Genomic DNA, 57,390 nt, shown 5'->3' on the forward strand with positions numbered 1-57,390 from the left:
TTTCGCAACTCAAAATTAGAATTATACAGGCCTTTTTTGTATATTATTTGTTCGGACAGTTATGATTTTGAATATTTTAAAAGTGATTTATTTAATTTTAAATTCCATGGAATGAGCTAATTTCTTTTACTTTACGTTTCTCGTTTTTATTTATGTAAGATGTACCATCACTATATAATTCAATTTGATATGAACCATCATTAAAATAAAAATTATTCTTTCTTAAAGCAGTAATTACAGTAACCTCATATTTGTGCATAGATAAATAATGATATTCGACTACTATATTTAAATCTTCAATATCATGATCATTAAAGTGTTGTGTTAATGTGATTCTAGATTTGAATCCCTCATCAAAATTTATGAATGCAAAACCTCTAATTTTTAAAGCGTAATAAATAAGGTGTTTTGTCGCTTTCAAAAGTGTTGCTTCAATGAACTCATAACCGATCCCATCACGTTTGCCATTTTCATCACCTATTTGATTTCGCAGATAATAGTGTTTATCGCAATATATTTCTATCTCAAGTTCTTCTTTTGTCGATTGTATTTTTCTTGCATTTTCAGAACTTTTATTTTTGATAAATGCTTCTATATCAAGAATTATATCCCCTTGTTTTTCCGCAGCATTTATTCTCTTTCTTTTTCTTTTACTTTCCACAATTAATAATCAAGTCAATAAAAATAAGCTTACTTAATTATTCCAACTTATTTCAAAAGTAAATATAAAAATTATTAACATTAATCATCTTTACAAGCTCTAATTTGAGATATGTTGCATGATACTGACTATTTCAACTATTTAAGAATTAAATTTGCTTATATATGAAAGTCAAGGTGAAAAATCCTATACTATAACTGAAACGATGCATTATGGCGTAGACTTTTTAAACTGAAGAGCAAAAGCCCTTTAATAGAAAATGAAAATAATTTTACGTATAATCTAATATAGATTTTTTACATTAGATTTTTGCTACTAAGGAGTAGGAAACTCCTTTTTATTAATTAATCCGAAGTGACGCTGCGCTGAACACTCTGGTCAGTTGGGTTCTATTTACTGGTTCAATAAATAGGAAAATTCAAAATCCTGTGAATGATGGTAAAGTAAAGGATGAATTAGTTGATTATACTTTAGGTTTACTGAATTGATTTAACAAAGATTGATTTAAAAAATTCAGAAACAGGTAAATCTGCAATCTTTAATTTGTCATATAAAGAATAAGCATTTGACAAAAATTATAATGATGAACCACTCAACACCAATATCTTTTAAGAATAATTTTTTCAGACTAGTTCTTCTATGATTTTTTCTCATACAAATCTAAAACAAAAATTCACTAAACTACTTCTGTACAAATACTTTAATCTAGGTAAAGACTACTTAGTGCCTTTCGGGCCTAATAATCAACTTGGTAGCATCATGATTTCTGTTCCTGTTCTTCCACTTTGGTCTCGGTTGTCAAATAGAGAAAAAATTAAGGCCATTTTAAAAAGTAAATGGTTGCCTGAAAACGAAGTTGTCTTGCAAATGGCAGAGGAAATAATAATTCGTGATATTTTTGGAACAAAAGAGGATTTTGGTGATATTTTGTATAAAATAAACCTACTCAACAATCATCGGGTCTGGAATTTTGATAAATTATCATTAAAAGATAAGGAGAAAATTAAAGCTTTGCAGGGGCTTCGCATCGCATCGGGTATTAAACATCGAGATGTAACAAGTGATTATCTACGTTTAAAATTATTGTCTTATGAGCCATTAATTTGTACTTTGACAATCCCAATGATTTTCCACATACCTGTTATTTCCATTCGGTTTTATTTAGAATTGCAGGAAAATTATATTTTCAATTCTATCCGTCTATCTGGTCATCCTCTGGCTGATGATATTATTGATTATCTCTATGAAACAGAATCTATACAGATAAAGGTTGCAATGTCATTTCACAATTTAATTATTTTGATTGATGAAATTAAAAACAGCAAAAAAGATAGTCAGTTACTTTTGGAGGAAATTGATGCTATGAGTATTTGTGATGGCATTGTTAATTATTTAAAAGCCTCTATTGAAAAAACAATGATATTATTGGCCTTGATTTTTGAAATAAAAGGATTAGGAGATTTAAGAACTCATAGTCAAAAATTGAATAAATTAGAAAAGGGACTGCCAGAGAAGGCTAAGAACCAATTTTATTTCGAATTTCTTTGGCAACAGATTCAATCTGTTAGATTAGAACAATTAAATAATATAAGATCAGGCATTAATCATAAAAAAGGAAATTCAAAGTTGCAAGTTCATTCTTTTGTCGGAAAGACTATGGAGGATGGGCCATTTTTGGTCATGTTTCAAGATTTAATGGAACAACACCGTAAAAATACACTCATACTTTTGGCAACTTTGGCATTAATGGCAGACGATTTAATGTTTCGATTGCCATTTGATGAAGATAACCAGCCTTTTATAGATGAATTATATAAAATCGGAAAAACCGTATTTGAGGAGCTAAAGTTGAAAAATGAGGGATTAGAAATTATTTAGGATGAAAAAAGAAGTTAGCATCAAAAGTTAATCTTTCAGAAAATAGAGATAAGTATAGAATATAAATTGATATTTATGTAGTTATAAAACTTAAATAAAAGTTCATGGGTTTTATTACAGTCCAGTTTTTTTTAAATAAAGATATTTAACCAATCAATAAATATCACCAATCTAATTTTGACAGGTTTAAGATTTCTTCAAATAAACATTAGTATTCCCCTTACTCTTATGCTTCCTTGTCTCAATTAAATCAGACATTCTAATAAGTGCGTTAGTAATTGATGATCCTATAAATTCCCATCCTAATGAGTTGAAAAAAGATTGTATTTCGTGAATCTCTCTAGGTTTATTTAATAGATCACTACTTAATAATTCATTCTTTATAGCATAAACAATTTTTGGTTTCTTAGTCAAGATGCCTAAGCAGTCTGATTTTTTATCAGTATGATATTCAATTAACCTTTCTCTAAAGTTATCTGCAATAACCATTTCTTCATTATTTATAAAAGAAGTGTCAACATTAAAAAATTCAAGAATTTTTGAAAGTGTATCGATACTGAATTTTCCGTCACCCGCTTCTATATTTGCTATAGTTCTAATTCCAATAGTAGTAACTATCGAAAATTCAAGTTGAGTTAAACCTAACTTTTCCCTAAGCTTTTTAATATTTAACCCTATTACTGTCCTATTTAAATTACTCATAGGAAGCAAATGGAGTTATAAATCTAATTTCATTTAATGCATTTATTTGTTTAATATGAAATTATTATTATCTTTAAACCGTTATTATTTAGGTAATTAATAAAGAGTCTTACGGCTGAAATTCTGACACCGTGACGTAAGACAGCAGTTAATTCCTACATCTAGTTTTGATATGTATATTTGCGTATTGAAATGGATGTGGGGCCTGCTGTAATGCCGTGTCACGTAAGGTGTCAGAAACTTTTATGCAGCCATGGTTTGTAGGCCCTACATTTATTGTAGTATTGCTTTCCAAATAATTAAGACTCGTAAATCTATACGAGCAATGAAAAACAAACATCAACCAAATCAAAAGCCCTTATCCATATTAAAATGGATGTACCATTGGTGTTATGGGCAGAAGCAATTGTTTTCTTTAAAGATATCGGCTCCTGAGTAAAAATACCGAGTAGGGGGCGGTGTGTCTTTTTTTAGTAATTGTTAATTTCATCGCCTCCACTCTTCATAATTTAACCCGTTCGGGTTAAGGTTTTTCTTTTTTACACCATAATAATTTTTAGAAAATGAAGTATAATTTACATGCTATTGCCACTGCTTTGGGATTTTTTAAGCAGAAAGCGGAAGGCTTAAGGCTTAAGGCGGTTGGTCAATTAAGTAAGAAGCAATTAACGTGGGGATTGCCACAGCCCGCTTTACACAAGGCGGACGCTTTGGGCCTCGCAATGACGGTGGGTGGGGAGGGAGTGCGTGTTAATAGGAGTAATTCTGTTGATAACAGTATTGCTAAAAGCAATAACCATTCGTTAACGGAAAAATCCGCCTTGTTTTATGCGGTAGTGATGCAGGAGTTAAAGCACTGGCTTTGTAGCGTAAAACGCAGCGGTGGCTCTTTGTTACTTTCCAGCTATAGGGAAAGTAATAGCCTCCGCGGCAATGAGCGGGGAGATATTAGTTTACAGAAGAATTTCCAATTTAAAAACAATCGTAAATCAAGCCAAAAGCAATTAACACAGGGATTGTCACAGCCCGCTTCGCACAAGGCAGACGCTTCGGGCTTCACAATGACAGGGTGGGGAGAGGGAGTGCAAATTAATAGGAGTAGTCCTGTAAGTAAGAAGGTTTTTAAAAGCAATAACCATTCTTTAACGGAGAATTTTGCCTTAACGTGGGGTTTCCTGAGGAAATTATGGAAGACCTATCAAGAGAAGAAAAAGCATCGGGAAGAAGTGCAAAGGAGATTGTTGAGGAGGAGGGCATTAAAGAGGGCTTCGACTCCCTGCCTACCGGACAGGCAGGCGCTCAGCCTGACAAAAAGGGAAGAGGAAAGTTCAAAGTTTAAAGCTGAAAGTTCAAAGTGTAGAGTTGAAAGTGAAAGGTTTAAAGCTGTTGGAAGTGGAAGGTTTAGCGTTGCATTGCTGTTTTTGGTGATGTTGAGTTTTGGAGGGTATGGGCAAGTGAAATCATTACAGGTAGGGGATCAGCTTCCAAAATCGGTTATAGAAACAAAAAACCAAGCTCATTTAATGCTCTTTATCAGTTCGGGCTGTAAAAACTTTAGGGCAGTATTGAAGGATCTTGACAGCTTAGGTAAAGGGGCAAAACTTCCTGTTATTGCCATTACCACAGAAAAAGCGGAAGAGATGGACCCGAAAGTGAGGGATGCTTATGAGGGTAAAACAGGGGTAAGCTGGTTGATGGGAGATACGTATTGGAATGAATTATTTCCGCATACTATTGCCCCGCATTTGGTTTGGATTGATGAAAAAGGGAAGGTGGTGGCTATTAGCCATGCAGAAGGAATTGATCAACAGCTATTGCTTGATTTTAAAACTGGTGATATCCCTACAGTAGCACCTAAGCAAGACATTTTAGATTTTGAAGTTGCAGAAAAACAATTGCTAGAGAAATACCCAAGACCTAAAAGCTATTATAGTTTAGTGAGTAGTTATTTACCGGGGGTTAATAGTATCAATAAGGCTATTAGAGACAGCATTGCAGGCACTATACATACCAGTATTGTCAATTTTCCTTTATTCAACTTGTATCTGATGGCTTTTAACAGATCATTTGTTTATATCCCCAACCGCGTGGTTTTGGAAGTAAAAGACAAGGGCAATTATATAGAGCAACAATCCAATTTAGGGAAACTGGATTGGTATAGGTAATATGCTTATTGCTACGAAAGCGTATTGCCATTTAACACCCCTGACAGTGTAAGGCGTAACAAAATGCGAGATGACCTGAACGCCAGTTTAGGGATGGACAGCCATTTGGCCTACCGCAAAGTGAATGCATGGGTATTGCAAAAAACAGGAAATATTGAACCCGCAAAGCCAGAAAGGTTGGTGAATACTTTAGCTGGGGAGCAAGCCATTAAAGAATTAAGGAATACAGGTTTAGCTTCTTTGGTTAGCTATTATAACTGGAAAGAAGGGCATATCCCTGTGTTGGATGAAACTGGATTTGGGGCTAAGGTATCCTTAAAACTAGATGTGGCTGATCTGGAAGATTTGGCAGCAGTTAATAACGCATTAGCCCCGTACCATTTGAGATTTACCATAGCGGAGCGCAATCTGGAATTTATCATTATAAAAGAAAACCGATAACATGAAAAAAATTAGATACTTATTAGTGCTTTTGATTACCGTATTAGTAATTGTGAATGGCAAGACTGCCCAAGCGCAGCAAAATTATGTGATAAAAGGAAAGGTGGTAGATAGTTTAAATAAGGCTATTGCCGGAGCATTGATTGAGAATAGGAAACTAAACTTAAAAACTTTAAGTGATGCCAATGGGAATTTTAATTTAACAATTGGTAGAGAAAGTGCCCAATTAGCAGTAAGCTATCTTGGTTTTGAAACCCGCGTGTTGAATTTGAGGGCACCTTATCCAAATTTATTGAATGTTGTTTTAAATGAAACCAAGCAAGCATTGCAAGAAGTGGTGGTAAGTACAGGTTACCAAACATTAACACCGGGAAGGATGACAGGAAGTGCAGAAGTTTTGGGTGAAAGTATGTTGAACAGGAGTACTGGCGGAAATATTATTGAGCGCTTGGAAGGGATCAGTACCTCCGTATTGTTTGATAAAAGAGGCAATTCGCCTAATTTATCGGGCACCAATAACCAATTGTTGATTAGGGGTTTAACCAGTATAAATGCAGAGAGTGAACCTTTGGTGGTGGTGGATAATTTTCCTTACAGTGGAGATATCAATAACATTAACCCCAATGATATTGAAAGTGTTTCTATTTTAAAAGATGCAGCGGCGGCTTCTATTTGGGGTGCAAGGGCTGGTAATGGGGTGATTGTGATTACCACAAAAAAAGCAAAATATGGCCAAAAGTTGAAAGTTGGTTTTTCCCAAAACTATCAGCTTACACAAAGTCCAGATTTGTTTGCTGTGCCTCAGCTATCATCAAGCTCTTTTTTAGCAGCAGAAAGAATTTTATATGATAATGGTTATTACAATGCTTTTTTAAACAATAGAAGGTTACTGGCAGTTACGCCAGGGGTTGAATTGTTTGTGGCAAGGGCAAATGGAACATTAAGCGAAACTGACTATCAAAATCAGTTGGCGGCATTGGGGCAATTGGATTCAAGAAAAGATTTTGAAAAATACGTTTACAGACCTGCAACCAATCAGCAATATGCCATTAATTTAAGTGGCGGTAATGATCAACAATCATTTATCCTATCGGCTGGTTATGACCGTTACCAACAGCATTTGAATACCAATGATGGCGAAAGGTTGACTTTGAAATTGGGGCAAAACTTTAAAGTTGGTAAAAAAATAGAGCTACAGAACAGTATTAATTTCAGTAATAATGTGGCCAATAGAAACTCGAGCAGGGGTTTAATTGGTTACGGGCAAATTAGGCAAGGGACCAGAAGTTTATACCCTTATGCGCAACTGGCAGATGAAAATGGCAATGCTTTGGTAATTGAAAAGGATTACAAACTAAATGCTTTGAATGCCATTACCACTGCCAACCCATTTTTGTTGGATTGGAGCTACCGCCCTCTACAGGAAATGGCTTTGGCTAATAACCAAACTAAACGAGGCAATATTTTAATAGAGAGTGGCGCAAATTGGAGGTTGAATAAAGTATTGAAGGCTTCGGTTAAATACCAATATCAAAATGAGCGGACGAATGAGCAAGATATTTACGCACAAGAAACCTATTACGTACGTAATTTAATTAACCAATATACCCAACTAAATGGAACCAATGTACAAAGGAATATCCCACTGGGGGGTATAAATGATTTAGAGGATATCAGGTTAAATAGCCATGCGCTACGCTTTCAGCTAGATGGAGAAGGTGAAATTGCTAAAGGGCATTTTTTGAATGGCTTATTTGGTGCAGAGCGTAGGAGTAGTGAAACCACAGGTAATGCAAACCGCCAATATGGTTATGATGGAGAAACATTGAGCAATTCCTTGGTTAATTTTAATACTGTTTATGCGCCTTTTGGGAATTTAGCTTTTGCCGATGTTATTCCAAACCAGTTGTACAATATTGGTTTGAGAGACCGCAATGTTTCTTTATATGGGCAATTGGGTTATGATTATGAAAGGCGGTATGTAGTTAGCTTAACAGCGAGAAAAGACGCTTCCAATTTATTTGGTGTAAACACCAACCAGAAGGGTACACCTTTATGGTCGGCAGGGTTTGCTTGGAATTTGAATGAAGAAAGTTTTTATAAATGGGAGGCCTTACCGATTTTAAAAATGCGAGTTTCTTATGGCTCAGCAGGGAATGTAAACAACTCTATCTCTGCCTTAACGGTATTGAGGTATGATAATGTGAATAGTAACATCACCAATTTACCTACCGCAGTAATTGTTAGTCCGCCTAATAGTGCTTTAAGATGGGAAAGGGTAAACACTTTAAACGTTGGATTAGATTTTAGTGCTAAGAATAATAGCGTGAGCGGGAGTTTTGATGTTTATCGCAAAAACACCAGTGATTTATTGGCATTTGAACCTATTGACCCCACCACAGGATTTGGTAATAATACCATTAATAATGCATCTACTGAGGGTAATGGCTGGGAGTTACAGCTGAATAGTATAAATATACCTGGGAAATTTAATTGGCGCACCCAAGTTTTATTAAGCTATCAAAAAACGGTTGTTAAGGAGTATCAAAATGATTTTGTTGCTAGAAATTATGTGAGTAATGGAGGCAATATATTGCCATTAGCGGGTTATCCTGTATTTCCAATTTTTAGTTATGCTGATGGAGGTTTAGACCCATTAACAGGCGCACCTAGAGGGTTAATTGACGGTGTTGCAAGTACAGATTACAGTGCGATTGGTTCTTCTACTGCTATCAATAGTTTGGTTTTTCATGGGTCTGCATTGCCCTTGTACAATGGGATATTTAGAAATACTTTTTCTTATGGTGCTTTTAGTTTATCAGCAAGTTTAGGCTTTAAGTTAGATTATTTCTATAGAAGAGCATCAATAGATTATGGAAACTTGGCTACTGGTACAGGACACCCAGATTATGATTTAAGATGGCAAAATCCGGGAGATGAATTGGTGACTAATGTGCCTTCATTTATTTACCCTATCAGTAATCAAAGAGATTTATTTTATGGAAATAGTGTAGGGCTTGTTGAGCGGGCAGACCATGTAAGGTTACAGGATGTTCGTTTATCATTTTCGCCGAAGAAAAGCGGTAAAAAGTGGATGCCACAGCAAACAGAAATATTTGTATTTGGAAGTAATTTGGGGATTTTGTGGCAAGCCGGTACAAAGGTTATAGACCCAGATTATGGACAGAATATAGCTGCTAGGGCTACTTATGCTGTGGGTTTGAGGATGGGGTTTTGAGGTGGGGAGTAGTAAGTAGTAAGTAGTAAGTAGTAAGTAGTAAGTAGTAATTAGGGAGTGGTAAGTGGTAAGTAGTGAAAGGAGTAGTGAGTGGAAAGTAAAAAGTGAAAAGTGGTGAATAGTGAGTGGGAAGTTAAAAGTAGTAAGTAAATGTATAACCTTTAAAATAAAATCATGAATACAAAAATATTAAAAAGCCTTGCCTTGGGCATCAGCTTGCTCTTGATGGGGGGCTGTAAAGAATTTTTAGATGCTAAGCCAGACCAAAGGTTGGTAGTACCTCAGAACTTACAAGGTTTATAAGCGCTGCTTGATGAAAATTTTATCAATGTTGTACCAGTGATAGCAGAAGGTGCGGCTGATAATTTTTACCTCACTGATGCAGATTATAATGGTTTTCCTTTTGACAGGGAAAGGAATATTTATTTGTGGCGTAATACAGCCGTTGATGGTGATGCTGGGCATTGGCAAAGACAATACAATAGTATTTTGTCTTGCAATGTGGTATTGGAAACTATAGCAGCTAATGAGTATCCAAATGAAATTGCTTTGGCAAATTCATTGAAAGGAAGAGCGCTGTTTCATAGGGCTAGCTGTTTGTTTAATTTATTGCAATTATTTGCAAAAGCCTACCACCCAAATACTGCTAATACTGATTTGGGTATTCCTTTAAGATTGAGTAGCGATTTTGAACAAGAAAGCAAAAGGAATAGTATTGATGCCTGTTATGCACAAATTATTGCAGACCTTAAAATTGCAAATGCTTTATTAGAAGAAAAAGGATTTATAGCCACGAGGCCTGATAAAATTAATAGTTATGGTTTACTTTCTAAGGTTACCTTGTTTAAGGGTGATTACGAAATGAGTAAGCTATATGCTGATTCGAGTTTAAGACTTTACAGTCAGCTAATTGACTATAATGGATTGAACAAAAGTTCCAATACTCCGTTTAGCCGTTTTAATGCAGAAACTATATTTTATGCAACAGGGAGTTTCACTGTACTGTCACCAACTAGAAGTAAAATCAATCCAGATTTATACCAGTCGTATGCAGTTAATGATTTGCGGAAAGATTTGTTTTTTAGGAGAAATACTGACGGTACAACCTATCAATTCAAGGGGAATTATACTGGTGTAAATGGTACCACTTTATTTACTGGATTAACAACAGCAGAAATTTTATTAAACAGGGCTGAAGCTTTGGCAAGAACAAATCAATTGGCTTTAGCTATGGATGATTTGAATATGCTATTGTTAAAACGTTACCAAACGGGTACTTATGTAGCTAAAACGGCAAATAATGAGGCAGAAGCTTTGGATTTAATATTACTTGAGCGGAGAAAGGAATTGATATTTAGAGGTGTAAGGTGGTATGATTTAAAAAGATTGAACCTAGATGCTAATTGGGCTGTAACCTTGAATAAATCGGTATTAGGGCAGAATTATACTTTGTTGCCAAATGCAAATCGATATGTTTTTCCGATACCGCAGGAGGTGATTGAAAGGGGTGGTCTGGTGCAGAATGAGTGATTTTTTTAGGGTAGTATTGAGTATTGAGTAGTGAGAAATGATTTGGGAGAAATAATGATTAGGGAATTAGTTAGTTTGTGTTTGAAAAAAAGGGGGATTTCCCCCTTTTTTTGTTAATCGCGTAGGTTAACATTGGCACTTGCTTGTTGGTTATTTACGGCAGCGGTAATTTCCGTAACTAAAGTAGAGGTGATTTCGGGTTTATCGAAACCATTGTCCATTGCCTTAATGGCACAAACCTCTACATCACCACTACAGCCAGGGGATGAAGGACCAGATAAAACGTAATTTTCTGCTTGGGTTGGATCACCAGAACCATCATACGCATACCACTGTGATGTTCTCACTTGTTGGTTAGAATTTGGAGTAAAAGCAGAAAATGTACAAACACCAGCAATAGCTACTATAGCTATTAATGGTAATAAGAATTTTTTCTTCATGATAAAAACGGCTTACCGTACTCGAAGCCATAGAGTTTTGAATAAATGTTTGCCTACTCTATAAGGTTTTCGGCTGCTCCTTTATTATTGGCCAATAAGTTTGATCTTTTTAGTACTATTTCTTTGGTTTTATAAACCTCTTTTTAGTTAGTCTAATTTCTGCATCGCTACGCTCAAATACTAAAACCTTAGTTTCTAAATCATTAGTTTTTGTTATAGGAAATGTCCGGGTGGCTGTTGAGGAAGTAGTGAGTATTGAGTAGTGAGTATTGAGTAGGAAGTAGAAAGTAGAGAGTAGAAAGTAGAAGGTAGGGAGTAGTGAGTAGAAAGTAGGAAGTAGTGAGTGGTGAGTGGGAAGTAGAAAGTGGTGAGTGGTGAGTGGGAAGTAGAAAGTAGAAAGTGGGGGTAGGATTAAGTTGGGTGGAATAGGACATCTTACGCCAAAAAGCGCCAAACTACGCCAACAGTTCCCAAGCCTTTTTTTTATCAAAAGCAGGATCCATATTTACAAAGTAAAGCACAAAAAAGCCATGGTGGCGGTGCTTATGGTTTAACTTTTTTAAAAAATTTAATTATGGGAAGAATGAGAAAAGGCATCTTAGGAGGTTTTGTTGGCAAGGTAGGAACGGTGATAGGCAGCCAGCGGAGTGGTATGGACATCATCAGCAGTTTGCCTAAAAAAAGCAGCAAAGCACCTACAGTTTTGCAATCCAATCAAAGGGAAAAATTTGGTTTGGCGGTAGGCTTTTTACAGCCTATTAATGAATTGTTAAAGCTTGGGTTTAAGGCATCAGACCCAAGGTTCAGTAGTTTTAATTTGGCAATAGCGCACATGTTGCAGAACAGCATCATTGGCGAGTCAGGAAGTTATGAATTGGATTATCCAAAAGTACTGATTTCAAAAGGAGAATTAAGTCCGGCATGGAATGCAGTGGCAGCCACCTCTGGTGCAAGCGAATTGTCTTTAACATGGTCTAATGCTACAAATTCTGGGATGAGTAATCCAGATGATGAGGTGTTTGCATTAGTATATAATGCAGATACTAAACAACACCTCATGAGCATTTCTGCAGCAACCAGAGCTGATGGGGTACTGAGCATTCCCTTGCCTAATGATTTTGTTGGCAGTGAGGTGCAATGTTGGTTAGCTTTTACATCCAAAGATAAGAAGCAAAGATCAACCAGTATTTACGCTGGTGCAGTAACTATTGTTTAATCAGGTGCGGGGACGGTATTGCCGTTCCCCTCCCTTTAATAATTAAGGAGATGAATAAAATTAGCATCATTAGAATACGTAAAGGTAAGTTGAGTACCTTAAGCCATCTGTATATTAACGGCCTATTTGCCTGTTATCTTTTAGAAGATCAAATTGCGGGGATTAAAATACCCGGAGAAACTTGTTTGCCCGAGGGTATTTATGAGTTAGGGCTAAATAACACCGCTGGTATGAACCAGCATTACAAAAAAAGATTCCCAAAGTTTCATGAAGGCATGTTAGAGATTTGTGGGATTGCAAACTTTAAACTTGTGTTTTTTCATGTAGGTAATTTTCATACCGACACGAAGGGTTGTCCTTTAATTGGTATGACTTGGCAAATGATTGATGGGATTTACCAAGTATTGCAATCTGCTTTAGCTTATGAAAAGGTTTACAAAGCCCTTTTATATGCGTATCGTAATGGGTTGAGAAAAATTGAGGTGATTAATTTAATTGAAAGCGATGTTTCTTCTATTGCAGCCTGAAACATTAGCGGGTCTACTGATTACCCTTTTACTTTCTGCAATCACTTATTTTATTAAACAGTTGCACATTGAATTTAAAGGAGTGGTAAAAGAAATTGCTGCCTTAAAGAGTAACAGTACGTTAATCCATTCTGAGACCCGCTCGGCAAACGAACTTTTAAAACAAAGAATGGAATTTATAGAGTGGAGGCTGAACCTTGAAGTTAAGGCAAGTCCGAAAAATAAAATTGACCATAAAAAATAAAGAACATGAAGAATAAGAGTATTATAGAAAGAATAAACGCTCCAACACCTAAGTTTTTTAAAAAATTGAGAAACATTGGCTTAACCTTAGGGAGTATTGGTGTAGCAATTTTGGCAGCGCCCATTGCATTACCAGCAGTATTAACTACTGTTGCGGGTTATTTTGCTACTGTAGGATTGGTAGCCTCTGCTGTAGCCTCGGTTACGCAGGAGACGGAATTGGAAAATTAGAAATTTAAAGTAAGGGAGCCGTTATCAGTTCCCTTACTTATTTGGGTATATTTTTTAACCTCAATTTGATTATTAATTCATATTTAACATATTAATAATCAAACATTTGAATTTAAATCCAAAACCACAAAGGCTTTTTTCAGGTTATTATTTCTATTTAGGGCTTTCAAGAATACTTGTATTTCCTGCCCTCATGCCGGGCATTGTCAGGCACTTTTTTCATTCTTTCTTATTTAAAAGCTAAGGCATTCAAGAGTGCTTCGCAATTTTTCCGAAAAAAGTTCCCAAACCCGAGCGGTAGCGAACACATGAATGCCTATAAAAAAACATTAAATACTTGAATAAACTCGCCTGCGCCTAATGCTATGAATGGAAGTGCTTTATCAGTTTCATCTATTCCGCATCAGCCAAGGGCGAATTAACCGTAATTAACGTTTGTACTTTAACTAAACTGAATAAAATTAATCCTCAATAATAATCGAGTTCAGTTTTTTAATAAATCATTTTTAAATTAAAAGATTACTTTTTAGCTGCCACTCTCCAAACCACACCAGCTCCGTCATCACAAACTAATAAAGCACCGTCTTTTGCAACAGAAACACCAACGGGCCTACCATATACATCTCTTCCGCCATCTCCAACAACAAAACCACTTAAAAAATCTTCTTCTTTACCGGCTGGTTTACCATCTTTAAATGGCACAAAAACTACTTTGTATCCTGTAAATTTGGATCTATTCCATGATCCATGTTGACCAATAAAAGCACCATTTTTATATTTTTCTGGGAATTGATTTCCAGTGTAAAACGCCAATCCTAAGGATGCGCTATGGGGTGCTAAGGCATAATCTGGTGCAATAGCTTTTGCTACTAATTCTGGTTTTTCTCCTTCTCTTCTTGGGTCAACGTTTTGACCAAAATAACTGTATGGCCACCCGTAAAACGCATCTGGTTTAACAGATGTGATGTAATCTGGCACTAAATTATCCCCTAATTCATCTCTTTCGTTTACTGCAGTCCACAATTCTTTTGTTACCGGATTCCATGACATGCCAACTGGGTTTCTTAATCCAGTTCCATATAATCTTTCGCCAGTACCATCTGGGTTAACTTCTAAAATTGTAGCTCTTCTTACTTCTTTATCCATTCCGTTTTCTCCAACGTTACTTCCAGAACCTACAGAAACATATATTTTATTATTATCTGCATTTGCAATTAAATTTCTTGTCCAATGGTTATTGTAGCCGCCGGCAGGTAATTCTAAAATCTTTTTGCCAGTACCTTCAATTTTTGTTGCACCAGCGCTATAAGGGTAAACCATTAATCCGTCTGTATTGGCAACATAAAATTTGTCTTTTATAATTAACATCCCATAAGGCTGGTTTAAGCCTCTTAAGAAAACACTTTTAGTTTCTGCAATGCCATCACCATCTTCATCTCTATAAAGCATAATGGTATTTAGGCTTTTACCTCCAACTTCCGCATCCGCTTTGCCTGTAATTTCTCCAACTACTTTTTCTTTAGCAGATCTTTCAGAGTTAGATAAAACAATTAATACATCGCCATTTGGGGCAATGTAAGTTTGTCTTGGGCTTTTAATATCTTCTGCAAAGCGTGTTACCACAAAACCATCAGGAGCAATTGGCGCTTGTCCGTCTTTCCAGCCAATAATATTACTGAATTTGGTTTTAGATTCAGAAATTTCGGCTAAAGAGTCATTGCTTACATTCACCGAATCGGAAGAAATATCATCATTATTTGCGGCTTTATTGCTATTGCAAGCCGTAAATATAAGGGACACAGCAATTGAAAATAATATAATATTTTTTTTCATAACGTATAGTTTTACGTTATTACTTACAATTATTTTGCCATTAGGTAAAATGTAGTTTTATTGTTTTTTTAAATGCTAAAAGCAAAATGAACAAAGCTTAAAGTTAAAAACCTATATCGTAGAAAATTCTAATTAATATACCCTAAAAAATACCTTCATTTTTTTAAGAGTTTTATAGGTTTTGCGTTATGGATTACTGCCTACCGGCAGGCTTTTTTTTGCCAGTGGGCGGACAAAAAGATTGTAACGGAAAGCCCGCTCTAAAACCTAAATTATTAAGAAAAATTTAAAATTAGTGTTATATTAAATGTAATTTGTCAGGCTGAGTTGAGTTGAAGCCTTTGCGAATTATCCTTCCACTCCGCTGAGGGTGAAAAATAATCAGACAATTATCTCTAACAAAAAATTAATCTTATAAACAAAAAAAGCGTCTCAAAATTAATTGAAACGCTTTTGTTAAATATTATCTTAAGCTTAGCTTAAAGTTAAAGTTTGAACTCTATCTGGCCCTACTGAAAGGTATTTAATAGGAACTTCTAGGTGTTTCTCTAAATAATCAATGTAGGCCTGTAGTTTTGCAGGAATTTCACTTGGTTGTCTAATGCCAGTTAAATCTTCATTCCATCCGTCTATTTCTTCTAAAATAGGCTCCGGTTTAATGCTGTTTATATCATAAGGCATGTAATCAATCACTTCGCCATTATAATTGTAATGAGTGCAGGCGTATATTTTTTCAAAAGTATCTAAAACATCAGCTTTCATCATAATTAATTGCGTTACACCATTTAGCATAATTGCATATTTTAATGCTGGAATATCAATCCATCCACATCTTCTTGCTCTACCAGTAGTTGCTCCAAACTCACGACCAATTTTTCGCAGTTTCTCGCCAGTTTCGTCTTCCAGTTCTGTAGGGAAAGGGCCGCCACCAACTCGTGTACAATAAGCTTTAAAAATTCCAAATACTTCGCCAATTTTAGTAGGAGCTAAGCCTAAACCGGTACAAGCACCCGCAGTTGTAGTATTAGAGGAAGTTACAAAAGGGTAAGAACCAAAATCAATATCTAGTAAAGTACCTTGTGCGCCTTCAGCTAAAACAGTTTTACCCTCTTTAATATATTTATTAACTAAATGTTCGCTATCTACAAATTCAAAGTTTTTAAGATAATCTAACGCGGCAAAGAAAGCTTGCTCTTTTTCAGAGAAATCATCAACTTCACCATAATGAGATAAAATGCTTAAATGTTTTTCAACCAATTTAGCATAACGCTCTTTAAAATCTGGTAAAGTAATATCGCCTATTCTTAAACCGTTTCTACCCGTTTTATCCATATAGGTTGGTCCAATACCTTTTAGTGTAGAACCAATTTTACTATCGCCCATTTTCTTTTCAGACGCAGCGTCTAATAATTGGTGAGTGGGTAAAATTAAGTGGGCTTTTTTAGCAATCACTAAATTTTTCTTAGCCAATAAATCATGTCCAGCAGCTTTTAAATTATCTAATTCTCTTTTTAAGATAATTGGATCTATTACTACTCCGTTTCCTATAAGATTTAAAGTGTTTTTTTCAAAAACTCCGGAAGGAATAGTATTTAAAACAAACTTTTTACCGTCAAATTCTAAAGTATGACCAGCATTTGGTCCACCCTGAAAACGAGCAATTAAATCGTATTTTGGGGCTAAAACATCAACAATTTTGCCTTTTCCTTCGTCGCCCCATTGAAGGCCTAATAAAACATCAACAGCCATTTATTTTTTTGGTCAGATATGTAAATTAAATTAATTTTTATTTTCTTTTGATTCGCAATAACCTTCTTGTAATCGGGTACAATTACCGTAAAGGTTAAGAGAATGATGTTTGATTTCAAATTTCAATAAACCGCCCATCATAGATTGAATTTGCTGTACTCGAGGGTCGCAAAATTCTACCACTTTGCCACAATCTAAACAGATGATGTGATCGTGTTGTTTAAACCCATAAGATTTTTCAAACTGCGCCATGTTTTTTCCAAACTGGTGTTTGGTTACTAAATCGCAACTTAAAAGAAGTTCTAAGGTATTGTAAACGGTTGCTCTACTCACTCGGTATTTTTTATTTTTCATTTGGATGTAAAGCGATTCTACATCAAAATGATCTGATCTGGAGTAAATTTCTTCGAGTATAGCGAAACGTTCAGGAGTTTTTCTGAGGTTTTTATTTTCAAGATAAGTCTCGAAAATCTTTTTTACCATCTCAATGGTTTCTTGTACGCCCATAATGAATATTAAAAGCCAAAGTTATTAAAATTTATAATATAGCTAAATGATATTTAGCTTTTTAGCAAAGGGTTTTCCACATCCGAATCAAATCTTATCACATCTGATACTCCTTTAACCTCTTTTAACTTGGTAATTAAATTTTCTAGGTGGTGGGTATCATTCACATAAATCATGATGGTGCCATCAAAAATACCGTCTTCTGTATCTACAGTTATAGAACGCATATTTACCTTAAAATCAAACGATATTACCTGTGTTAGATTACTTATTAAGCCAACCTCATCGATACCTTTTATGCGTAAGCCAGTTAAAAATGCCAATTGTTTTTGGCTGGTCCATTTTGCTTTAACAATACGGTAACCATAGCTAGACATTAATTTGGTGGCGTTTGGGCAATTGGTTCTATGAATTTTTATCCCATCAGAAACGGTTACAAAACCAAAAACATCATCACCTGGGATAGGGTTGCAGCAGTTAGAAAGTTTGTAATCTATTTTTTGTAAATCCTCGCCAATTAAAAGGATATCACTGTCTTTGGTTTTTACTTGTTTTATTAATTTTTGTATTTGCTCGTTATCGCTTTCAACTGTTGGTTTTTGTTCAATAACTTTTTCTGATGCTGCAAACTCTTTTAAATCTTTTAAATCAATTAAACCTTTGGCTACATTATAAAAAACATCTTGACTAGAACCTAATTTGAAGAAGTAACTTAGCTTCAAAATATTATCAGTGTTGTAGGTTATTTTTAACGATTTTAGTTTACGCTCTAAAATTTCTTTCCCATCTTCCGCAACTTTTCTTTTTTCTTCTTTTAATGACGATTTTATTTTTGCTTTTGCTTTAGCAGTAACCACAAAGTTTAGCCAATCTTCTTTTGGAGCTTGTTTGTTAGATGTAATTACCTCTACTTGATCGCCGTTTTGTAATTTATAAGAAAGTGGTACTAATTTGTGGTTTACTTTAGCACCAATACATTTTGCCCCTACATCCGAGTGAATTTCAAAAGCAAAATCTAAAGCTGTTGCTTCAATTGGTAGCTGAATTAAATCTCCTTTTGGGGTAAAAATGAAAATCTCGTCAGAGAATAAGTTCATTTTAAAATCGTCTAAAAAGTCTAAAGCATTAGAATCTGCATTGCTTAATAACTCCCTTACTTTACTCACCCATTGGTCTAAACCGCTATCTGATGATGATTCTTTATATTTCCAATGCGCAGCAAAGCCTTTTTCTGCAATTTCGTTCATACGTTGTGTACGTATTTGCACTTCAACCCATTGCCCTTTTGGACCCATTACGGTAGTGTGTAAAGATTCGTAGCCGTTTGCTTTAGGCGATGATATCCAGTCTCTCAATCTATCCGGATTAGGTCGGTATAAATCAGTTACAATAGAATAAGCTTTCCACGAGTCTGATTTTTCTTGTTCGGGTAAACTGTCTAAAATGATACGGATGGCAAATAAATCGTAAACCTCTTCAAAAGGAATCCCTTTCTTTTTCATTTTAGTCCAAATAGAATGGATAGATTTTGGCCTACCTAAAACGCTTGCATCTAAATCTAATTCTTTTAAAATTCGGTTAATAGGGCCAATAAATTCTTTAATAAAAAGTTCTCTTTCAGCTTTTTTCTCGTTTAATTTGGTGGCAATAAATTTGTAAGTTTCTGGCTCCATGTACTTCATAGATAAATCTTCCAATTCTGATTTTATGGAGTACAATCCTAAACGGTGAGCAAGCGGAGCATATAAATAAACAGTCTCAGAACATATTTTCAACTGTTTATCTCTTGGCATAAAATCCATGGTTCGCATATTGTGCAACCTATCGGCCAGTTTTATTAAAATTACCCGCACATCATCTGCAAGGGTAAGCAGCATTTTTCTAAAGTTTTCTGCTTGTATAGAGCTATTGGCATCAAAAACACCCGAAATTTTGGTTAGTCCATCAATAATTTTGGTTACTTTTTTTCCAAATTCTCTTTCAATATCTTCTAAACTAATCTCAGTATCTTCAACAACATCATGTAAAAGGGCACAAACAATAGAAGTAGTACCCAAACCAATTTCTTCAGCAGCAATTTGCGCTACAGCAATAGGATGGTAAATATAAGGCTCGCCAGATTTACGACGCATATCTTTATGATTTTCTACAGCCATATCAAAAGCCATACGAATCATTTTTTTATCTCCTTTTTTAAGCGTTGATTTACAAGCTCTTAAAAGTGCTCTATATCTTTTTAGTATTTCAGATTTTTCTGCTTCTATGTCAATTATGTAATCTTTCATCAATGATGCGCTTGTTTTGTTTTTATTTTGTTAAAATAACGATTTTAGGGTTACTTATTCTTTCCGAAAGTAATAAATAAGCAATAAGTTTGTAACTTAAAATTATGAAAACTAAAGTGCTATTTCTTTTTTGCTCTTTAATGCTTTTGGGAAGATTTTCAAAAGCACAAAATGTTTTTGTGAAAGCAGGTACTAATGATACCATTAGAGTGTCTGCAATTAATATTGATGGCCAAATGATGCCTTGGATTGTACTTAACGAAGTTAAGGTAATTGATAGAAGAAATTTTGCAACAAAAGAAGCTTACGACAAATACCGAAGACTAAGATATAACGTTATAAAGGTATTGCCTTATGCAAGGTTTGCCGGACAAAGATACAGGCAATTAGAAAGGGATTTAGCCACAACAAGCGATAAAAGAAAACAAAAAGCCTTTGTTAAGAGTTGTGATAAAGAAATTAAAGATTTGTTTAACAGAGAGGTTAAGAATTTGTCGATCTCCCAAGGAGAAATATTAATAAAATTAATAGACCGCGAAACAGGGAATAGCAGTTATGATTTAGTAAAAGATTTAAAAGGAAATGTTTCGGCATTTGTAATGCAATCTGTAGCTCGCATTTTTGGTCACGATTTAAAAAACAAGTACGATGTAGATGAAGAAAGGGATATCGAAAATATCATCAGATCTACAGGATACTATAGTTACCAGTAATTTGATAATGAGTAAGAAAAATATATACCAATTTAAAGTAGAGAATAACAAAGGAGAAACCATTAGCCTTGAAAATTATAAAGGCAAAGTTTTATTAATTGTTAACACCGCATCAGAATGTGGTTTTACACCTCAGCTACAGCAACTAGAACAATTAAGAAAAGATTTTGGTGCAGAAAATTTTGAAATCTTAGCTTTCCCAAGTAACGATTTTGGCCAACAAGAACCCTTAGAAGACGAAGCTATAGGCAAATTTTGTGCAATTAATTACCATACTCACTTCAGTATTTTTAAAAAAATTAGGGTTAGGGGAGAGTTTGCAGATCCACTATTCAAGTTCTTAGCGGAAAAGAAATTAAACGGTAACCTTAACTCGGCACCAAGATGGAATTTTCATAAATACTTAATAAATAGCAATGGCGAGGTAGTAGATTTCTTTTATTCTTTTACCAAACCCAACTCGGCAAGAATTAAAAAGAAAATTCAAAAGCTTATAATTAGCAATAAATAAAACATGAAACTGGATTTATTATTTATTGTAGCCCACCCAGATGATGTTGAATTAGGCGCAGCCGGTACTATTTTAAAACATAAAAAAGAAGGTAAAAAAGTTGGTATTATAGATTTAACTAGAGGTGAACTAGGCACAAGAGGTACAGTAGAAACCAGAGCTGAGGAAGCTGCAAATGCTGCTAAAATTTTGGATTTAGATGTGAGAGATAACTTAGCAGTTAGAGATGGGTTTTTTAAAAATGACGAAGAACACCAGTTAAAAGTAATTGCAGCAATAAGAAAATACCAGCCAGAAATTGTTGTTACCAACGCTTATTATGACAGACACCCCGACCATGGCAGGGCTTGTGATTTAGTAACTGATTCATGTTTTTTGGCTGGTTTGCCTAGAATAGAGACAATGGATTATATCCAAAAGCAGCAATCATGGCGCCCACGTTTATTATTACATTTAATACAAGACACTTACATAAAGCCCGATATTGTTGTTGATATTTCTGAATTTATAGATCAAAAACTGGAAGCTATTAGGGCTTACAAAACCCAGTTTTTTGTTGAAGGTGTAAATATTGATGATCCTCAAACATATATTTCTAACCCTGCTTTTATGGACGTTATTGTTGGGCGTTCTCGTGAGTTTGGTAAATCTATACAAGTGCAACATGCCGAAGGGTTTTTGTGTAAAAAAATTTTAGGAGTTGATAGTTTTTTTGATTTGAGATAAGTTCCGAATAGTTTTTCTCAAAATATATAGCATCATAATTCTTATGATGCTTTTTTTTGCCTTTTATTTTTTGGCGAGTAATTACTTCTCGATATAACATAAATCATTTTAATGTTTAATATTAAAAACATAAATAAAAATTTATGTTTAATTCATCGCAAATTTGTAGCAAACAAATGTAAAGATGATAAATATAACATTAGCAAAAGGCGACGGAATTGGTCCAGAAATAATGGAAGCCACCAAGAAAGTAATTTTAGCATCAGGTGCCAAAGTATCGTTTGATGAGATTGAAATTGGTGAAAAGGTTTATTTAAGTGGCAATACATCTGGTATTGATGAATCTGCTTGGGATATAATCCGTAAAAATAAAGTTTTTCTTAAAGCGCCAATCACTACTCCACAAGGTGGTGGTTATAAAAGTTTAAATGTTTCAATTCGCAAATATTTAGGTTTATATGCCAATGTTAGGCCCTGCGTTAGTTTACATCCGTTTGTTAAAACCAAACATCCAGTTATGGATATGGTTATTGTTAGAGAAAACGAAGAAGATTTGTACGCTGGTATAGAACATCAACAAACGGATGAGGTTGTACAGTGTCTTAAATTAATAAGTCGGCCAGGTTGCGAAAAAATTGTGAGATATGCTTTTGAATATGCAAAGCAATACTACAGAAAAAAAGTAACCTGTTTTACTAAAGATAATATCATGAAACAAACAGATGGTCTTTTTCATCAAGTTTTCAATGAAATTGCAGTTGAGTATCCAGAGATTGAAAACGAACATTGGATTGTTGATATAGGTGGGGCAAAAATAGCTGATACACCTGAGGTGTTTGATGTAATTGTAATGCCAAATTTATATGGCGATATGCTATCAGACGTTGCAGCACAAATTACGGGTTCAGTTGGTTTAGCAGGTTCTTCAAATATAGGCGAAGAATGTGCTATGTTTGAAGCCATCCATGGCTCGGCACCAGACATTGCAGGTAAAAATATTGCAAATCCATCTGGTCTAATACAAGGTGCAGTTTTGATGTTAAACCATATAGGCGAGAAAGAAATAGCAGAGAAAATTCAAAACGCATGGTTAAAAACACTTGAAGAAGGCATACACACCGCAGATATTTACAAAGAAGGAACCAGTAAAGTTAAGGTAGGTACCATGGCTTTTGCTGATGCCGTTATTGCTAATTTAGGTAAGCAACCTACTATTTTAAATGCCGCAAATTTTAAAAATAGCGGTCAATTAGTGCTGCCAAAGTACAAGAGAAGAGCACCAAAGACTAAAAAATTGGTTGGAGTAGATTTATTTACGCATTGGAATGGTATAGATGCCAATGAGTTAGCTGATAAATTGCAAACTGTTAATTTAGAAAGTAATACGCTTAGCATGATTACAAATAGAGGTATAAAAGTTTGGCCAAATGGTTTTAAAGAAACTTTTTGTACAGACCATTGGAGGTGTAGATTTACAGCAAAAAATGGGCATGATTTTACTCAGAAAAACATTGTAGAAATGCTTCAAAAAGCATTGGATAATGGTGTTGATATTATAAAAACAGAAAATTTGTACGAGTTTGATGGCAAAACAGCATACTCATTAGGGCAAGGGCAGTAACGTTATAAATTAAAATTGATATGAAAAAATATAACCAGCAAATTTTGCCAGCATTGTTATTTATTTTATTAGTTGTTTGTTTATTAGCTTATCCTTTTTTGGATGACGCTTTAATTAATAAATTACTAGCCTGTGGTGCAATGGTTTCGGGTTTATTATTAGCGAAGTATTTAAGTAACCAAAATATAAAAGAAAAAGATGGACAATTTTAAATTAGTAGAAGGAGAGTTTAATGCAGCTGATGCAAAAGAAATTTTGTTAAGATTAATAGAACAGAAAATTAGTTTTCATAACTTAAAATGTTTTAGCCACGAGATTAGATTTGGAAAAAAAGATGAGCATTCTATTGAACGTATTGAGGAACTCAATAAAACAAAAGAAAAGTTAATTTTGTTAATTAATAAAGCACAATTAGAAGGTAAAATGTTAGCTATACATTCATCTATTGATGTTAAAATTGTTAAAATTAGTTAAAAATGGATTTAATTACTAAGAATTTGGGGTTTGCCACCCAAATTCTTAAACAAAATGGTGTGGTTGCTATACCTACCGAAACGGTTTACGGTTTGGCGGCAAACGCATTTTCTGAAGATGCAGTTAAAAAGATATTTGAAATTAAACAAAGACCCTTTTTTAACCCATTAATTGTACATATATCTTCAAAACAATATTTAGAGAAAGTTGCATTAAATATTCCCGAAAAAGCTTATCAATTAATAGATGTTTTTTGGCCAGGCGCATTAACGTTAATTTTAGATAAGCAAGCACATGTACCAGATATTGTAACAGCAAATAAAACTACTGTAGCTGTACGTATGCCAAATCATCCTTTAACTTTGGCCTTATTAAACCAATTAGATTTTCCATTAGCAGCACCAAGTGCAAATCCTTTTAAAAGAATTAGTTCTACCACTGCTAGCCATGTTTATGATTATTTTAAAGATGATTTGAAATATATTTTAGATGGTGGCGAATGTGAGCAAGGTTTAGAATCAACCATTATTGGTTTTAATGGTAATGATGTTGTTTTATACCGCCATGGTGCTATTTCAGTAGAACAAATTGAAACAGTAGTTGGTAAATTAAAAGTAATTACACAGCAAGAAAATGCACCAGTTGCACCAGGAATGTTATTAAAACATTACTCGCCAAAAACTAAGTTAATTTTAACAAATAATTTAGAAAAAGAAATTGCTTTGGCTGGTAATATTAATTTTGCTGTTTTAGCCTTTCATCCTCAAGAAACTGATGGTTTACACCAATATTTGTATTTAGCTCAAGAAAATAATTTAGAAAAAGCTGCTGCTAATTTATATACTACATTACATCATTTAGATACGCTAAATTTTGATTTGATAATTGCTCAAAAATTACCAGAAACTGGTTTAGGTAAAACAATTAACGATAGATTGACTAGAGCGTCTGCAGAGTAATATAAAGGTTAAAACTGTTATTTCAAACCTACTAAAAATGGAATTGCCGCACTAGGTACAAACTGAGCCACATCTCCGCCGTAGCGTAATACATCTCTAACAATAGTTGAGCTTATGGAAGAATAGCCAGGTTTGCTCACAATAAAAATAGACTCAATTTCTGGTATTAATGCATGGTTCATTTGTGCAATGGCTTTTTCATATTCAAAATCCGAAACGGTTCTAATGCCTCTTATCATGTGTGAGGCGCCAATTTCCTTGCAAAAATTCACAGTTAAGCCTTCGTAAGTTACCATTTCTAATTTAGGTTCGTCTTTAAAAACTGCTTTAATCATTTCTAATCTTTGGGCAACACTTAGTAAAGATTGCTTGGTACTGTTTGTACCTATACCAACGTAAATTTTATCAAAAAGAGATAAAGATCTTTTTAAAATATCAACGTGGGCTTTGGTGATAGGGTCAAAAGAACCAGGGAACAATGCAATTTTCATAATGAATATTTGTAGTTACAATTTAGCGTTTAATTGTTAAAGAAACTAAAAGCCGAGTAACCGTATTTTCTTTTTTCTGTAAAGTTAGGATGGATTGATAAATCTTGCATACTTTGATGTTCAATTATTAATATTCCATTTTCGGTTAATAATTCTTTTTCAAAAACTAAAGTTGCAATCTCAGGTATGCGGTTTAAATCATAAGGAGGATCGGCAAATATCAAGTCAAATTTATCTGTCTCTTGTTTTAAGAATTTAAAAACATCGGCTTTTATGGCTTTTATTTGAGTTAAATTTTGTTCTTTACTTATGTTTTTAAGATAATTGTAACAACCAAAGTTTAAATCAACAGAGGTAATAGCTAAAGCTTCGCGAGAAGCAAATTCTAAACTAATATTTCCAGTTCCGCTAAATAAATCTAAAACTTTTAAGTTATTTATATCTACCTGGTTTTGCAGGATATTAAAGAGGGCTTCTTTAGCCATGTCTGTAGTTGGCCTTACAGGTAAGTTTTTTGGTGGGTTAAACCTAATTCCTTTTAACCGTCCGCCTACAATTCGCATAAATGTAAAGCTAATAAAGAGAAAAAACGAGGCATAACTGGTTCCTTTAATCCTTGATAAAATAAGGGTAAACTATCTTGATCTGTTATTTCTGTTGAAGGAAAATAATTTAAAACTTGACTAAAAATAGTTCCATTAGGATTAAAATCTCCACTAATTTTAACAGTTGTACTTGCAGGTTTTATATTATTTTCTTGTGCGGCAAGCAATAAAAAGTACATCATTTCTTCATCGTTGTGAAACTCAAAAATGTTATAAAACTGAAATTGATGTTGATTAATAATGATGATTTCCATTAGGTTTCCTTTAAAGTTGATAAACAACTGTGAGAAACCAATTTGGCTAAAAGCATAAGCTACGCCATTATAAAAAGGGGCTATTTGTGGGTAAATTTCTGCTGTGGGGAAATAACTGCTTATTTTATCTAATTGCAATTTTGGTAAAGCATAAATAATAGTGAGCTTAGCTTGTGCAATTTTTTTTATAAAAACTTCCTCGTTTTCTTGTGCATCAATATATTTTGTAAAATTAGCTAAAGCAGATTCGTGAAATAACTCGGAAGGTACAAAAGTGAACTTTTGAGTGTTTAGACTAATTTTTGTTTTAGCAAAATGGGCTTGCAATAACTCCTCATTTATATCATTATGGATATTTGACGGGCGGTAAGATATTGTTTTTACATTCTGATTTTGAGGATCAATTACTGCGTAGTTATAATGGTTTGCACCAATTTCTAAATATAACTCGTAAGTTTTTGTTTTGGCAGGCTCAAAATCTGCAACAGTTAATTGTATCTTATTATTCATGCTTAGCAAAAGTAAAAATTTAAATTCAAACATGTGTTTGTTTGTAAATTAGTTGCTGATAGTTTTTATAATGATGAATTTTTTAAATTTTAGATTGCAAAGTAGTGTGTTGTTTTTCTCCCGCAGATCTCGCTGATTAGCGTAGATTTTTTATTGGAGTGTTATTTATTAAACGCTGTTAGACCTCTTAAGTTTCTTAAGCTTATAAAATTCACACAACTCTGTGAACTCCGATTCCTCTGTGGTTAAAAAAACTCATATTATCTTTGTTTATTCTGTGAAAAACCTCTGTTTTCTTGTGGTAAAAAAAAATCCCTCTCAGATATAGCAATCTAACGAAGATTCCCTAATTTTTAACCAAATTTGCATCAATGTCAATTGCACACAATTTAGCCAAATCATTTCCACATTTACCTAATCCTCAACAACTTTATTTGTTTGAGAAATTAGACCAATTTTTGCAGTTAAAAACCAACGATTCTTGTTTTGTGCTTAAGGGATATGCCGGTACGGGTAAAACAACAGTAATTAGTGCATTAATCAAATTGTTGCCAAACTATCAAATAAAGACCGTTTTGCTAGCACCAACAGGTAGGGCCGCAAAGGTTTTGAGCTTTTATTCAAAAAAGGAAGCCAGTACCATTCATCGGAAAATATATCGTAAAAAATCTGCTTTTTCACCAGAAATGCACTTTAGCCTTTCTCCAAATTTGCATAAAAACACCTTGTTTATTATAGATGAGGCATCCATGATTAGCGATGATTTATCAGATTATAGCGGTAGCAGTTTGCTAAACGACGTGATTTCTTTTGTTTACAATAATCAAAATAACCGAATTATATTTATTGGAGACACCGCTCAATTACCCCCAGTCGGCTCGTCTGAAAGTCCGGCTTTAGCTAAAGATTATTTAAATAAATTTAATTTAAATACCACAGAAGTAGAACTAACTGATGTAGTAAGGCAAGAAAAAGAGTCGGGAATTTTGCACAATGCCACTACCATTAGAGAACTCATCCGTACCGAAGAAGAAGCTTTTCCTACATTAAAAACCACAAGCTACAAAGATGTTTACCGTATGATGGGCGATAAGATTGTGGAAGGATTAAATTACGCTTATGGCAAATATGATTTGGAGAACTGTTTGGTTATTTGCCGTTCTAACAAAGCCGCAAATATGTATAATCAAAACATACGTAACCAAATTTTATGGCGAGAAGATGAACTTACGGGTGGAGATTTAGTGATGGTAGTAAAAAATAATTATTACTGGCTAGCAGAAGAGAAAGGTGGATTTATTGCTAACGGCGATATTGGACAAATAACAAGGGTTAAAAATATACACGAGCAATATGGTTTTAGGTTTGCAGATGTACAACTATTATTTGCAGATATTGACCAAGAGCCCTTAACTTGTAAAGTAATGTTAGATACTTTGTACGCAGAATCTCCAAATTTACCTTACGATAGCCAAAAGAAACTTTTTGAAGAATTAATGAAAGATTATGAGCATTTAGAAACAAAAAGAGCTAAAATGGATGCTATAAAAAGTAATCCTTACTTTAATGCTTTACAAATAAAGTTTGCTTATGCAGTTACTTGCCACAAAGCACAAGGAGGGCAGTGGGATGCAGTTTTTATAGATCAAGGGTATTTAACCGAAGAAATGTTAAATATTGATTTGTTAAGATGGCTTTATACCGCTACAACAAGAGCCACTAAGGAGTTATTTTATGTGAATTTTAACGAGCTATTTTTCCCGAGTTAATTGAAAAATATTTATTTAAAGGAGACTATTTTATAGCTGTAAATAGCGCCATTTGTAATCACACCGGTACTGATGTTTTTATCAATAGCTCTTACCGTTGTTTGCACTAAGCCTACATTTTTAGCATACGTTTTTAAAATTAAATCTTCTCGTAATAAGTTAAACTCGTCTATTTCTTTAACGGTAACAGTGCTGTCAAAATCTAAAGTATTAACTGTTAGTGGTAATATATTGTCTTCAATAATGTAATCTTGCTTACCACTATTGTTTTTTGAGTTGCCATTCCAAATAGTCCCTATTGCAGGAGGAAATACTAAACGTACAAATCTTTGATTATTGATAAATTCTTCGGCAGCTCTGATGGTTTTATTACGAGCAATTACTTGTTGAATTGTCCATATTGTACTGCCTGCATTTTTTTTATAACGTTCTATGCGGTAAATGGTTTCACCAGTTAAATCTGTAAAAGTATCAGCAACTGAGTCTTTTATTTGGAATCTAAAATTAACGTTAGTTCCTGTGAAATTACTGTAAGCAGTAGAATCTACATCGTAAATGATAACAGTTCCTGTATTTAAAGGATAAAACTCAGGGTGCAAATCAATAGGGGGAGCATTGTTTTCTTTGGTACAAGAAACCCAGGTTAAACTACAAAAAGCAATAAAATAAAAAATTCGCTTTAACATAAAGCGAATTTAATATTATGACACATTAAAAAAGAATTATTATATTAAAAATCCGCCACCTAATAAATCATTTCCTTCATAAAATACGGCAGATTGCCCAGGCGCAATACCAGAAACAGCGTGGTGAAAATCAACTTTCATATTGTTGCCAACTTGTTGAATGTGGCTGGTTGCACCAACATCTTTGTATCTTATTTTAGTAATAGCCTCTAAAGGTTCTGTAATAGATTCATATTTGATCAAATTTAAGTTTCTCACCAAAGCTTCTGTTCTTTGTAATTCGCCTTCTGTTCCTAAAACAACTGTATTACTTTCAGGTATAATTTGTGTCACAAACATTGGATGACCAAATGCTACTCCTAAACCACGGCGTTGGCCAATAGTATAAAATGGATACCCTTTGTGTTTGCCCACTTTTGTTCCGTTTGTTAAAACAAAATCGCCACCTTCAACTTCTGCTTCTAAATTAGGAACGCGGTGTTTTAAAAATGCTCTATAATCATTATCGGGTACAAAACAAATCTCATAACTTTCACTTTTATTAGCCAATTCTTGCTGCCCCATATCTAAAGCCATTTGTCTAATTTCCGATTTGGCAAAAGAACCTAATGGAAACCTTGTACGGGCTAAATTTTCTTGAGAAACACCCCAAAGAACATAAGATTGATCTTTGTTTTCATCTTTACCTTTAGAAATTACATACCTTCCGCTGTCTTGTAAACGAATGTTTGCATAATGCCCAGTAGCAATAAATTCACAGTCTAATTTGTCAGCTCTTTTTAATAAAGCTTCCCATTTTATATGGGTGTTACATAAAACACAAGGGTTTGGAGTGCGGCCGGCTAAGTATTCATCTACAAAGTTATCGATTACAAAATCGCCAAATTCATCTCTGATATCTAAAATATAATGAGGCATTCCGTAACCTACAGCTAAAGAACGGGCATCATTAATAGAATCTAAACTGCAACAACCTGTTTCCTTAGAATTTACACCTGATGATGCATAATCCCAAGTTTTCATTGTTAAGCCTATTACTTCATAACCTTGCTCATGTAACATCACAGCCGCCACAGAACTATCTACTCCGCCACTCATCGCTACTAAAATTCTCCCGTGTTTACTCATTACTTATGCATTAATTTTTGCAAAGATAATTTTTAATTTTTGCATAGTGAATTTGGGTAGTCAGTGGGAAGTAAGATTTGTTTAAAAACCATAAGAGCCTGTTTAAAATTTATCTAATAATTTGTTTGTGCTTCTTTATGGCTACAAATTCGTTAAGTTTTTTTAGATAGTAGCTCTGCTATCTCTCCAAAATTCGCCTCTTTTCGCTCAAAAATAAGCTATAAACATTTTCACAATATAAATTTAAACAGGCTCTAAGCGAATCTTTATTTGTTTTTATGGATTTAATAGAGTTTATAACTTTACATTTGCCACGCTAATTTTTTGTCATCCTATGTTTGTAATTGCAAGTAAAAATGGTAAGAATTACTTTAGAGATTATATTTTCAACAGAACCAGCCTTCAAAATTATCTCCCCTAATGTCCTGCTTCCATAAAAAATCCGACCAAAGCAATACTCATACCCAGTAAAACAGCAATTGTTTTTTTTACAGAAAACTTATGATCAACACTAGATTCAAATAAAATGGTGGTAGAAATATGAAGGAAAATACCGATTACAAGTCCCATAATATAAGGGTAGTAACTACCAAAGCTTTGGATATCTCCATTACTTAAAGCAAAACTAAACATATAACCTAAAGGCGACATGGCTGCAAAAACCACTAATAACATAGCAACAGATTGTTTTTTGATGTGGTTGCCTAAAAGTACACTTCCCAATGCAAATGCAGCCGGAATGTGATGTATAGCAATGCCATAAACCAATTGCTGGTTATGCTTTGCCGTTAAAGGCATTCCTTCTAAAAAAGCATGTAAACATAAACTCAGCATTATTCCCCACGGAAAGCTTGTTTGGTGGTTGTGTGTATGAATGTGGCCATGTTCTATACCTTGCGAAAATTGTTCGAGCAGGATTTGCAAAATGAAACCGCCTAAAATAAATAAACCAATTAAATGTGTTTGGTCGCTGGTGTAAACGTCTGGTAATAAATGTAATACTGTAATTGCAAATAAATAAGCCCCACTAAAAGAAAGTATTAGTTTTAAAGAATTATTATTGTTTTTTTTAAAAACAAAAACTGCAAACCCGCCAACTAACGCACAAACACTCAATAATATAATGATAAAATAACTCATGAATTTATGCTTTGAAAGGAATATATTTTAAAAATAATTTTGCGACTAAAAATCCAATTAACGAACCAAAAATAGCCCCAAAAGTTACATCAAAAGGGAAATGTACACCTACGTAAACCTGCGAAACACAAATTAGAGCAGCCCAAAAAACTGCAATAGCTGTAAAGTACTTCCATTTTTTAAAAAATAACACAGATAAAAATATAGCTATAGAAAAATGATCAGAAGCATGAGTAGAAGGAAAACTTTTGCCAGAACCACAAGGAACTCTAGCTATTACATTTGCCTGAAAAGCAACTTCATTACAAGGGCGGTCTCTTTTAAAAATTGGTTTTAAAATACTAGCACTTCCAAAATCGGCAATGCCAACTGTAGTAGCTAAAAAAAGCACCAAATACAAACCTTTTGTTTTATAGGTTTTAATCGCGAAAATAATAATACCTATATATAAAGGAATCCAAGTGTATTTATTTCTCATGATAGGCATTAGCCAATCAAAAAAAGAATTACTTAAACCTGTGTTTATTGCTTGAAATAATTGATGATCTAGTTTAAGTATTTCTTCAAGCATTGTTTTTCTTACAAATAAAAATTAAACGATCTGAATTGTTAATATCGAAAGCATTTAACTTATAGTCACCAAAAGTATCACAAATTTCAAAGCCTGCTGCAGCAAAAAGTCGTTCAAAATCTGCCAATTTAAAGTCTTTAACCTCTTCTTTAAAAGCAAAACGCTTGTTTCGATGTTCAAAATCAATAGTTTTTACAATTTTACCGTCTATTACTTGTCGGCTAATATGAAATTCTATCCCTTCAACTTCCTTAGTTTCTTTGGTAACTAAATGGTTAATAATTTTCTGACTATTCATATAATCAAAAATTAAAAGGCCCTCTATTTTTAATGCTTTATTAAAAGATTTTAAAGCCTTAATATGGTCTTTATCTGTTTCAAAATAGCCAAAACTGGTAAAAATATTAAAGGCAAAATCAAAATAATTGATGTAAAAGCGATAGCGCATGTCATGCACAAAAAAATGAAGTTTCTTATTTTCAAATTGTTGTGCAAATTTTATGCTTCCAAAAGATAAATCTATACCGGTAACATCATAATCTTTTTTATTCAAATAAATGGCATGTCTTCCGCGGCCGCAAGCAATGTCTAGCATTCTAGCATCTGCTTTTGGCTTTAAAAAACTACATAAATTATCTATAAATAATTCAGCTTCCTCATCGTCTCTTTTTTTATAAAGTATATGATAGTAAGGAGAATTGAACCAATTTTGAAACCACTTTTTTGGCATTTCAGCTATTTTTTTGATTTGCAAATATATAAATAACCTTTTTAAAGGATATGTTTAAAACAAGATGACTTTTAATGTTTTAATATTTTTAATTTTGGGAAAATATAAAATTACGCAAAGTGACTTTAATAAAATCTATCTCTGGAATAAGAGGAACTATAGGTGGTAAAGCAGGAGAAGCTTTAACCCCAACAGATATTGTAAAATTTTCTACCGCTTTTGGGTTGTGGGTTGTACAACAAACGGGTATTAAAAAAATTGTAGTGGGTAGAGATGCCAGAATATCTGGCGAAATGGTGCGCAACTTGGTGGTAGGCACTTTACAAGGTATTGGTATTGACGTGGTAGATTTAGGCTTATCTACAACACCAACAGTAGAAATTGCTGTGCCATTAGAAAAAGCTGGTGGCGGAATTATTATAACCGCTAGCCATAACCCAAAACAATGGAATGCTTTAAAATTGTTGAACCATAATGGCGAGTTTATTAATGATGTTGATGGTAAAAAGGTTTTAGAAATTGCAGAGGATACAGATATTGCTTTTGCCGAAGTTAACGATTTGGGTAAAGTGCGTATGGATGACACTTATATGCAAAAACATATTGACCAAATTTTAGCCTTGCCTTTGGTTGATGTTGAATATATTAGAAATGCTAATTTTAAAATTGCTATTGATTGTGTAAACTCCACTGGTGGAATATTTGTTCCTGCTTTGTTAACTGCTTTAGGCGTAAAAACGGTTTATCCTTTATATTGCGAACCTGATGGAGAATTTCCTCATAACCCAGAGCCTTTACCAGAGAATTTATTAGCATTATCTAAAGAAGTAACTACCAAAAATGCTGATCTAGGAATAGCGGTTGACCCTGATGTGGATAGACTTTGTTTCATTTGCGAGGATGGTAATGCTTTTGGCGAAGAATATACCTTAGTGGCTGTTGCCGATTATATTTTAAAAAATAACAAAGGAAACACGGTTTCAAACCTATCATCTACTAGAGCTGTACGCGATGTTACTGAAGCTGCTGGAGGCGAATACCATGCATCAGCAGTAGGAGAAGTAAACGTAGTAAACCTAATGAAATCAAGCAATGCAGTAATTGGTGGCGAAGGAAACGGCGGTGTTATTTACCCTGAGTTACATTACGGACGTGATGCCTTAGTTGGGATTGCTTTGTTTTTGACGCATTTGGCAAAATACGGACAAACCATTTCTAAATTAAGAGCCAGCTATCCTTCTTATTTTATCTCTAAAAATAAAATTACTTTAACGCCAGAAATGGATATTGATGCCTTGTTATTAAAGGTAGAAGAGAAATATAAAAATCAACCTTACAGTACAATTGACGGTTTAAAAATTGAGTTTGATAAACAATGGGTGCATTTGAGAAGATCTAATACAGAACCAATTATCCGTATTTACTCCGAAGGAAGCACAGAAACCGTTGCAGAAAATTTAGCTAACAAGATTATTACGGATATAAAGGAGATTTTGAATAATTAATTTGAAGATTACTGATTTGAAGATGTGCTGATTTGAAAATTTGAAGATGGCTTATCCTGTGGAAAATGCTGAAACGATAATTTAAAGGTTTAAGGATTTGAAGATTGCTTATCCTATAGGAATTGTTTAACTTCAATTTGATGTTTTCTATTTATCCTCATATATAACAAATTGTTCTTTGGCTAACAATATTATTACAAGTCACAAAGACATTTTCGGATGTTTAAAGTAAAATTATTTAAATCTTTGACAATGAACGTAGAAAGGTCATCTTCAAATCAACACATTTTCAAATCTTCAAATTAATATTAAGAAACTTTGAAAGGTCATCTTCAAATCAACACATTTTCAAATCTTCAAATCAAAAAAATGAAAGTATATTTAGACAACGCAGCAACCACTCCAATTGATAAAGAAGTATTAAAAGTGATGGTTGAGGTGATGGAAAACCAGTATGGTAACCCATCGTCAATACATTCGCATGGTAGAGAGGTGCGTACTTTGGTTGAAAAGGCTAGGAAAACGGTATCAGCGTTGTTAAATACTGCACCAGCAAATATATTTTTCACATCGGGAGGAACTGAAGCTGATAATACGGCCATAATTTGCGCTATCAATGATTTTGGAATTACCCATGCTATTACTTCAAACATAGAGCATCACGCTGTTGGGCATACCTTAGAAATGTTAGAAAAAACTGGTAAAATAAAGCTGAGTTATGTAAATATTGATGCCAAAGGAAATATTGATTACCAGCATTTAGAAGAACTTTTGCAAAACAATCCTAAAACTTTAGTCTCGATAATGCATGCCAATAACGAAATAGGTACACTAACAGACATTGAAAGGGTAGGAGAGATTTGTGAGAGATATGAAGCCATTTTTCATAGTGATACAGTGCAAACTATTGGACATTATCCGCATGATTTAAACACATTAAAAGTTCATTTTATAGTTTGTGCAGCACATAAATTACATGGACCAAAAGGTGTTGGGTTTTTATACGTAAACCCTTTAACTAAAATAAAACCAATGATGTTTGGTGGTGCACAAGAACGTAATATGCGTGGCGGTACAGAAAACGTTTATGGTATTGTAGGTTTAGCTAAAGCGCTTGAGTTAGCTTACGCCGATATGGGGATGCATCAAAACTATATTCAAGATTTAAAAAATTATATGATGGATGCACTTAAAAATGCAATTCCAGAAATTAGTTTCAATGGAGAAACAGAAGCTGAAAAAAGTTTATATACCGTTTTAAATGTTTGCTTCCCTAAAATGGATATGGCTGATATGCTATTGTTTAACCTAGATATAAACGGGATTTCTGCCTCTGGCGGAAGTGCCTGTTCTTCAGGTTCAAACATAGGTTCACATGTGCTTACTGCAATTGGTGCAAATCCAGATAACCCCTCTATAAGGTTCTCTTTTTCTAAATTTAATACAAAGGCAGAAATTGATTTCGTTGTTGAAAAAGTAAAAGAGGTTTTTGTTAAGTTTGGCTAGTAAAGTGTTTTAAATCATTCAAAATTCAATCATTCAAAATTCAATTTCAATACTGGCAAACTATTTGTTTAATTCTTACCAGAAGTAAATTTTTAACATTTAAAAAATAGAAACCATGGAAAAGAGTCCAGCAGAAAAAATGAACGATTTTAAGGATGAATTGGAAGCAAAAAACCCGATTAAGAAACAAGATTTGAATTTAGATGATGCAACAGGCATTGTTCCAGAGAAAAAAAGTTCTTACTCTCAAAGTCCTTCCGATAAAGGTCGTACAAATAAAGGACCTATTGGTATTGATAGGGACCCAGGTCAAGTTTAATACTAGGATGAAAAATAATTTTAAAGCGAATTCTTACGGATTCGCTTTTTATTTATGATTATATTTTCGCAAATTAGAATTTACGATTTAAATTACATGATAAAAATTATAAAGGTTTCTGAGGAAGCAGATTTACAAAAAGTATTTGCAATTAGAAAAGTTGTATTTGTTGAAGAACAAAACTGCCCACCCGAATTAGAATGGGAAAATGAAGATGTTTCGATTCATTTTTTAGCAAATTTTAACAATAAACCAGTTGGTGCTTGCAGGTGGCGTAAAACAGATAAAGGCTATAAGTTGGAGCGTTTTGCTGTCTCAAAAGCATACAGAGGTAAAGGAATAGCCTCAGAAATGATTAAAACTGTTTTACAAGATTTACCGGCAGATGCTAATTATATTTATTTACATGCACAATTAACAGCAATGCCTTTATATCAAAAAATGGGATTCGTAGCCGAAGGTCCGCAATTTGAAGAAGCGGGGATTCAACATTTTAAAATGGTTTTAACTAATTAACCAATTTTTTGATAAATCCTATTATGCCCAACATTTAATATGTTTTTAAATACTTTAGGGTCTATTTCTTCACAAGCTCTAGAAACTTCTACAATACCTTTAAAAAATTTAGTACCAGGGTTAAAGTTTGAAGCATCGTCCATTACCAAATATCCGTTTGGTTTAATCAGTATAGCATAATTATCAATATCTTCTTTACAAACTTTATAGCTGTGGTCTCCATCAATATAAACAATATCAAAAGTTTTATCTTGTACTTGGGCTACAACTTTTTCATCGTTAGAGTAGCCTTTTATTAAATTGATAGCATTTAAATCTAAATTAGAATTGTCAAACATTTTTTGAATATGCCCTAAAAAATCTTCTTTAATATGAATATTTCCATCAGCAAAATCTCTTTTTATTGAAGGTACAATGTATGATAAAATTTTTCTAACGTAATAACTTCTAAAAAAACTATTGTTTGGATAATTCCCTTCTAAAGGTGAAATACCGTTAATATCAGCTTTCAATCCAAATTCTTTAGCTAACAAAGCCCATAAAGAAATTACTTGACCTTTAAAAACGCCAATTTCTAAGAAAGAAACTTCATTTTGCTTGGTTTTTAAGTCTTGCATTAATAAGTACCACATATAATGGAAAGATCTATCGCCAAAACCAGCCATTTTTTCTTCTACATAATCTCTATGATTTTTTAATACAGGAGTATTATTTACACAATCTTTAAAATGTCCCCATATATAGTCATTATTTTCAGCTGTATTTTGATAATTCTTAGTGAAGTGGCTAAGTGTTTCCATATTCTAAATAAAAAACAATGTTTTAGTAATTTTGAGAAAGATAGAAATAAAAAAATATACTATGAATTAAATATTTGAGAGGAAAAGGTATAAGCCACGTTAAAAGCTTTATAATTCAAGCTATTATTTGGTGTATTTTCTTTTAAATATTCGATAACTTTTTCTGTAGCAATATTTCCGATAAGCTTATTAGTTGCCATTGGGCAGCCACCAAATCCTTTTATTGCGCTATCAAATCTTTTGCAATTGGTTGTAAAAGCAGCTTTTATTTTAGCATCAGCATCTGTTGAGGTGGCGTGTAAATGCATCCCCCATTCTACATGTTTAAATTCGTATGTTAAATCAGGAAATATTGTGCTTATATTTTCTGGAGTCGAAATTCCAGTAGTATCTGCTAAAGAAATAATATTAACACCTAAATCACTAATTTTTTTTGCCCAAAAGTGAAGTATTTCTGTATTCCAATCATCACCGTAAGGATTGCCAAAACCCATTGAAAGATATGTTACGATTTCTTTATCGTGTTTTATACAAAGGTTGTTTATTTGTTCTAATGTTTTTAAAGCATCGTTAATGCTACTATTCGTATTTCTTTGTTGAAAAGTTTCTGAAACGGAAAAAGGAAAGCCCAAATACTTAATTTCTTCAAAAGCGCTTGCATCTTGTGCCCCTCTTAAATTACCTACAATGGCCAATAGCTTGCTGCTATTTTGATTAATATTGAGTTTATTTAACACTTTGGCTGTATCCCGCATCTGCGGAATTGCCTTTGGAGATACAAAACTACCAAAATCAATGGTGTCAAAACCAACATTTAGTAATAAATTAATATAATTGGCTTTTAAATCTGTAGAAATAAAATGTTCTATTCCTTGCATTGCATCCCTTGGGCATTCAATTAATTTTATAGGAGCATTCATTGTTAACGTTTTTTGTAATTTACAAAAGCCAAACTATTTACAAGGTTTTTTAATGTAAAAATTGTTTTGCATAGTATTTATAAGATGCTAATTTTAGAAACTGTAACGTATTTTAATAAATGAGGCTGTTTGTATTGCTTGCTACTTTTGCAATGTTTTGTGGAATTGCTTTTCTATTTAAAGTTGATGATTATATCTCTTTATCAGGAAGATTAGCTATGTGTGCAATGTTATTGTTTAGTGCAATTACAAGTTACGTTTATCAAGAAGGCATTTTTTTAACTTATCCTGATTATATTAATAATGTTTGGAAACAAAAATTAATTTTAGTTAACGCCGATTTAAAAATTGCTTTGGCAGCAGGTTTTATTTTAAAGGATACTGCCCAAATAACAACCTTTTTTTTAATAGTTTATTTTGTAGCTACTTTACCTACAGAAATAAAAACTTGTAACGATAAGGTGAGTGTGAAAAGAGCTAACCATACCGGACATGGCAATTGGCTGTTCTTGATTAAAATACCAGCGCTTATATTTTTTGTATTGTGGGCTTATTATTTTGGATTGGTATTGTAATAATTAAACAATAAATGGTCTAATTTTTTCAATTGCAAAATCTAATTGTTCTGTTTCAGTTAAATCTGTATTGTCTAAAATAATAGCGTCTTCGGCTCTTACTAATGGGCTTTCTTCTCGGGTGGTGTCTAAGAAATCTCGGTGAGCAAGGTTATCAAAAATTTCTTCTAAACTTACATTCTCACCTTTAGCAATTAATTCATTATAGCGTCTTTCTGCTCTAATTTTAGGGTCGGCAGTCATAAAAAGTTTTACTTGGGCATCAGGGAAAACAGTGGTGCCAATATCACGACCATCCATAACCATATTTTTAGATTTTCCCATTTTTTGCTGCTTGCGTACCATTGCTTTACGCACTTCTTTAATTGCAGCAATTCTACTTACGTTTTCAGAAACTGGCATTTGCCTAATTTCTTCAGAAACTTCTTCGCCGTTTAATAAAATATGTGATTGGTAATCTCTTGAATGGAAGTTTAAATCAATATGCTCTAAGGCATCAATTATTAAATCGTGGTTGCTTAAATCTGTATTGTTTCTTAAAAAATAAAGGGTAACAGCCCTATACATTGCGCCACTATCAACATAAATAAAATGCAGTTTTTTTGCTAAAGCTTTTGCTAAAGTACTTTTACCGCATGAAGAATAGCCATCAATAGCTACCACAATATTTTTAACCATCGGTGCAAAGTTATGTTTTTAAAGGTTAAAACAAAGCGTTGCAAACTGTGTTTTTGGAAGATTGATTTCGAGTATTCTATGTGTTCTATAACTAATAAATAGTTATTTAAATCTTAAAAATGAAGGATTTAGCCCCAAAGAAAAATAATTATTGCTGCCAGCTAGGTTTAACGTAGAATGTGCATAAGACAAGCTTAATTTTTCAAGGTGCAGCGAAAAACCGAAGGAAAAACCAGATAAACCGCCCAAACCACTAATACTTAATTCTCTACTTTGCTGTAAGTTGTAGCCAGCTTGTAGGTTAAAACTCTGAGACAATAGAATTTCTGCCCCAAAAATAAAATGCTGGCTAAATTTATTTACAAAGCTATTTTTATTGTTTTTGGTTTCGCCACCTACTAAATCAATATCCTCATTAGCATTTGGATTACTGTTACTTAAATTAAACTGCTGTAAATTATTATACGTAATATGATATTTAAAAGGTGCATATCGCAATTTTTGACTAAACGAAAAAGCCATTTGAAAAGGTAAATTTTCTCTACTTTGATCAAAAGCACTTAGTTGGTAGCCTATATTTTTTAATAGAATTCCAGTAGCAATATTACTACTGGAGTCTTTATAAGTTACGGCTAAATCCGTAGCGATGGCAAAAGAGTTATAAATATCATAAGAGCCATAAATTATTTTGGCATTTGCACCATAATATATTTTCTCTTTCCAATTTTTAGCATAACCAACATTTAACAGGTAATCTCCGGCTGTAAAATTACCACCAGTTGGGTTTCCAATTTCCGTGTATTCCTCAAAATTGCCATAGTTAATAAACATTAAACCTAAAGAAATAGTCTCTTTTTCTTTAAACTTAAGACCGTATTGTGCGCTTCCGAAGTTAATATCAGATATATAATTACTGTAATTTAATGAGGTTGCATTTTGATGACTTGCATTTATTAAAGACGGATTTGCAAATGTTTGGTTAAACTCGGCATCGTTTGCAACAGGAAAACCGTTACCTAAAGCGGCAACTTTGGCCGAATTTGGCAAATTTAAAAACCTAAACACACCTTTACCTCCAATTTGTGCTTCGCAAATTGCTGAAAAACAAAATATTGCATAAAACAATAAAGAGATAAACTTTTTAAACATGATATGGCTAATTTAGCTTTAATTATGAATATTAATAAAGACCTTTTAGAAAAGGAGTTTAGTTTTAAAACCTCAAGAAGTGGGGGCAAAGGCGGGCAAAATGTAAACAAGGTAGAAACTAAGGTTGAATTAATTTGGCATTTTAGCACTTCTGCGTTATTTACTGATGAGGAGAAAGAAAGAATAGCCTTGAATTTAAGTAACAGAATTTCGAAAGAGAAAATTTTTAGCGTAACCGCAGAGGAAGATAGATCGCAACTGCGAAACAAAGAAATTGCCATAAAAAAAGCTTTTTATTTGATTGCTAAAAGTTTGGAGTTGGTTGCAGAAAGAAAAAAATCTAAACCTAGTTACGCATCTGTAAAGAAAAGGCTAGAGGGTAAAAGAAAGCAAGCTTTAAAGAAAATTAACAGAAACAATAGTTTTGATTAAGATAATTGCCCATGCTATTAAAATTCGGTTCAAATAACAAAAACCCAAATCTTTGGAAATGGGCTTTTTAATATTTGCAAACAATAACTTAAATTTTAAGCATGTTTTGTTAAAAAATCTTGATAAGCTAAAGCGATACCTTCTTTTAAATCAACTTTATGTTTCCAGCCTTTACTGTGCAATTTGCTAACGTCCATTAATTTACGTGGAGTACCATCTGGTTTAGTGCTATCAAAAACCAATTCTCCTTCAAAACCAATAATATCCTTAATCATTAAAGCTAAATCTTTAATGGTTAAATCTTCTCCGGTACCCACATTAATCAAGTGAGGTTCGTTGTAATTTTGCATTAAAAAATAGCAAGCATCCGCTAAATCATCGGCAAATAAAAACTCACGCATTGGGCTTCCGCTCCCCCAAATGGTTACGTTAGCATCATTTTTTTGCTTAGCTTCATGAAATTTTCTGATTAAAGCAGGTAAAACATGCGAGTTTTGTGGGTGGTAATTATCATTGTAACCATATAAATTAGTTGGCATTGCCGATATATAATTACAGCCATATTGTGCTCTATAAGCATCGCACATTTTTATACCAGTTATTTTTGCAATTGCATAAGGTTCATTAGTTTCTTCTAACAAACCTGTTAGTAAATACTCCTCTTTTAATGGCTGTGGAGCCATTTTAGGGTAAATACAGCTCGAACCTAAGAACATCAACTTAGTAACGTTGTTTAAATAGGAGTTATGGATAATGTTATTCTGTATTTGCAAATTGTCGAACAAAAATTCGGCTCTGTAAGTATTGTTAGCTATAATTCCACCAACTTTTGCAGCTGCTAAAAAAACATATTCTGGTTTTTCTGTTGCAAAAAAATCAGCGACAGCTATTTGGTTCCTTAAATCAAGTTCTTTTGATGTTCTGGTAATGATGTTTTGATAACCTTCTTTTTCTAGTTTTCTAACAATTGCAGAACCTACCATGCCTCTGTGACCTGCTACATAAATTTTTGATGATTTTTCCAAAGCTATTTTAATCTTAATTTGCCCAAAGATAAAATTCTTATTTTGCTTTAAAACTCTTTAAATTAAATAGTTTATATAAATAAGTAGGAAATCTTATTTTTGCAGAAAATTAAACAATTGGCGAAAAGAAAATTACAACGTTTTACAGAAATTGGCACTTTTGCAAACGTAAAACAATTAGAAGAGGGTAAAGAGTTTAAAGGCCAATGGGCAAAGTCTTTTTTTAACAATAACAATCCAGTTGTATTGGAGCTAGCCTGTGGCAAGGGCGAGTATAGCGTTAATTTGGCTAAGAAATTTCCTGATAAAAACTTTGTAGGTATAGATTATAAAGGTAATAGGTTGTGGGTTGGTGCTAAAATGGCAATTGATGAGGGAATTAGTAATGTTGGCTTTTTGCGCATACAAATTCAAAATATTATGGATTATTTTGAGGTAGGGGAGATTGATGAAATTTGGTTAACTTTCCCAGATCCACAAGCCCAAAGTCCATTAGAGCGTAAGCGCTTAACAAATCCTATGTTTTTAAATAAATATAAAACTGTTTTAAAAGAAAACGGAATTATGAATTTAAAGACAGATAACGATGGTTTTTTTAAATATACATTAGAGAAATTAGAAGAGTTAAATATTCCAACACTTCAAAAAACAACTGATGTATATAAAGATTTTCCTGGAGATGAAATTTTATCAATTAAAACGCATTACGAGCGTATTTACCTTCAAAAAGATAAGAATATTAATTATGTAAGATTTGCTTTTTAGTTTAGATATTAGATTGCAGACGATAGATAAGAGCGTCATAAGTGATTGGTTAAGAGAGAATAGAGCTTTTAGCTTTACGCATTTAGCCTTCAGCATTGTCAAAATATGGATAGAGCTTCTTTTTTTGAACAGGTTTATCAGGTAGTTCGTTTAATTCCGGAAGGTAAAGTAACTTCTTATGGGGCAATTGCCGCCTATTTAGGAATAAAAGGTTCATCAAGAATGGTTGGTTATGCCATGAATGGTGCTTCTCTTATTTTGCCTCAAATTCCTGCTCACAGGGTGGTTAATAGAAATGGTTTGCTAACAGGTAAATTCCACTTTGAAAGCCCAACAAAAATGGAAGAGTTATTGGCTGCAGAAGGTGTTATTGTTAAAAATGACAAGATTCAGAATTTTAAAGATCATTATTGGGAGCCGAGTTTAGAATTAGATTTAGAAAAGTGACTTTGACCACAAAGCCAAAAAAAAATCATAAAGTTTAACAGGAGATTTCAAACATAGATAACGCAAAGTGTTATTTAAAGTATGAATAGGTATAAAAGTATCTGCGTAAAACAGCGAAATCTGCGGGAGAAAAAATGTTTATGAATTTCGATATTTAAGAAGCCAAAAAGCTTTTTAGGTTAATATGTAGATTTTGATTTTTTTAATATTTAGATGTTTTCTACATAAACCAAAAAAGCCTCATTCGGTTAAGATGAGGCTTTTAAAAAATTATAGCATCGCTATAAAATCATCAAATAAATATCTCGAATCATGAGGGCCCGGAGAAGATTCTGGGTGGTATTGTACCGAAAAAGCATTTTTACCTTTTACTCTAATTCCTTCAATAGATTTATCGTTTAAGTTGATATGCGTTATTTCTACTTTATCTGATTTTTCAATATCACTAGCAACAACACCAAAACCATGGTTTTGTGAAGTAACTTCGCAATGGTCTTTAATAATGTTTTTAACAGGATGGTTTAAACCACGATGACCGTTAAACATTTTAACCGTACCAACACCGTTTGCCAGCGCTAATAATTGATGACCTAAGCAAATGCCAAATAATGGTTTATCGGTAGCTAAAATTTCTTTTACAGTATCAATAGCGTAAGGCATTGCAGATGGGTCGCCAGGGCCATTCGAAATAAAATAACCATTTGGAGCCCATTTTTCCATTTCTGAAAAGCTAGTTTTTGCTGGAAAAACTTTTGCGTAAACACCTCTTTCAGAGAAATTTCTTAAAATATTTTTCTTAACTCCTAAATCTAAAACGGCAACTTTTATTTCAGCATTTTCATCACCAAAAAAATAAGGTTCTTTGGTGCTTACTTTAGAAGAAAGTTCTAAACCATTCATAGATGGAACTTCGGCTAGCTTTATTTTAAGTTCTTCAATATCTAAAATCTCAGAAGAAATAATCGCATTCATTGCACCTTTATCTCTAATATGACGCACAATCTCTCTGGTGTCAACATCAGAAATTCCAACCATATTCTCATCCTGAAAATAATCTTGGATTGATTGGTCAGCTTGTTTTCTACTGTAAGGAATATTGAAGTTTTTACAAACTAAACCTGCAATTTTTATTCCATCAGACTCTGATTCTTCATTGGTTATTCCATAATTACCAATATGAGTGTTGGTGGTAACCATAATTTGACCAAAATAAGAGGGATCAGTAAAAACCTCCTGATAACCTGTCATTCCGGTATTAAAGCAAATTTCGCCTGTTGTGGTTCCAATTTTACCTGCGGCTTTACCGTGGTAAACTGTTCCATCTGCTAAAAGTAGTACTGCCGGTAATTTGGTGTAATATGCGCTCATTTTAAAGGTGTAATTATGTGTTGTTTAGGATGTATTAAAAAAGAAAAAATAGAGGAAAACGCTTCCGCGGATGTGCTTGTAGGAAATAAGGAATTCTTATTATTCATCTCGGGGTGCAAAATTATCATTTTTTAGATAAAATCCGATATTATTTTAGTTTTTAATTTTAAGAACAATCATTTTTTTAACTTTGGTAAATTTTACAATCCTTAAAAAAACCAAAAGTTATGTCGGTACATAAAGAGCTGAAGAGAATAACCACCCATATTTTACAAGAAATGAAAAATAAGGGAGAGAAAATAGCCATGCTTACCGCTTATGATTATTCTATGGCTAAGGTGGTAGATGAAGGTGGGGTAGATGTTATTTTGGTCGGAGATTCAGCATCGATGGTGATGGCAGGGCATGAAACAACTTTACCAATCACTTTAGACCAGATGATTTACCATGCTTCCTCAGTTATTAGAGGTACAAAAAGAGCTTTAGTAGTTGTAGATTTGCCTTTTGGTTCTTATCAAGGTAACTCAAAAGAAGCTTTAAGTTCTGCCATTAGGGTAATGAAAGAATCTGGTGCACACGCAGTAAAGTTAGAAGGTGGTGCAGAAGTTGCTGAATCTATTGAGCGTATTGTGGCAGCAGGAATACCTGTAATGGGGCATTTAGGATTAACACCACAATCAATTTATAAATTTGGTACTTATACGGTTAGGGCAAAAGAAGAAGCAGAAGCTGATAAATTAAAAAGCGATATTTTGCGCATACAAGAAGCAGGTTGTTTTTCTGTAGTATTAGAGAAAATACCGGCTAAATTGGCACAAGAAGTTACAGCAAGTTTAATAATACCAACTATTGGAATAGGAGCAGGGCAACATTGTGATGGACAAGTTTTGGTAGTTAATGATATGATTGGCTTAACAAAAGGTTTTACACCACGTTTTTTACGCCAGTATTTAGAGATGTACGATCAAATTAATGGAGCAGTACAATCTTATATTAAAGATGTAAAAAGCGGAAGTTTTCCTAATGAGAAGGAGCAGTATTAGTTAGTTAGTTAGTTAGTTAGTTAGTTAGTTAGTTATTAAAATTGCGTAAAAATATTGCTTCCTAAAAAGGAAATACAAAAATGAAAAACGAACTATCAGATAAAGAGTTTTATAAAATTACCGATAAAGATATTCTTTATGAGGATAACCATTTAATAGCTGTTTATAAAAAAGCAGGTTGGATTGTGCAAGTTGATGATACCAACGATCCATCTTTAGATGAAATGGTGAAAACTTACATTGCCGAAAAATATAATAAACCAAATGGGGCTTTTTTAGGTGTTGTGCACCGATTAGATAGACCAGTAAGTGGTGTAATTTTGTTTGCGAAAACTTCAAAAGCTTTAGACCGGATAAACAAAATGTTTAAAGAGCGTGATATGCACAAAACATATTGGGCTGTTGTACGCCAAAGGCCAAATGAAATGGAAGGGAATTTAGTTCATTATTTAATTAAAAATCCTAAGAAAAATATAACAACTCCGTACAATACAGAAATTAAAGGTAGCCAAAGAGCCGAACTTAATTTTAAAGTTTTAGGTTACCAAAACGAATATTATTTAATAGAAGTTGACCCAATCACTGGTCGTCCGCATCAAATAAGGGTACAATTATCAACTTTAGGTAGTCCAATTGTTGGCGATAACAAATACGGCTACCCAAGAGGTAGCAGGAAAAAAAGTATTGCTTTACATGCACTTAGGTTACAATTTATACATCCTATAAAAAAAGAACCAGTTAATATATTTGCCCCTTTGCCAAGAGATGGTTTTTGGGAAAAATTTGATAACTTTTTACCAAAGAAATAAGGTTAAAAAATGAAAGTTTAAAAAAATCAGGATTTTACATTATCCACAACTTTTGGTCCTTTTAATTTTATCAAATTGTCAACAATTACATCAATTACATTGCTACGTTGGCTAATCATTCTATCTGCTAAAGCCATTAATTTCTGAATGTTTTTAGGGTCGGCGGCATCTAATTTTTCTTGAACGCTTTGTAAATTTTGAGGCTCTAAACGTATGTAATGATCAGGAATACCTAAAAAACTAAAAATTTGTTTCATGTAAAAATGACTAGTTTCTGTGGATGCACTCATCATCATATCTAATAAAGCCGGAACTACAAAAAGCGCTTTAGTATCTCTTAATTCGTCACTATCATAAGATTGCTTTGAAACACCAGTACCTAAAGAAAGTATATGAATGTCGTTAGGGAATAAATCATCAGGTTCTTTTTTAATTTCAACAAATGCGCTTAAAGATGGGTTTGTGGCAAATATACCACCATCTAACAGTGGGTAGCGTACCCCAGCAATAGAGTGAATTTCTGCTACACTAAAGTAGGTAGGTGCTGCAGATGTAGCTCTGCAAACATCTCTTACATAAAAATCTCTACTATCGCCTCTTTCTTTGGCAACTTTTTGTCTAAATATGTGGGCTTTTCTAAGTTCAATATTGTAGGCTGTAATAATGCAAGGTTTTATCAGATCACTTAGCTTAACATCTTCAAAATAATCTAATAAAATTTTCTCTAAAAATTCGGCATCGTAACGCTCTGTTACCCAGCCAATATCAGCAAATACTTTTTTAAAGCCTTTACTTTCAAAAATTTTAGGTCCGTTTTCTACATATAGGTTTAACGCATCTCTTGCACTAAATCTTGGCTTTGTTGGGTCTTCTTTAGAAGGGCAAAGTAATAAACAAGTTAAAATTCCGCCTGTACTTGTACCTGCAAAAAAATCGAAGTATTGAGCTATATATGCATTATTGTTACCGGTTTTTTTTCTTAATCGATCTTCTAATTCTGCTAAAACCATCCCAGGTATAATACCTTTTATTCCGCCACCGTCTATAGATAAAATTGTTTTCATTTTACTAAATGTAGCAATAAATAACAAAAAAGTAAATAAGGGGCTAGTTTCTGAAATTTTGGGTAACCATTAAACCATAAATTCCTCCATCTATAATTCCAATACCTACTCGGCCAAATTTTGGGTTTAAAATGTTAGCCTTATGCCCGGGAGAATTCATTAAGCCTAAATGAGCAATTTCTACAGTTTGAGCCAGTGCTAAATTTTCGCCAGCGGTGGTGTATTTTATTTTTCGCTGTTTTATTCTATCAAAAGGAGTTTCATTCTCCAAATTTATATGAGAAAAGTAGCCCTTTTTAAACATATCTGTAGAGTGAAACCGAGCAACAGTTCTTAATGAAGTGTCTCTTGCTAAAATTCCCAACCCTGCTTTCCTACGTTCCTGATTTACCAAAACTAAAAGATGGTTTTCATATTTCTCATTAGCATTTACATTATTCAAATTAAAATGTAAATAAATTGTTTCATCAGATTCTGGTTCTATGGTAAGTTTGCTGATACTTTGTTTTACCTGCTCGCTAATTTCTGGAGCTATTTTTTGATCAAGAGTTTCTATTTTTTGTGTTAAGATACCTGCTACATAACTCTCTCTAGTATCAATTGGTAAATTAGGCCATAAAGGTATAAATGAAAATATTAATGCAATAATTGCTGCATAAAAGAACCCTTTAACAATACCAGGTAAAATGCCTCCCAGCTTATTAACTGAATTTTCTTGAGTGCTTTTAGGTATAAATTTGATTAGCCAGTATATAATTATACCAATAATTAATCGATTGATAAAAAGGCTAATAATAAACGATAAAGGAAAAAGCCACCTTTCTTGTAAATGAAAATTATCATCTAAAAAAGTGGCTATATATTGGTAATTTAAAAATGCAATTAATATGCTAATTGCCAAAGCTAAAAATTCTAAAAAGCCTAAGATAAATCCACGAATATAACCTAAGTATATAGCTGATAAAATAATTATCAGTAGTATAATATCAACATAGTTAAACATATTTTGATATTACAAAAAGTAATCCAAAAGAGGTTAAAAGATAAAAATTAGCTGATGTAACTTTCTAAAATCTTAAAGCCGTTATTGGTGCTCATCACAACTTTTTGTGTAGTTGCCGGAATTAAAACGCAATCGCCCATTTGTACTGGCAATTCTTCAATACCATATTTTAAAGTGTAAGCACCTTCAACACAAACATGAATGATAAAGCTATCTAAGATGCTATAATCTCTGGCAACTTCTTGCGTGTAATCTAAAATGTTGGTTGTAAAATATGGGCAATCAATTAATTCTACAGCTTGGTTTAAATTGTCTTGATACGGAGTTTTGTATTCTTTATAAAAATTATAGTCAATTGCATCAATTGCTTCTTCAGTGTGCAATTCTCTTAAATTTCCTTTGTCGTCTTTTCTGTCAAAATCATAAATACGGTAGGTGATATCTGAAGTTTGCTGAATTTCTGCAATTAACAATCCTTTACCAATGGTGTGTACCCTGCCAGCAGGCAAAAAGAAAACATCGCCAGCTTCTACTTCTTCTTTATTTAAAATATCAGTTAAATTACCAGCATTAAATTTTTCTAAGTAAAGTTCTTTATCAACTTCTTGATTAAAACCCGCTATTAATGAAGCATTTTTATCAGCTTGTAAAACGTACCACATCTCTGTTTTGCCAAAAGAATTATGGCGTTTTTTTGCCAGTTCATCATCAGGGTGTACCTGTATTGATAAATCTTCATTTGCATCTATAAACTTTACTAACAACGGAAATTCGTTTCCAAAACGATTGTAATTTTTTATACCTAAAAGATCAGCCTTATATTCCGCCAATAAATCTGCTAAAGAGCTACCTTGTAAAGAACCGTTTGCAACAACAGAAACATCAGATTTTACACCAGATATTTCCCAAGTTTCGCCACAGTTTGGAAGTGGAGAATAGTCTTTTCCTAATTGGGTGTTAATTTTATTACCACCCCAAATTTTATCTTTAAATATTGTTTTGAATTTTAATGGATATAGCACAAATGTGAAATTAGAAATTTTGTATTTTATTTAAACATTAGAACTTAATAGGCGCTATCTTGTCCTTTTATGGTTACTACAACAGTTTGGATTATAATTTTTAAATCAAGCCAAATGCTCCAATTTTCAATATACCAAACATCGTATTCAATTCTTTTAATCAATTGTTCTTCGGTTTTAATTTCGCCCCTAAAACCATTTACTTGGGCATGGCCAGTAACACCAGGTTTTTGGTAATGCCTAATCATGTATTTCATAATTATTGCAGAGTACTCTTCTGTATGTTTTAGCATGTGTGGGCGTGGGCCAACAACAGACATTTCTCCTTTTAAAACGTTAAAAAATTGAGGCAATTCATCAATACTTGATTTTCTTAAAAATTTGCCCAGCTTAGTTATTCGTTTATCGCCAAGGGTAACTTGTTTACTATTTGCTTCAGCGTTCATTTTTAAGCTTCTAAACTTAATACATTTAAACGGTTGGTTGTTTTTCCCAGACCGCTCTTGTAAAAAGAAAACAGGACCTTTTGAGTCTAGCTTAATTAAAATTGCGATAATTGGCACCAACCAACTTAACAAAAATATAGTCACCAAAGTACTAAATACGATATCAAAAAGGCGTTTTTTAGCTTGTACTGCAAAATCTTCTAACGGTTCTGATCTTAAAGAAAGTACCGGAACATCATGCAAGTAATCGAAATGCACCTCTCTTTGAACAAAATAGAATAAATCAGGTACAAATCTAAATCGCATGCATAAGTTCTCTGCAGATTGTGCAATATGATAAATTTGCGGATAAACTTCTGGAGAAAGGGTGCAATAAATTTCTGTTATTTGGTTATTTACAGCATACTGAATAGCATCATCAAGTGTTCCTAAATATTTAAAATCTTCATCGTTTTGAGAAATCTCTTTTTCAGAAAAAGAACCTAAAATATTAAGTGTTTTGTTAGTTTTTCTAAGCTTAATTGCTAATTCTTTAGAAAACTTGTTGTTACCTAAAATGATAATTTTGTTTACAGCTCGTTTTTTTCTTCCAATATATTCTGCAACTTTTAGAAATGCAACTCTACTTAAAACCAAATAAGTAGCAAAAGCAGAAAAACTGATGATTAAATACTGTTGATTATAGTTATACCTTGAAAAGAAAAGATAAATTAATAATAGTATCAGGTATATAATGAAAGCCCTATTGGTACGGCGGGCAAATTTTTTAAAGTTTAAAATCTTATCATTTATATAAACCTCTGTAATATAAGAACTCATTAACCAAAAAATATTATTCATGATAAAGAATACTACATGGCTAATATTTGCAGAATCTGACTGGAAATTATAATTAAGTAAGAGTATTAAATGTAATAAACATAAAAAGCCTAAATCTGTAAAGGCAAAAAATATTCTGAAAAAATTATCGAATCTACTGTTCATTTATGCTTAACTATTTTACTTTTTCGATTTTTTTGATACAATATTGATTAAATTTTTGTAAAACTTTACGATAATTTTAAGCCTGTTTAAAATTTATCTAATAATTTGTTTATACTTATTTGTGGCTACAACTTTAAACAGGCTCTTAATTCAAAAAAATTAAACTCAAAGTTAATCTAAATAATATAAGATTTAAAAGCCTAAATAAATGAAAAGTTTTTTTAAGCTTTATTAATGGTTTAAAAATCTAAATTATAATCCTTTTTTCTTTTGATCAAAATTGTGAATATAGTTATAAGTACTTTCTATGTTAGCTTTAGAAGAAGCTCCAAACAATATAGATTCAATATTTGGCAAGTCGCACACATACTCTATAGCATCTTTAGGGTGTATTGCCCCACCTGCTAAAACCTGCATTGCTATTGCTCTTAATTTTCTTGTTTTTAAAACATCTTCATAAACAGCATTACCACCAGACATTCTAAATCCTGCTTTATTAATTGAAGCACAAATAATTGGGTTTTCAATACCACCTTTTTCTAAAACATCTAAAAGTTTAGGCATATTCATGGTAATAAAGCCCGCCTCCACATTATATTTTTTCTTTACATATTGATGGAAAGCGATTAAAACTTCATCAGCTCTTAAACCCAATAAAAGATCGGTAATTACATTTTGCAAAAAGATTACTGGCGTATTGATTCCTTTAAACATTTTCATCTCTGCATCTACCAATAACTCCATTATAGATAGGTAATCTTTAGAAATAAATGCTACACCGCCTTTAAACATAGAACCAAAAAAATTACCCGGCACATACTGTTTTATGGTTCCAGCAATGCCAAGCTCTGTTACTGCATTAGCATATTTGTGAGCATAAGGCATACAAGGGTAAATGGTAAAATCTTTATACTTTTCAGGCTCGCTTCTAATGGTGTTACAAATATTAACTATCCTATCATGGGTGGTACACATAAAGGTGTTAATTCCTACAGATCGGGCTTCATCTAATGTTTTAATGATAGCACTATCTTCTTTAAATTTTATAGATTGTGCCCTTGATTTTTCGTCAGATATATGATTAACGGCGAAAAACTGATTATCGCCAAATAGTACTCTTTCCATAATTTTATTTTGAATTACTTTTAATTAATTCAATTGCTTTGTCTGTAAACCAAGCGCTTTGAAATGTGTTAATTGTATTTGGAACTTTACCTAAAATAGTATCAATAAAATAATCTACTTGGCTGGTATATTCTTCGCCACGTAAATTAAAATCTACAGGTTCAGTTAAATCTGTAATGTTTTTTAAATTCCAACCGTCTGTATAACCTGCTAAAGATTTTGCGTCTTTTAAATAAACTTTTAGTTCACTTGCGTCTGATATTATTTTACCGTTTGTGCCAGAAATTGTAATAGTGGTTGACATTTTTCGGTAGGTTTCATCGCTCCAGTTTACAGATAAAACGCCTTTTACGTTATTGTTAAGTTCTAATAATGAATAAACAGCATCTTCTACATTTACTGAATAAATAGAATCTAAAACGCTTCCTTTTACAGATGATACTGGTGCAAGTGTATCATTTATCAAATCTATAACATGTGAAGCATAATCTAGTAAACAACCGCCACCAGCTTTAGGGTCTGATCGCCAAGTAGCTTGCTGGGGTTTGGTAACAACTGGGCCGTAAGACTCCCCAACAAAATGATGGATTTTGCCTAAAATGCCAGTGTTAACTAATCGTTTTACTTCTTTAAATGTGCCAATAAATTTATTATGGTATCCTACTTGGTTTATAACTTCTTGTGTTGCAGCTAAACTAACTAATTCTTGCCCTTCTACAGATGTTAAACAAAATGGTTTTTCTGCAAATACATGAACTTTTTTGTTAAGTAAATCTTTAATAATGGAATAATGAAATTTAGTAGGTACGGCAACAAAAACTGCATCAGGCTTAGTTTCATTAACCATTTTTTCATAATCTGTAAAGCAATTAAATTTCCCGTAACGACTAAGAAAATCATTAACCATTTTAGAGGTATCACAAACACCCACAACCTCTACATTTGGATTTGCGCCGAGTATAGATAAATGGGAGATACCCATTTTTCCCGCACCTATTAATGCAACTTTTATCATAAATTATGTATTGTTATTTCTTGATTATTTTGTACGGTATTAACACCGATAATGTTTGTTTAAATTTAAAAATTTTGATAAACAATTTGTTTTAACCTGTTTGTTTTATTAAAAGGGACAATATAATTTTTTTTGATCTATTGTTAAACAGTTTTTGGTTTAATTAAAGCAATTTTAGTAAAAATGATTAAATCTTTTCAGATCTTTTCGAATTTATTGCGCTTAACAACAGAAAGATCAATTTTAGCTAAAAATTTATCTTTTAACCTTATATTGGCTTATTAATAAAAATAATAGCTTTTGAGTTAAGTTTAGTGAAATTAAAAAGCATAAGGTAAGAATGATTTTTTTGTTGAACCAGATTTTAAACATAGCTAAAGTTTTAAATGTTTTTATCTGTTTAGGCTTTAATTATTTCATTAAGTAACCATCAGGGTAATCAAGTTTTTTTTCTTAATTACCCCTAGTTAAAAGGTTTTACTATCGTATGTTTTTCTAAAATTATTTAAACTTTTAAAAGAAAAATAGCGTATAAAAATTTGTAATAGATTAATGGAAACAATGTTCATACAATTATGATTTTCAATAGCTAAATAATACTTATTATTAATAATGAATAAAGATACGAAAGTTTTGTTTGCAAGTTCGGCAGGAGGGCATTTAGATGAAGTTTTGCAGCTAGAAGAATTGAGAAGCAAATACGAATATTTGTTAGTTACCGAAGAATTGGAGAGCACAAAAGCACTCAAAGAAAAGTACAATGTAAAATACATTAGGCCTGATGTAATGGGAAGAGGAGTTAAATACATCTGGAGTATTTTGGTTAATTTTTACCTGTCATTCTTCATTTTAATCAGTTTTAAACCAAAAGTTATCATCACAACAGGTAGTCATACCGCATTCCCCATGTGTGTTTTGGGTAAATTAATGGGAATTAAAATTATCTATATTTTATCGTATGCCAGGGTAAATAGTAAAGCAAAAACAGCTAATTTAGTTTATCCATTTGCAGATTTGTTTTTGGTACAATGGGAATCGGCACAAAAACTTTATCCAAAATCAATTTATAAAGGAGGTTTATTTTAATGATATTAGTACTTTTAGGAACATTCAAAATTGAATTTAGCCGCCCAATTTTAGCTATAGAAAATGCAATTAAAAGTTGGGAAATTAGTGAGGAAATCATCGTTCAAGCAGGACATACAGCCTTCAAATCTGACTTTATGACGATTAGAGCATTTATTGAACCTAAAGAATTAGATAATTTGTATGAGCGAGCGGAAATAATAGTAACACATGGAGGCGTTGGTTCTATCCTTAGAGGGTTTAGAATGAAAAAAAAAATAATTGCTATCCCAAGGTTACATAAGTTTAAAGAACATGTGGATGATCATCAAATAGATATTTTAGAAGAATTTGCCAGACTTAATTATTTAATACCTTGGTATGAGCATGATAAATTTGCAGATGTTCTTGCCAAAGCTCGCAAATTTGAACCTTCACCATTTGTATCAACTAAAAAAGATTTAGAAGGTTTTTTAGTAAATTATATAGACAATTTATAAAAATTAAATTATACAATTCCTTTGCTAATTAAATCAGCACAGAAATAATAAAGCTTAAAAATGAATCATAATTTAAAAACAAAATTTGACCTTTGTGTTATCGGAAGTGGACCAGCCGGTATTATTACGGTACTTGAATATGTACGTGTAAATCCCGAGAAAACGGTTTTATTGGTAGAATATGGTTTTCCTGGGCAACAGGTTAAAAACGATTTGGACGATTCTATTGTTATTAAGAATTTAGTAAACCACCACGACCCTTACGAATGTACAAACAAAGGATTGGGCGGAACTTCTTTAACTTGGGGCGGTAGGTGTGTAATGTATGATGAGATTGATTTTTTAAAAGATAGGCCAGTTATAAACGGTGAATGCACTTGGGATGTTAGTTTGTTTGAGGAAGTGAAAAAACACGTTTCTGCAACAGCCGTATATTTTGAATGCGGCGACCCCGTTTTTAATGTAAACGAAATACCAGAATTTGCAGGCAGCAGAATTGCCGAAAATTTTAAAGAAGGCGATGTAACCGATAGTTTATTAGAGCGTTGGAGTATGCCAACACGTTTTGGTTCTAGATACCGTAAAGAATTAGAGGATTGTAAAAGCATTACTTTGTTAGAGGGGTATGAAGCAAGAGATTTTACTGAGCCAGATGCTAATGGTAATGTTTCTTCTTTAACCATAAGAAATGTGAAAAACGGAGAGGTAACTACAGTTGAAGCAAATAGTTTTGTTTTAGCAGCAGGTGCACAAGAATCTACAAGAATTTTATTAAGAAACACCAAACTTTTTAAAAATTTAGGTTTTACACCGCCAGCTTTGGGTAAATATTATCAAGGACATGTTTTTGGGAAAATTGCAGGAGTAAAGTTTTATGGCGACCCTAAAAAAACAGATTACGGTTATTTGCGTAATCCGGATGGGACTTATATCCGTAGAAGGTTTCATTTTACACAAGAGTTTATGCTTAAAAAGGATTTATTAAACACCATTATATGGATTGATAATCCTCTTTACCATGATTATAGACATAAAAATGGAGCGATGTCTTTTATGTACTTAGCCATGATTACACCTGTTTTAAAAAACATGTTAGCTCCACCAGCAATTGCACATTCTATTACCAAAGGAGAAACAAAAACAGTAGGAAAACACATCTGGAATTTCCTAAAAGATTTACCCATGTCGGTGATAACTCCAGCTAAAATATTTTCGCAACGTTATTTAGTAAAAAGGAAATTGCCAGGTGTATTTTTATATAACCCAATGAACGAGTATTCGCTAAACTTTCATGCCGAGCAAGTTCCTGTAGAACAAAACAGAATGGAGCTAGATCAAGACGGTGAAACATTAATTCTTCATTACGATTTGATGGATGCAGATGTAGAATCGGTTATCAAATCTCATGACGAAATTGATAAATATTTAAGATCAATAAATTGTGGTGAAGTGGTTTATTGGTATCCAAAAGAAGAATTAGCTAAAGCCGTAAGAAATGTTTCTAAAGACGGAATTCACCAAATAGGTACCACTAGAATTGCAGATACTGCACAAGAAGGTGTTGTTGATAGAGATATGAAACTATATGGAACTAATAATGTTTATGTTTGTAGCAGCTCGGCTTTTCCAACATCTGGCCATGCAAACCCAACATTCTTTTTAGGTGCTTTTGCAGTAAGATTAGCAAACTTTTTGAAATGAGAAAAATTGAATTGATACCAGGAATAGCATCTTCTGTACTTGGTTTTGGATGCGCCCCAATTTTGGGTTCTATTAATAAAAAAACAGCACAGTATGCTTTAGATTTTGCTTTAGATAATGGAGTAAACCATTTAGATTTAGCAAGGTCTTATGGTTATGGCGATGCGGAAGGTTTTGTAGGTAATGCCATTAAAGGTAAAAGAGATAGCTTAGTTTTAGCCAGTAAATTTGGGATAGAAGCCAATTGGAAAGCCTCTTTTATGAAACCTTTAAAACCGATAGCTAGAGAAGTTAAAAATTTCATCAAAAAAAATAAGCAGCAAACACTCACAGTCACAAATTCTAAAAATGTTGCTGATAGATTTCTGGATCGTATTGTGCCTTTGAGAGGAGAATTGATGCGTAAAAGCTTAGAGAAAAGTTTGAAGGAGTTAGGTACAGATTATCTGGATTATTTCTTTATTCACGAACCTTTTCATACTGTAACTTATATTGACGAAATCAATGAAATGGCGAATAAGCTAAAAGAAGAAGGTAAAATCAGAGCTTTCGGAATTGCTTATATGCAAACTCAAGAGCATTTGCATCAAAATTATTTAAACTCATTTGATATTTTACAGTTTGATAAACCTGCAGAATTAGAAGATTATAAAAGGTTAGTGAGTACCAGAGGCACAGAAAGAAACATTCTTTTTTCGCCAATGAAAGGTGGTGGGAATGCCACAGCAAATGAGAAGCTTAAAAATTTATTGAACGATTTTAATCAAAGCATTGTGCTTTGCTCTATGTTTAATTTGGCGCATGTGAAGGAGAATATTAGAATTGCTGGGGAGGATAATTAAGTCATTATCGAAATGGTAAGGTGTAAATGTTTCTTAAAAAAATTGCTACAAAATTATTACGTAATTTTGAGATTTTTTGACTTCAAAACAGTTGATGACTTTGTAGTTTTCTGATAAATAAATCATTAAAAACTAAGCTCTTTTTATTTCGAGCGCTTTGATGGTCTCATCATAAATCTGTTTTCACTCGGTTTTTTATTATGGGTGTTTCCCCGAAGAAAAATCGGGGTCG

General features: G+C 33.0%; 58 protein-coding genes. 31 read left to right on the forward strand and 27 right to left on the reverse strand.

The genetic code is table 11. From position 1 onward, the window contains the following. Positions 1-97: 97 nt before the first annotated feature. Positions 98-661, reverse strand: a complete 564-nt coding sequence (locus ACFSSE_RS12035) for a hypothetical protein (protein WP_379040288.1) — start codon at positions 659-661, stop codon at positions 98-100. Positions 662-1,300: 639 nt separating this feature from the next. On the opposite strand from ACFSSE_RS12035, the gene ACFSSE_RS12040 reads away from it, so the two are divergent. Further along, the gene (locus tag ACFSSE_RS12040; protein ID WP_379040287.1) at positions 1,301-2,539 is read left to right on the forward strand and encodes a hypothetical protein; all 1,239 of its coding nucleotides are present in this window, start codon (positions 1,301-1,303) and stop codon (positions 2,537-2,539) included. Between the two features lie 186 nt (positions 2,540-2,725). On the opposite strand, the gene ACFSSE_RS12045 is transcribed toward ACFSSE_RS12040, so the two are convergent. After that, the gene (locus ACFSSE_RS12045) at positions 2,726-3,241 is read right to left on the reverse strand and encodes a helix-turn-helix domain-containing protein (RefSeq protein WP_379040286.1); all 516 of its coding nucleotides are present in this window, start codon (positions 3,239-3,241) and stop codon (positions 2,726-2,728) included. 563 nt (positions 3,242-3,804) lie between these two features. Between ACFSSE_RS12045 and ACFSSE_RS12050 the strand changes: the two genes are divergently transcribed. From ACFSSE_RS12050 to ACFSSE_RS12070, 5 genes are all read left to right on the forward strand, one after another. Next, positions 3,805-5,406 carry a hypothetical protein gene (locus ACFSSE_RS12050; protein ID WP_379040285.1) on the forward strand — a complete coding sequence of 534 codons (1,602 nt, stop codon included), beginning with the start codon at positions 3,805-3,807 and terminating at the stop codon, positions 5,404-5,406. Between the two features lie 63 nt (positions 5,407-5,469). Then, complete coding sequence (locus ACFSSE_RS12055; RefSeq protein WP_379040283.1) at positions 5,470-5,847, forward strand: hypothetical protein; 378 nt, start codon at positions 5,470-5,472, stop codon at positions 5,845-5,847. 1 nt (position 5,848) lies between these two features. Beyond that, positions 5,849-9,085 (forward strand): SusC/RagA family TonB-linked outer membrane protein, encoded by a 3,237-nt coding sequence (locus tag ACFSSE_RS12060; RefSeq protein WP_379040282.1) that lies wholly within the window; start codon positions 5,849-5,851, stop codon positions 9,083-9,085. 174 nt (positions 9,086-9,259) lie between these two features. Continuing rightward, a complete protein-coding gene (locus ACFSSE_RS12065) occupies positions 9,260-9,388 on the forward strand; it encodes a hypothetical protein (protein WP_379040281.1) in 129 nt (42 codons plus the stop codon). 36 nt (positions 9,389-9,424) lie between these two features. Beyond that, positions 9,425-10,615 carry a RagB/SusD family nutrient uptake outer membrane protein gene (locus ACFSSE_RS12070; protein ID WP_379040280.1) on the forward strand — a complete coding sequence of 397 codons (1,191 nt, stop codon included), beginning with the start codon at positions 9,425-9,427 and terminating at the stop codon, positions 10,613-10,615. A gap of 113 nt (positions 10,616-10,728) precedes the next feature. Here ACFSSE_RS12070 and ACFSSE_RS12075 read toward each other — a convergent pair whose 3' ends face one another. Beyond that, complete coding sequence (locus tag ACFSSE_RS12075) at positions 10,729-11,055, reverse strand: hypothetical protein (protein ID WP_379040278.1); 327 nt, start codon at positions 11,053-11,055, stop codon at positions 10,729-10,731. A 583-nt stretch (positions 11,056-11,638) separates the two neighbouring features. On the opposite strand from ACFSSE_RS12075, the gene ACFSSE_RS12080 reads away from it, so the two are divergent. The 3 genes from ACFSSE_RS12080 (at position 11,639) to ACFSSE_RS12090 (ending at position 13,272) form a co-directional block, all read left to right on the forward strand. Beyond that, the gene (locus ACFSSE_RS12080; protein WP_379100939.1) at positions 11,639-12,271 is read left to right on the forward strand and encodes a DUF6266 family protein; all 633 of its coding nucleotides are present in this window, start codon (positions 11,639-11,641) and stop codon (positions 12,269-12,271) included. 50 nt (positions 12,272-12,321) lie between these two features. Further along, positions 12,322-12,798, forward strand: a complete 477-nt coding sequence (locus ACFSSE_RS12085) for a DUF5675 family protein (RefSeq protein WP_379040275.1) — start codon at positions 12,322-12,324, stop codon at positions 12,796-12,798. Positions 12,799-13,047: 249 nt separating this feature from the next. Beyond that, complete coding sequence (locus ACFSSE_RS12090) at positions 13,048-13,272, forward strand: hypothetical protein (RefSeq protein WP_379040272.1); 225 nt, start codon at positions 13,048-13,050, stop codon at positions 13,270-13,272. Positions 13,273-13,791: 519 nt separating this feature from the next. On the opposite strand, the gene ACFSSE_RS12095 is transcribed toward ACFSSE_RS12090, so the two are convergent. The 4 genes from ACFSSE_RS12095 to ACFSSE_RS12110 all read right to left on the reverse strand — a co-directional run bounded on the left by ACFSSE_RS12095 (position 13,792) and on the right by ACFSSE_RS12110 (position 19,646). After that, complete coding sequence (locus ACFSSE_RS12095) at positions 13,792-15,105, reverse strand: PQQ-dependent sugar dehydrogenase (protein WP_379040271.1); 1,314 nt, start codon at positions 15,103-15,105, stop codon at positions 13,792-13,794. A 474-nt stretch (positions 15,106-15,579) separates the two neighbouring features. Continuing rightward, on the reverse strand, positions 15,580-16,854 hold the full coding sequence (locus tag ACFSSE_RS12100) for an adenylosuccinate synthase (RefSeq protein WP_379040270.1): 1,275 nt from the start codon (positions 16,852-16,854) through the stop codon (positions 15,580-15,582). A 30-nt stretch (positions 16,855-16,884) separates the two neighbouring features. Next, positions 16,885-17,361: a Fur family transcriptional regulator gene (locus ACFSSE_RS12105; RefSeq protein WP_379040269.1), complete on the reverse strand. Its 477-nt coding sequence runs from the start codon at positions 17,359-17,361 to the stop codon at positions 16,885-16,887. Positions 17,362-17,414: 53 nt separating this feature from the next. Then, positions 17,415-19,646 (reverse strand): RelA/SpoT family protein, encoded by a 2,232-nt coding sequence (locus ACFSSE_RS12110; RefSeq protein WP_379040267.1) that lies wholly within the window; start codon positions 19,644-19,646, stop codon positions 17,415-17,417. 104 nt (positions 19,647-19,750) lie between these two features. Here ACFSSE_RS12110 and ACFSSE_RS12115 point away from each other — a divergent pair, with 104 nt between their 5' ends. From ACFSSE_RS12115 to ACFSSE_RS12145, 7 genes are all read left to right on the forward strand, one after another. Then, on the forward strand, positions 19,751-20,359 hold the full coding sequence (locus tag ACFSSE_RS12115; RefSeq protein ID WP_379040265.1) for a DUF4294 domain-containing protein: 609 nt from the start codon (positions 19,751-19,753) through the stop codon (positions 20,357-20,359). Positions 20,360-20,366: 7 nt separating this feature from the next. Continuing rightward, complete coding sequence (locus tag ACFSSE_RS12120; protein ID WP_379040264.1) at positions 20,367-20,870, forward strand: glutathione peroxidase; 504 nt, start codon at positions 20,367-20,369, stop codon at positions 20,868-20,870. 3 nt (positions 20,871-20,873) lie between these two features. Next, positions 20,874-21,596, forward strand: a complete 723-nt coding sequence (gene bshB1 / locus ACFSSE_RS12125; protein WP_379040262.1) for a bacillithiol biosynthesis deacetylase BshB1 — start codon at positions 20,874-20,876, stop codon at positions 21,594-21,596. Positions 21,597-21,780: 184 nt separating this feature from the next. Further along, the gene (locus tag ACFSSE_RS12130) at positions 21,781-23,217 is read left to right on the forward strand and encodes an NADP-dependent isocitrate dehydrogenase (protein WP_379040261.1); all 1,437 of its coding nucleotides are present in this window, start codon (positions 21,781-21,783) and stop codon (positions 23,215-23,217) included. A 20-nt stretch (positions 23,218-23,237) separates the two neighbouring features. Continuing rightward, positions 23,238-23,429 carry a hypothetical protein gene (locus tag ACFSSE_RS12135; RefSeq protein WP_379040260.1) on the forward strand — a complete coding sequence of 64 codons (192 nt, stop codon included), beginning with the start codon at positions 23,238-23,240 and terminating at the stop codon, positions 23,427-23,429. Further along, on the forward strand, positions 23,416-23,691 hold the full coding sequence (locus ACFSSE_RS12140; RefSeq protein ID WP_379040259.1) for a hypothetical protein: 276 nt from the start codon (positions 23,416-23,418) through the stop codon (positions 23,689-23,691). The genes ACFSSE_RS12135 and ACFSSE_RS12140 overlap by 14 nt, the downstream gene beginning before the upstream one ends. Before the next feature lie 2 nt (positions 23,692-23,693). Further along, entirely contained in the window at positions 23,694-24,650 is a 957-nt protein-coding gene (locus ACFSSE_RS12145) for an L-threonylcarbamoyladenylate synthase (protein WP_379040258.1), read from the forward strand. Positions 24,651-24,667: 17 nt separating this feature from the next. Here ACFSSE_RS12145 and coaD read toward each other — a convergent pair whose 3' ends face one another. Genes coaD through ACFSSE_RS12160 form a run of 3 tightly spaced genes read right to left on the reverse strand, consistent with a single transcriptional unit; the run spans position 24,668 to position 26,510 of the window. After that, positions 24,668-25,141, reverse strand: a complete 474-nt coding sequence (gene coaD, locus ACFSSE_RS12150; protein ID WP_379040257.1) for a pantetheine-phosphate adenylyltransferase — start codon at positions 25,139-25,141, stop codon at positions 24,668-24,670. Between the two features lie 29 nt (positions 25,142-25,170). Further along, positions 25,171-25,704, reverse strand: a complete 534-nt coding sequence (locus ACFSSE_RS12155) for an RsmD family RNA methyltransferase (RefSeq protein ID WP_379040256.1) — start codon at positions 25,702-25,704, stop codon at positions 25,171-25,173. Beyond that, positions 25,692-26,510, reverse strand: a complete 819-nt coding sequence (locus ACFSSE_RS12160; protein WP_379040255.1) for a DUF3822 family protein — start codon at positions 26,508-26,510, stop codon at positions 25,692-25,694. Before ACFSSE_RS12160 ends, ACFSSE_RS12155 begins: the two co-directional genes overlap by 13 nt. 371 nt (positions 26,511-26,881) lie before the next feature. Between ACFSSE_RS12160 and ACFSSE_RS12165 the strand changes: the two genes are divergently transcribed. Further along, positions 26,882-28,279: an ATP-dependent DNA helicase gene (locus ACFSSE_RS12165; RefSeq protein ID WP_379040254.1), complete on the forward strand. Its 1,398-nt coding sequence runs from the start codon at positions 26,882-26,884 to the stop codon at positions 28,277-28,279. 11 nt (positions 28,280-28,290) lie between these two features. On the opposite strand, the gene ACFSSE_RS12170 is transcribed toward ACFSSE_RS12165, so the two are convergent. The 5 genes from ACFSSE_RS12170 to ACFSSE_RS12190 form a co-directional block, all read right to left on the reverse strand. Continuing rightward, entirely contained in the window at positions 28,291-28,965 is a 675-nt protein-coding gene (locus ACFSSE_RS12170) for a hypothetical protein (protein ID WP_379040253.1), read from the reverse strand. Positions 28,966-29,004: 39 nt separating this feature from the next. Then, positions 29,005-30,093 carry a tRNA 2-thiouridine(34) synthase MnmA gene (mnmA, locus tag ACFSSE_RS12175; RefSeq protein ID WP_379040252.1) on the reverse strand — a complete coding sequence of 363 codons (1,089 nt, stop codon included), beginning with the start codon at positions 30,091-30,093 and terminating at the stop codon, positions 29,005-29,007. Positions 30,094-30,510: 417 nt separating this feature from the next. Further along, entirely contained in the window at positions 30,511-31,233 is a 723-nt protein-coding gene (locus ACFSSE_RS12180; protein ID WP_379040250.1) for a ZIP family metal transporter, read from the reverse strand. 4 nt (positions 31,234-31,237) lie between these two features. Then, positions 31,238-31,804: a phosphatase PAP2 family protein gene (locus ACFSSE_RS12185; RefSeq protein WP_379040249.1), complete on the reverse strand. Its 567-nt coding sequence runs from the start codon at positions 31,802-31,804 to the stop codon at positions 31,238-31,240. Further along, positions 31,797-32,534 (reverse strand): SAM-dependent methyltransferase, encoded by a 738-nt coding sequence (locus ACFSSE_RS12190; RefSeq protein ID WP_379040248.1) that lies wholly within the window; start codon positions 32,532-32,534, stop codon positions 31,797-31,799. The genes ACFSSE_RS12185 and ACFSSE_RS12190 overlap by 8 nt, the downstream gene beginning before the upstream one ends. Before the next feature lie 119 nt (positions 32,535-32,653). Here ACFSSE_RS12190 and glmM point away from each other — a divergent pair, with 119 nt between their 5' ends. The 4 genes from glmM (at position 32,654) to ACFSSE_RS12210 (ending at position 36,380) form a co-directional block, all read left to right on the forward strand. Beyond that, positions 32,654-34,039, forward strand: coding sequence for a phosphoglucosamine mutase (glmM, locus tag ACFSSE_RS12195; protein ID WP_379040247.1), 1,386 nt, complete (start codon positions 32,654-32,656; stop codon positions 34,037-34,039). Between the two features lie 369 nt (positions 34,040-34,408). Further along, positions 34,409-35,545 carry a cysteine desulfurase family protein gene (locus ACFSSE_RS12200; protein WP_379040246.1) on the forward strand — a complete coding sequence of 379 codons (1,137 nt, stop codon included), beginning with the start codon at positions 34,409-34,411 and terminating at the stop codon, positions 35,543-35,545. Positions 35,546-35,660: 115 nt separating this feature from the next. After that, on the forward strand, positions 35,661-35,864 hold the full coding sequence (locus tag ACFSSE_RS12205; RefSeq protein WP_379040245.1) for a hypothetical protein: 204 nt from the start codon (positions 35,661-35,663) through the stop codon (positions 35,862-35,864). A gap of 96 nt (positions 35,865-35,960) precedes the next feature. Beyond that, positions 35,961-36,380: a GNAT family N-acetyltransferase gene (locus ACFSSE_RS12210; RefSeq protein ID WP_379040243.1), complete on the forward strand. Its 420-nt coding sequence runs from the start codon at positions 35,961-35,963 to the stop codon at positions 36,378-36,380. Here ACFSSE_RS12210 and ACFSSE_RS12215 read toward each other — a convergent pair. Next, positions 36,377-37,180: a class I SAM-dependent methyltransferase gene (locus ACFSSE_RS12215; RefSeq protein ID WP_379040242.1), complete on the reverse strand. Its 804-nt coding sequence runs from the start codon at positions 37,178-37,180 to the stop codon at positions 36,377-36,379. The genes ACFSSE_RS12210 and ACFSSE_RS12215 overlap by 4 nt on opposite strands. A gap of 59 nt (positions 37,181-37,239) precedes the next feature. Then, positions 37,240-38,100: a hydroxymethylglutaryl-CoA lyase gene (locus ACFSSE_RS12220; protein WP_379040241.1), complete on the reverse strand. Its 861-nt coding sequence runs from the start codon at positions 38,098-38,100 to the stop codon at positions 37,240-37,242. 119 nt (positions 38,101-38,219) lie between these two features. Between ACFSSE_RS12220 and ACFSSE_RS12225 the strand changes: the two genes are divergently transcribed. Then, entirely contained in the window at positions 38,220-38,675 is a 456-nt protein-coding gene (locus ACFSSE_RS12225) for a hypothetical protein (protein ID WP_379040239.1), read from the forward strand. Between the two features lie 3 nt (positions 38,676-38,678). Here the strand turns inward: ACFSSE_RS12225 and cmk are convergent, their stop codons facing one another. Both cmk and porQ read right to left on the reverse strand, forming a co-directional pair. Then, positions 38,679-39,353, reverse strand: a complete 675-nt coding sequence (cmk, locus tag ACFSSE_RS12230) for a (d)CMP kinase (RefSeq protein WP_379040238.1) — start codon at positions 39,351-39,353, stop codon at positions 38,679-38,681. A 102-nt stretch (positions 39,354-39,455) separates the two neighbouring features. Next, positions 39,456-40,502 carry a type IX secretion system protein PorQ gene (gene porQ / locus ACFSSE_RS12235; protein ID WP_379040237.1) on the reverse strand — a complete coding sequence of 349 codons (1,047 nt, stop codon included), beginning with the start codon at positions 40,500-40,502 and terminating at the stop codon, positions 39,456-39,458. A 3-nt stretch (positions 40,503-40,505) separates the two neighbouring features. Here porQ and arfB point away from each other — a divergent pair, with 3 nt between their 5' ends. Next, positions 40,506-40,934, forward strand: a complete 429-nt coding sequence (gene arfB / locus ACFSSE_RS12240) for an alternative ribosome rescue aminoacyl-tRNA hydrolase ArfB (RefSeq protein ID WP_379040236.1) — start codon at positions 40,506-40,508, stop codon at positions 40,932-40,934. Positions 40,935-41,029: 95 nt separating this feature from the next. On the opposite strand, the gene fcl is transcribed toward arfB, so the two are convergent. Then, positions 41,030-41,959, reverse strand: coding sequence for a GDP-L-fucose synthase (gene fcl, locus ACFSSE_RS12245; protein WP_379040235.1), 930 nt, complete (start codon positions 41,957-41,959; stop codon positions 41,030-41,032). 117 nt (positions 41,960-42,076) lie between these two features. Here fcl and trmB point away from each other — a divergent pair, with 117 nt between their 5' ends. Both trmB and ACFSSE_RS12255 read left to right on the forward strand, forming a co-directional pair. Beyond that, entirely contained in the window at positions 42,077-42,724 is a 648-nt protein-coding gene (gene trmB, locus ACFSSE_RS12250) for a tRNA (guanosine(46)-N7)-methyltransferase TrmB (protein ID WP_379040234.1), read from the forward strand. Positions 42,725-42,829: 105 nt separating this feature from the next. Continuing rightward, positions 42,830-43,171: an MGMT family protein gene (locus ACFSSE_RS12255; protein ID WP_379040233.1), complete on the forward strand. Its 342-nt coding sequence runs from the start codon at positions 42,830-42,832 to the stop codon at positions 43,169-43,171. A gap of 270 nt (positions 43,172-43,441) precedes the next feature. On the opposite strand, the gene carA is transcribed toward ACFSSE_RS12255, so the two are convergent. Continuing rightward, a complete protein-coding gene (carA, locus tag ACFSSE_RS12260; protein WP_379040232.1) occupies positions 43,442-44,539 on the reverse strand; it encodes a glutamine-hydrolyzing carbamoyl-phosphate synthase small subunit in 1,098 nt (365 codons plus the stop codon). 227 nt (positions 44,540-44,766) lie between these two features. Between carA and panB the strand changes: the two genes are divergently transcribed. Together panB and ACFSSE_RS12270 are read left to right on the forward strand one after the other, a co-directional pair. Next, positions 44,767-45,582 (forward strand): 3-methyl-2-oxobutanoate hydroxymethyltransferase, encoded by an 816-nt coding sequence (gene panB / locus ACFSSE_RS12265; RefSeq protein WP_379040231.1) that lies wholly within the window; start codon positions 44,767-44,769, stop codon positions 45,580-45,582. An 80-nt stretch (positions 45,583-45,662) separates the two neighbouring features. After that, positions 45,663-46,391, forward strand: coding sequence for an RluA family pseudouridine synthase (locus ACFSSE_RS12270; protein WP_379040229.1), 729 nt, complete (start codon positions 45,663-45,665; stop codon positions 46,389-46,391). A 26-nt stretch (positions 46,392-46,417) separates the two neighbouring features. Here ACFSSE_RS12270 and ACFSSE_RS12275 read toward each other — a convergent pair whose 3' ends face one another. The 6 genes from ACFSSE_RS12275 to ACFSSE_RS12300 form a co-directional block, all read right to left on the reverse strand. Continuing rightward, positions 46,418-47,455: a patatin-like phospholipase family protein gene (locus ACFSSE_RS12275; RefSeq protein ID WP_379040227.1), complete on the reverse strand. Its 1,038-nt coding sequence runs from the start codon at positions 47,453-47,455 to the stop codon at positions 46,418-46,420. Between the two features lie 43 nt (positions 47,456-47,498). Continuing rightward, the gene (locus ACFSSE_RS12280) at positions 47,499-48,458 is read right to left on the reverse strand and encodes a CvpA family protein (RefSeq protein WP_379040226.1); all 960 of its coding nucleotides are present in this window, start codon (positions 48,456-48,458) and stop codon (positions 47,499-47,501) included. Positions 48,459-48,505: 47 nt separating this feature from the next. Beyond that, the gene (locus ACFSSE_RS12285; protein ID WP_379040225.1) at positions 48,506-49,480 is read right to left on the reverse strand and encodes a type I phosphomannose isomerase catalytic subunit; all 975 of its coding nucleotides are present in this window, start codon (positions 49,478-49,480) and stop codon (positions 48,506-48,508) included. Positions 49,481-49,524: 44 nt separating this feature from the next. Next, positions 49,525-50,910, reverse strand: a complete 1,386-nt coding sequence (locus ACFSSE_RS12290; protein WP_379040224.1) for an undecaprenyl-phosphate glucose phosphotransferase — start codon at positions 50,908-50,910, stop codon at positions 49,525-49,527. A gap of 252 nt (positions 50,911-51,162) precedes the next feature. Continuing rightward, positions 51,163-52,035, reverse strand: coding sequence for a hypothetical protein (locus ACFSSE_RS12295; protein WP_379040223.1), 873 nt, complete (start codon positions 52,033-52,035; stop codon positions 51,163-51,165). Between the two features lie 4 nt (positions 52,036-52,039). Further along, the gene (locus ACFSSE_RS12300; protein ID WP_379040222.1) at positions 52,040-53,050 is read right to left on the reverse strand and encodes a Gfo/Idh/MocA family protein; all 1,011 of its coding nucleotides are present in this window, start codon (positions 53,048-53,050) and stop codon (positions 52,040-52,042) included. A 612-nt stretch (positions 53,051-53,662) separates the two neighbouring features. Here ACFSSE_RS12300 and pssD point away from each other — a divergent pair. Genes pssD through ACFSSE_RS12320 form a run of 4 tightly spaced genes read left to right on the forward strand, consistent with a single transcriptional unit; the run spans position 53,663 to position 57,158 of the window. Next, positions 53,663-54,136 (forward strand): PssD/Cps14F family polysaccharide biosynthesis glycosyltransferase, encoded by a 474-nt coding sequence (gene pssD, locus ACFSSE_RS12305; protein ID WP_379040221.1) that lies wholly within the window; start codon positions 53,663-53,665, stop codon positions 54,134-54,136. Further along, a complete protein-coding gene (pssE, locus tag ACFSSE_RS12310; protein WP_379040220.1) occupies positions 54,136-54,615 on the forward strand; it encodes a PssE/Cps14G family polysaccharide biosynthesis glycosyltransferase in 480 nt (159 codons plus the stop codon). The genes pssD and pssE overlap by 1 nt, the downstream gene beginning before the upstream one ends. A 60-nt stretch (positions 54,616-54,675) precedes the next feature. Then, on the forward strand, positions 54,676-56,316 hold the full coding sequence (locus ACFSSE_RS12315; RefSeq protein ID WP_379040219.1) for a GMC family oxidoreductase: 1,641 nt from the start codon (positions 54,676-54,678) through the stop codon (positions 56,314-56,316). Next, positions 56,313-57,158, forward strand: coding sequence for an aldo/keto reductase (locus tag ACFSSE_RS12320; RefSeq protein WP_379040218.1), 846 nt, complete (start codon positions 56,313-56,315; stop codon positions 57,156-57,158). Before ACFSSE_RS12315 ends, ACFSSE_RS12320 begins: the two co-directional genes overlap by 4 nt. The last annotated feature ends 232 nt before the right edge of the window (positions 57,159-57,390 follow it).

This window comes from Pedobacter alpinus (assembly GCF_042684645.1).
Lineage (GTDB): Bacteria > Bacteroidota > Bacteroidia > Sphingobacteriales > Sphingobacteriaceae > Pseudopedobacter > Pseudopedobacter alpinus.

Bases quoted from the DNA above. Each gene is read 5' to 3' on its own strand.
- ACFSSE_RS12040 (WP_379040287.1), top strand. From the start codon at position 1,301: ATGATTTTTTCTCATACAAATCTAAAACAAAAATTCACTAAACTACTT.
- ACFSSE_RS12045 (WP_379040286.1), bottom strand. From the start codon at position 3,241: ATGAGTAATTTAAATAGGACAGTAATAGGGTTAAATATTAAAAAGCTT.
- ACFSSE_RS12050 (WP_379040285.1), top strand. From the start codon at position 3,805: ATGAAGTATAATTTACATGCTATTGCCACTGCTTTGGGATTTTTTAAG.
- ACFSSE_RS12055 (WP_379040283.1), top strand. From the start codon at position 5,470: ATGCGAGATGACCTGAACGCCAGTTTAGGGATGGACAGCCATTTGGCC.
- ACFSSE_RS12060 (WP_379040282.1), top strand. From the start codon at position 5,849: ATGAAAAAAATTAGATACTTATTAGTGCTTTTGATTACCGTATTAGTA.
- ACFSSE_RS12065 (WP_379040281.1), top strand. From the start codon at position 9,260: ATGAATACAAAAATATTAAAAAGCCTTGCCTTGGGCATCAGCTTGCTC.
- ACFSSE_RS12075 (WP_379040278.1), bottom strand. From the start codon at position 11,055: ATGAAGAAAAAATTCTTATTACCATTAATAGCTATAGTAGCTATTGCT.
- ACFSSE_RS12080 (WP_379100939.1), top strand. From the start codon at position 11,639: ATGAGAAAAGGCATCTTAGGAGGTTTTGTTGGCAAGGTAGGAACGGTG.
- ACFSSE_RS12085 (WP_379040275.1), top strand. From the start codon at position 12,322: ATGAATAAAATTAGCATCATTAGAATACGTAAAGGTAAGTTGAGTACC.
- ACFSSE_RS12090 (WP_379040272.1), top strand. From the start codon at position 13,048: ATGAAGAATAAGAGTATTATAGAAAGAATAAACGCTCCAACACCTAAG.
- ACFSSE_RS12095 (WP_379040271.1), bottom strand. From the start codon at position 15,105: ATGAAAAAAAATATTATATTATTTTCAATTGCTGTGTCCCTTATATTT.
- ACFSSE_RS12100 (WP_379040270.1), bottom strand. From the start codon at position 16,854: ATGGCTGTTGATGTTTTATTAGGCCTTCAATGGGGCGACGAAGGAAAA.
- ACFSSE_RS12105 (WP_379040269.1), bottom strand. From the start codon at position 17,361: ATGGGCGTACAAGAAACCATTGAGATGGTAAAAAAGATTTTCGAGACT.
- ACFSSE_RS12110 (WP_379040267.1), bottom strand. From the start codon at position 19,646: ATGAAAGATTACATAATTGACATAGAAGCAGAAAAATCTGAAATACTA.
- ACFSSE_RS12115 (WP_379040265.1), top strand. From the start codon at position 19,751: ATGAAAACTAAAGTGCTATTTCTTTTTTGCTCTTTAATGCTTTTGGGA.
- ACFSSE_RS12120 (WP_379040264.1), top strand. From the start codon at position 20,367: ATGAGTAAGAAAAATATATACCAATTTAAAGTAGAGAATAACAAAGGA.
- bshB1 (WP_379040262.1), top strand. From the start codon at position 20,874: ATGAAACTGGATTTATTATTTATTGTAGCCCACCCAGATGATGTTGAA.
- ACFSSE_RS12130 (WP_379040261.1), top strand. From the start codon at position 21,781: ATGATAAATATAACATTAGCAAAAGGCGACGGAATTGGTCCAGAAATA.
- ACFSSE_RS12135 (WP_379040260.1), top strand. From the start codon at position 23,238: ATGAAAAAATATAACCAGCAAATTTTGCCAGCATTGTTATTTATTTTA.
- ACFSSE_RS12140 (WP_379040259.1), top strand. From the start codon at position 23,416: ATGGACAATTTTAAATTAGTAGAAGGAGAGTTTAATGCAGCTGATGCA.
- ACFSSE_RS12145 (WP_379040258.1), top strand. From the start codon at position 23,694: ATGGATTTAATTACTAAGAATTTGGGGTTTGCCACCCAAATTCTTAAA.
- coaD (WP_379040257.1), bottom strand. From the start codon at position 25,141: ATGAAAATTGCATTGTTCCCTGGTTCTTTTGACCCTATCACCAAAGCC.
- ACFSSE_RS12155 (WP_379040256.1), bottom strand. From the start codon at position 25,704: ATGCGAATTGTAGGCGGACGGTTAAAAGGAATTAGGTTTAACCCACCA.
- ACFSSE_RS12160 (WP_379040255.1), bottom strand. From the start codon at position 26,510: ATGAATAATAAGATACAATTAACTGTTGCAGATTTTGAGCCTGCCAAA.
- ACFSSE_RS12165 (WP_379040254.1), top strand. From the start codon at position 26,882: ATGTCAATTGCACACAATTTAGCCAAATCATTTCCACATTTACCTAAT.
- ACFSSE_RS12170 (WP_379040253.1), bottom strand. From the start codon at position 28,965: ATGTTAAAGCGAATTTTTTATTTTATTGCTTTTTGTAGTTTAACCTGG.
- mnmA (WP_379040252.1), bottom strand. From the start codon at position 30,093: ATGAGTAAACACGGGAGAATTTTAGTAGCGATGAGTGGCGGAGTAGAT.
- ACFSSE_RS12180 (WP_379040250.1), bottom strand. From the start codon at position 31,233: ATGAGTTATTTTATCATTATATTATTGAGTGTTTGTGCGTTAGTTGGC.
- ACFSSE_RS12185 (WP_379040249.1), bottom strand. From the start codon at position 31,804: ATGCTTGAAGAAATACTTAAACTAGATCATCAATTATTTCAAGCAATA.
- ACFSSE_RS12190 (WP_379040248.1), bottom strand. From the start codon at position 32,534: ATGCCAAAAAAGTGGTTTCAAAATTGGTTCAATTCTCCTTACTATCAT.
- ACFSSE_RS12200 (WP_379040246.1), top strand. From the start codon at position 34,409: ATGAAAGTATATTTAGACAACGCAGCAACCACTCCAATTGATAAAGAA.
- ACFSSE_RS12205 (WP_379040245.1), top strand. From the start codon at position 35,661: ATGGAAAAGAGTCCAGCAGAAAAAATGAACGATTTTAAGGATGAATTG.
- ACFSSE_RS12210 (WP_379040243.1), top strand. From the start codon at position 35,961: ATGATAAAAATTATAAAGGTTTCTGAGGAAGCAGATTTACAAAAAGTA.
- ACFSSE_RS12215 (WP_379040242.1), bottom strand. From the start codon at position 37,180: ATGGAAACACTTAGCCACTTCACTAAGAATTATCAAAATACAGCTGAA.
- ACFSSE_RS12220 (WP_379040241.1), bottom strand. From the start codon at position 38,100: ATGAATGCTCCTATAAAATTAATTGAATGCCCAAGGGATGCAATGCAA.
- ACFSSE_RS12225 (WP_379040239.1), top strand. From the start codon at position 38,220: ATGAGGCTGTTTGTATTGCTTGCTACTTTTGCAATGTTTTGTGGAATT.
- cmk (WP_379040238.1), bottom strand. From the start codon at position 39,353: ATGGTTAAAAATATTGTGGTAGCTATTGATGGCTATTCTTCATGCGGT.
- porQ (WP_379040237.1), bottom strand. From the start codon at position 40,502: ATGTTTAAAAAGTTTATCTCTTTATTGTTTTATGCAATATTTTGTTTT.
- arfB (WP_379040236.1), top strand. From the start codon at position 40,506: ATGGCTAATTTAGCTTTAATTATGAATATTAATAAAGACCTTTTAGAA.
- ACFSSE_RS12255 (WP_379040233.1), top strand. From the start codon at position 42,830: ATGGATAGAGCTTCTTTTTTTGAACAGGTTTATCAGGTAGTTCGTTTA.
- carA (WP_379040232.1), bottom strand. From the start codon at position 44,539: ATGAGCGCATATTACACCAAATTACCGGCAGTACTACTTTTAGCAGAT.
- panB (WP_379040231.1), top strand. From the start codon at position 44,767: ATGTCGGTACATAAAGAGCTGAAGAGAATAACCACCCATATTTTACAA.
- ACFSSE_RS12270 (WP_379040229.1), top strand. From the start codon at position 45,663: ATGAAAAACGAACTATCAGATAAAGAGTTTTATAAAATTACCGATAAA.
- ACFSSE_RS12275 (WP_379040227.1), bottom strand. From the start codon at position 47,455: ATGAAAACAATTTTATCTATAGACGGTGGCGGAATAAAAGGTATTATA.
- ACFSSE_RS12280 (WP_379040226.1), bottom strand. From the start codon at position 48,458: ATGTTTAACTATGTTGATATTATACTACTGATAATTATTTTATCAGCT.
- ACFSSE_RS12290 (WP_379040224.1), bottom strand. From the start codon at position 50,910: ATGAACAGTAGATTCGATAATTTTTTCAGAATATTTTTTGCCTTTACA.
- ACFSSE_RS12295 (WP_379040223.1), bottom strand. From the start codon at position 52,035: ATGGAAAGAGTACTATTTGGCGATAATCAGTTTTTCGCCGTTAATCAT.
- ACFSSE_RS12300 (WP_379040222.1), bottom strand. From the start codon at position 53,050: ATGATAAAAGTTGCATTAATAGGTGCGGGAAAAATGGGTATCTCCCAT.
- pssD (WP_379040221.1), top strand. From the start codon at position 53,663: ATGAATAAAGATACGAAAGTTTTGTTTGCAAGTTCGGCAGGAGGGCAT.
- pssE (WP_379040220.1), top strand. From the start codon at position 54,136: ATGATATTAGTACTTTTAGGAACATTCAAAATTGAATTTAGCCGCCCA.
- ACFSSE_RS12315 (WP_379040219.1), top strand. From the start codon at position 54,676: ATGAATCATAATTTAAAAACAAAATTTGACCTTTGTGTTATCGGAAGT.
- ACFSSE_RS12320 (WP_379040218.1), top strand. From the start codon at position 56,313: ATGAGAAAAATTGAATTGATACCAGGAATAGCATCTTCTGTACTTGGT.